This is a genomic window from Dactylosporangium sp. NPDC005555 (genome assembly GCF_040605635.1).
GTDB lineage: Bacteria > Actinomycetota > Actinomycetes > Mycobacteriales > Micromonosporaceae > Dactylosporangium.
The window spans coordinates 113,444-171,114 of record NZ_JBEXDG010000015.1 but is presented as its reverse complement, the minus strand read 5'-3'; the positions used below and the strand labels follow the sequence as shown (position 1 = coordinate 171,114).

Genomic DNA, 57,671 nt, shown 5'->3' with positions numbered 1-57,671 from the left:
CGAAGCTGTCGTGATCGGCCCAGGTGCCCTCGTCGTCGAGGAGGTCGTTGACGGTGCAGTGCCCGCCGGCGACCTTGTTCGGCACGCCGGTGTCGGTGTCGCCGAGGTGCACCGTGGCACGGCCGTCCGGCACCGCGCAGTCGACGTCGACGCTCGTGCGCACCTCGGCCGTCGTGCCGTCGGCGTACGTGACGGTCAGCCGCGCGGTGTAGGAGCCGGTCCGGGCGTAGACGTGCCGCGGGTCCGCCTCGGTGGACGTGCCGCCGTCGCCGAAGTCCCAGCGCCACGAGACGCCGCCGGACCGGAAGCCGTTGAACGCGTAGGTGAGCGCCTTGCTCTGCACCGCCACGGCCGTCGCGGCCGGCACCGGGGTCGCCGGGCCGCCCTGGTACGCCACCCGGATGAGCTTCTGGTTGGCGTGCAGGGTGAAGAAGCCGCCGCCGTAGTCGAGCAGGTAGAGCGCGCCGTCCGCACCGAACTTGGCGTCCATCCACGACTGCAGGCGGTTGTCGCCGCTGCCGGACGGGATGATCGCCCGCAGCGACTCGGCGAACACCGGCGGTGCCGCGGTCGCGACCCCGGCCGGGTCGACGGTCACGGCGATGCGGTTGCTGGCGTTCGACTCGTCGCCGATGAACCATTTGCCGTCCCAGTACGCCGGCCACGCGAGGCCACTGTTCTGGTTCACCAGCGAACGGTGGTAGGACGGGCCGGACATCACGGCCTGGCCGCCGCCGCGCAGGTACGGCTGGGTGTAGGTGGCGTCGGCGGCGACGTACGTGGGGATGCCGCTGCCGTCGGCGCGCGGCGGGAACACGGGTCCGCCGCCGTCGGGCGAGTACCAGATCATGTTGTTCTTCACCGGCGGCAGGTCGACCAGCCCGGTGTTCCGCGGCGACGTGTTGCGAGGGTTGGCGCAGTCGTACCAGCCGGTGAGCACCGAGGCGTCGGTGTCGCTGCGGTCGCGGTACGGCTGCCGGTTGCCCATGCAGTAGGGCCAGCCGTGGTTGCCGGCCTCGGTGATGACGGTCGCGGTCTCGTACTTGGCGGGCCCGAGCGTCGGGCTCGGCGACGCCGCGTCCGGGCCGACCCAGGCGGCGGTCAGCCAGTTGCGGACCGGGTCCCACTGCAGCCGGGAGATGTTGCGCACGCCCATCACGTAGATCTCCGGGCGGGTCTTGCCGGTGCCCGGCGCGAACAGGTTCCCGTCCGGGATCGTGTACGTGCCGCCGGGCTCCGGGTGGATGCGCAGGATCTTGCCGTTGAGGTCGTTCGTGTTGCCGGCGGTGCGCCGCGCGTCCTGGAACGAGGTGCCCGCGAACTCGGCGGTCCAGTTGTTGCCGGAGTAGCCGCTGGAGCCCTCGGAGGAGTTGCTGTCGCCGGACCCGACGTACAGGTTGCCGGCCTCGTCGAAGGCCATCCCGCCGCCGGCGTGGCAGCAGCTGTGGATCTGCACCGGCCACTGGATCAGGTCCTTGCGGGTGGCCTGGTCGATGCTCTGCGCGGCCCTGTCGTAGGTGAACCGGGAGATGGTCCGCTGGCCGATCCGGGTGTCCCGGTTGATGGACGCGTGCGGCATCCAGTACACGTAGAGCAAGCCGTTCTGCGCGAAGCCCGGGTCGGCGACGACGCCGAGCAGCCCTTCCTCGTTCTTCACCAGTTCCGTGCCGCTGCCCCGGTTGCCCATCACCGGCAGGGTCGTCAGCAGTTTGACGGTCTTCGCCACCGGGTCGTAGCGGTGGATGGTGCCGCAGCCGAGCCCGACGTTCGGGTTGGCCCAGTCGGCGACCGGGCCGCTCGGGCATGCGGCCTTGCCGACGTAGAAGATCGACCCGTCGGGCGCGACCGTGAGGCCGTGCGCCTCGCCGATCTGGTCGAGCTGGCCGGCCTGGTTGGCGGCGGTGAGCCGCTCGACGCGGTAGTTGGCGGCGATCGTCGCCTGGCAGTCGCCGCGGACGACGCCGGTGGTCCAGCGCAGCGCGCCGCCGAGGTGGGCGCGGAAGTCCCGCTCGTCGTAACTGCCCTCGGTGTGGCCCATGCCGGTGTAGAAGGACCGGCCGCCGTCGTAGTCGCGGCACCACGACACCGGGTGGAACGGGCCGTTGGCGCCGGATCCGGCGTCGTGCTTCCACTCCTCGACCTGCGCGACGGTGTGCACGGTGCCGACCGGGTTCGGATCCCAGTTGTACCAGCGGTCGGAGCGGGTCAGCTTCAGCGGCAGCGTCGCGGTCGACGGGTGCTGCCGGTCCAGGACGTCGACGACGCCCTGCTGCACCGCGGGCGGCGCGGGCGGCTCGGCGGCGCCGGCGAACAGGCGCAGGTCGGCGAGCTGGATGAGCGGCTCGCCGCTGTTGGCGGTGATGTTCAGCCGGTACCGCGGGTACACCGTCGTGTTGGCGACCTCGAAGCGGCGGGTCTGCAGCCGCTCGCCGAAGGTCTGCCCGGTGCGCCGGTCGAGGTCGACCCACGTCGTGCCGTCGGTGGAGCCCTGCAGCGTCCAGTCCTTCGGGTCGCGGCCGGGGAAGTCGTTGGCGGACGTCAGCGCGTAGCCGTTCACCGCCGCGGGGGTGCTCAGCTGGTACGCCACCCAGCCGGTCGTGGCGAACGTCAGCCACTTCGTGCCGGAGTTACCGTCGGTGAGCTTCTCCTTGGTCTCGTTGGGCGGGTTCTCGGCGCTGGCGGTCACCGCGCTCACCGGCAGCGCGTTGGGGATCGCGCCGACCGGGCGGGTGCCGATGAGGCCGGTGAACCAGGTCGAGTCGGGCTGGGCCTTGGCGGCGTCGCCGATGCCGAGGAAGCCGCCGCCGGCCTTGACGTAGGCCTGCAGCGCGGTCTCCTGGTCGCGGTTGAGCACGGCGCCGGTGGCGGACAGGAAGACGATGCCGCGGTACTTGAGGAGGTTGGCGGCGGTGAAGACGGCGGGGTCGGACGAGGCGGTGACGGTGATGCCGCTGTCCTGGGCGACCTCGGTGATCTCGGCGGTGGCGCGGGCGACGGGGTCCTGCTGCTCGGCGGCCGGACCGTGGAAGACGAGGACGTCCACGCCGGCCGCGGCGAGCGGTGCTTTCGGTGCCGCGGGCGCGGCGAAGGTGGGCTGGGCGGTCTGCAACAAGGTCAGCGCGACGGCGGCGGCGATCGAGCGCCGCCAGGTTGTGAACCTCATGAGGCTCCTTCGTCGGTTGGTTCAGCCGCCGTGCACGTGGACGTGCGGCTGGGCAGCAGCGGCGGCGGGGCTGTGCACGTGGCCGCGGAAGCGGTCGATGGCCTCCTGGGCGCCGGCAGGCATGCTGCCGTCGGCGTTGCGCACCAGGAACAGGCCTGCCATCCCCATGTCGGAGTGGGACTGGACATGGCAGTGGTACATCCAGGCGCCCGGGCCGACGCCCTCGCCGGCGAGCACCTGGAACCCGAAGGAGCTGCCTGGGTTGAGGTCCTTGTTGTCGATGACGAGGCTCGGGTCGGCGGGACCTTCGAGCATCCCGGTGCGGTTGTCCGCCCATCGGTGCGCGTGCAGGTGGAACGTGTGGAACAGGTTGCCGTGGCCGATGGCGGTCCACTCGACGCGCTGCCCGAGGTTCGCCTCGAACATCGGCGTGTCCGGGGCGACCTTATTGTTGATCATCATCTCGTTGAAGACGACGGTGAACTGCTTGTCCGGCAGGATGTCGCCGCGGCGGCGGACGGTCAGCGCCCCGTACAGGCCGCGCGCCACCCCGCCGGTGCCGTGGTCGGTGCCCATCGCGTGGTCGTGGTAGTGCCAGTAGCCGGCGCTGCCGGGCATGTACCGCCGGCCGGCCACGGCGGTCATCTCATGCGACCGCCACGTGTAGGTCCTGGTCTCGCCGGGGTTGTTGAACGAGTTGTGCAGCGGGCTGCCGTCGGACCCGGTGCTGTAGTCGACGCCGTGCGGGTGGATCGACAGCCGCTGGCTGGTCGTGTTGACGAGCGTGACCTCGAGGGTGTCGCCCTCGTACATCTCCAGCGTCGGCCCGGGGACGGTGGCCTGGCCGGGGGCGAGGCCGTAGCCGTACAGGTTGCCGGGCAGCGCCTCGGCGTAGATCGTCACGCGGCGGGTCGCCCCCGCCGCCAGCACCGGGCGGTAGGTCTGCCGCGACGACCGGGCGAGCCCCGGCGTGAGCGCGGTGCCGAGGCCGGCGGCCGACGCCGCCAGAGCGCCTCCCATCAGCATCGACCTGCGCGACGTGAGTCGGCGGAACATCCATCCCCCTTCGGTCTCGCGCGCGGGGCAGGGTTGTTCGCACCGCGACCGGAAAGGGCGGTGGCAGGCTTACGGCTTCCCCGTCGCGTCAGGCGATCGATTTACTTTTGTCGATCTACGGCCAACTTATGCACGGGCCGAACCAAAGTAAAGACTTGTATCTATAAAGATGGCACTCTATGAGCAGATGCCCACTGTAAGGCACCAACCGGACAACGGGATATGCGAAATCGTGCTCAGTACCCCGGCGGCCGGCCGGCTGCGCGCTTCCACGTCCGGCGTCAGGCGCTGCCCAGCAGGCCCTGGCCGATCCAGCCGCCGGGCTCGCAGCCCGGGGGGACCGCGAAGACCGCGGAGCCGATCGGCGTCACCCACTCGTTGAGCAGGTCGGCCTCGGCGAGGTTGCGCTGGATCGGCAGGAATTGGTTGCCGACGTCGCGCTGGAACGAGGCGAAGATGAGCCCGCAGTCGGCGGTGCCGTCCGCGGTGGGGGGCTCGTCGTAGTTGTACGGGCGGCGGAAGATCCGCTGCCGGTCGTCGGCCACGTGGGCGCGGGCCACGTGGGAGAACTCGGAGATGACGGTCAGCCCGAGCTCGTTCTTCGCGGCGAGGTCCGGCGGGTCCTGCTCGTGCCGGCCGGTCAGCGGGGCGCCGTCGGACAGGCGCCGGCCGACGGCGAACTCCTTGCCGGCGGTGTCGGCGGCGTCCCACGCCTCCAGCTCGGCCCGGATCCGGCGCAGGACGACGGTCGTGCCGCCGTGCAGCCACGCCGGGCCGCCGTCTGCGGCGGTGCGCCAGACCGCGCCGGCGAACGCGTCGCTGCCGGGCGCCGGGTTGCCGGTGCCGTCGAGCTGGCCGAGGACGTTGCGCTGGGTCACGCCGTCGTCCTGCATGGCGTGCGCCCGGCGGAAGCCGCGCTGCACCCATCGGACGGTGGCGAACGACCGGCTGTCCTTGACCAGCATCCGTTGCGCGTGGGCGACGGTGAGCGGGTCGTCGGCGCAGATCTGCAGCAGCAGGTCACCGCCGCACCACCGCTCCTGCAGCTTGTCGATCTTGAAGGCCGGCAGCTGCAGCAGGGTCGCCGGCCGCTGGTCGGCGAGCCCGGCGGCGTCGAACAGCCGCGGGCCGAAGCCGAACGTGACGGTGAGCCTGGCCGGCACCTGGGCGAGCTCGGGCTGGCCGTCGGCGAGCGGCGCGCGGCCCTGGGTGAGGCGGGCCGCGTCGTCGGACAGCAGCAGCATCAGCCGGCGCAGCGCGGCCCGGTCGACGCCGGCGGCGAGGTCGAGCGCGACGAACGCGCCGTGCGCCTGCGCCGGGGTCGCGATCCCCGCCTGGTGCGGTCCGTGGAAGGGCACCATCTGACCGCCGTAGAGCACGTCCTTCGGCGGTGCGGTGACCGTACCGTCGCCGCCGCCGAGCACGGACGCGCCGACGGCGACCGCCCCGGCCGTCACCGCGGCGGTCACGGCGCCACCGGTCAGCAGGGCGCGCCTGCTGACCGGGCCGGCGGCCGGCGCTGGCGGACGATCGCTCATGTCAGCCCATGCCGGGCAGGTAGGACTCGTTGCCGGCGGCGAAGTCCTTGCCGATCGCGGTGAAGGACACCGTCCCGCCGCCCTGCAGGGTGAGGGTGAAACTCACCTGGTCACCGGCCTTCACCTCGGTCGTCACGTCCATCAGCATCAGGTGGTCGCCGCCGGGCCTGAACTCGTGGCTGCCGTTGGCGGGGATGACGAACCCGCCGTCCTTCGGTCGCATCGCCATCTTCCCGTCGACGGTGGTCGTGATCCTTCCACGAGTTGGTCGGGCGCGCCGCTCGGAAAGTTCCCGGCGACCCCGTGCGACGGTCCGGTGGGTGCAGGGTCCAGGATTGGTGTATGCGACTGCACGTGACGCTCCGCGCGAGCCTGGCCGCCGCCGCCGCGGTGTTGTTGATGCTGCTGACCCCGGCGCCGGCCTGGGCGCACACCACCCTGGTCAAGACCGACCCGGCCAAGGGCGCCACGGTCACCGCGCCGCTGACGGCGGTGACGCTGACGTTCACGGAGATGGTGAAGCAGCAGTTCAGCACGATCGTGGTCACCGGCGCGGACGGCGTCTCCTACAGCGACGGCATGCCGAAGTCGGTCGACAAGACCCTCAGCCAGCCGGTCAAGGCGCTGCCACCGGGGCTCGTCACGGTCGTCTGGCGGACCGCCGCCGGCGACGGGCATCCGCTCGAAGGCCAGTTCACGTTCACCAACGCGGCCCCTGCCCCGCCACCGTCGCCTTCCGCTTCGCCGTCCCCTTCGCCTTCGCCCGCGGCGTCGTCGGCCGCCGCGCCGACCGCGGCGGCGGACCCGGTGTCGGACGGGAGCGGCTCCGGCGCCGGGCTGTGGTGGGCGGCGCTCGGCGGGCTCGCGGTGCTGCTGGTCCTCGGCGGCGTCGTCCTGCGGACCCGGCGCCGGCGCAACTGAGGCAGGGGTTCGCTGATGCTCGCGTGACCAACCCCCGGACCTATCTGCTCAGCACTCGCGGTGGGGGCGGGCGGGCCGCTACGCTGAGGCCCGTTCGCATCCCCGGCGCGGCGGCCGGGGCGCCCTTGTCGTGCTCCCGTTGAAGGAACCGCCGTGACCACCACCGCCACCCCCGCCCGGTCCCGTGACACCGTCTACCGGATCGTGGCCGTCGCCGTCCTCGTCGTCGCCGGGATCGTCGTCACGCTGCTGTACCGCAGCAGCGCAGGCGATTCGAGCACCGCGCCGCAGGACCGGTCGATCAGCGTCACCATCACCGGGGGCCGGGCCGAGCCGCCCGTCGGGCGCGTCGAGGTCGGCAAGGGCAGCACCATCCGGCTGACCGTCACCTCCGACGCACCGGACGAGCTGCACGTCCACGGGTACGACCGGCGCGCCGTCCTCGAACCGGGCCGCCCGGCGACGCTGGAGTTCCGCGCCGACACGACCGGCATGTTCGAGATCGAGACGCACGGCGGGCACCTGCTGCTCGTCCAGCTGGTGGTCCGCTGACCGTCGTCCGTTCGGTCGTTCTTCGCCGGTACCTCCGGAGAGCCCCGCAGGTCAGCAACCCGGCCCTTTTTGACGTCCCGGACACCGGAGCCCGGACCCCGCGTCCCCGCCGGTGCCGTGCCGTTGACCGGGTGTCCGATTGTTCCCCTGCCGCGGGAATCCGCGGCGAAGACCGACGAGGTGGCCCCCCGACATGACGAACTCCACCGTGATGCCGAGCGTGTCCGACTACGACCGGATCGGCGGCGCGCCGGCGATCCGCACCGTCGTCGACCGGTTCTACGACCTCGTCCTCGCCGACGCCGAGCTGGCCGGCTACTTCACGGGCATGGACATCGCCCGCGTCAAACGCCACCAGGTGCTGCTGCTCAGCCAGGTGCTCGGCGGGCCTGTCACGTACGACGGCCGCGACCTCGCCGCGGCGCACCGCCACCTCGAGGTGACGGGCGCCCACTACGACCGGGTCGCGCAGTACCTGACGGGGCTGCTGTGGAGGTCCGATGTCGACACCGACATCATCTTCCGGGTGGCGGACACGCTCACCGCCGTGCGGGACCAGATCGTCGCCGCCCCGTCACCGCGGCCCCTCGCCGCGCAGCCGGCCGGTCGCCGGTCGCTGACCGGCTGGCTGCGCCGCAAGGCCAACCAGCGGTCCCGCGGCTGACCCACCCGCTCAGCGGGTGAGCAGGTAGATCACGACGAAGATGACCACCGCGATGGCGATGATCGCGCCGGCGCCCACGGGTCCCCGGCGGCCGCGTGGGGGCCGTGCGTAATGTCCTCTGACCCAGGGCATGACTGCTCCTCCGATACATGCGTTCCGGCGATATTTGTCTGCATGCATGGGTTCCCCACGCCCGGATCCTCAAACGGTTCACGTTCCGGTCAACGGGCCACCACCGGCCGTCGACAGGCGTTAGCGTGACCGGATGAGTGCAGCGGAAGAACACCGGGACATCGCCGGCAGGTTCACCGACCGGGTCCGTGGCGTGCCGGCCGGCGGCTGGGACGACCCGGCGCCGTGCGAGGGCTGGGTCGCCCGGGACGTCGTCGGGCATCTCGTCGAATGGTTCCCCGGCTTCCTGCGCGCCGGCGCCGGCATCGACCTGCCGCAGGGCCCGAAGGTGGCCGACGACCCGGTCGCCGCCTGGCAGGTGCACTGCGACGGCGTCCAGGCCGTCCTCGACGACCCGTCCTGCGCCGACCGCGTCCTGTCCAACCCGCACATCGGCGACATCCCGCTCGACGCGGCGATCAGCCAGTTCTACACCGCGGACGTCTTCATGCACACGTGGGACCTCGCCCGCGCCACCGGCCAGGACGAGCGCCTCGACCAGGACCGCTGCGCGGCGATGCTCGAGGGGATGCTGGCGATGGAGGACGCGATGCGCGGCAGCGGCCACTACGGCCCGCGCGTCGAGGTCCCCGCCGACGCCGACGCCCAGACCCGGCTGCTCGCCTTCATCGGCCGCGACCCGCGCTGACTCCCGGCCAGGGCGTCGCCGAGCAAGGTGCGCCCGCGTCAGCTCCCGGCCAGGGCATCGCCGAGCGGGGTGCGGCGGTAGAGCACGGACCGGCCCGACCGGGCGCGTTCGACGAGGCCGGAGCGGTGCAGGACCGCGAGGTGGTCGCCGACGGCGCCGGTCGCCATGCCGAACGCGCGGGCGAGCTGACTCGTGCTGGCCGGGTCGGCGAGGGTGGCCAGCAGCAGCGCCCGGGACCGGCCGAGCAGCGCCGACAGGTGGGCTGGCGCCTCCGGCGGGCCGTGTTCCAGGAGCGTGCCGACGCCGCGCGCCGGGTAGACGATCGCCTTGGGCCACGGGTCGTCGGCGTACACGGCGATGTCCGGCCAGACGAACACCGACGGGACCAGCAGGAGCCCTTCACCGTCGAGCCCGGTCTCGCGGCGGGCACGGACGCGCAGGTCGATGCCGCCGTCGCGCCACTGGACCTTCGGGTGCAGGCCGGCGAGGGCGGCGGCCCAGCCGGCGCGGCCGAGCTCGCCGACGCGGTGCACGACGTCGCGCTCGCACAGCAGCCGCAGCCGCGGCCAGTCGTCGGCGAGCAGCGCCTCCCACGCGGCAGCCAGCAGGTCGGCGAGCCGGTCGACGGTGCCCGGCCCGGTCAGCACCGCCCTCGCCGCGTCGGACACGTCACGGCGGTCCCGCAGGTAGAAGTCGATCTCCTCCCGTGCACCGGCGGCGGGCGCGGCACGCATGGCGGCTAGGTCGTCGTCGATGCCCTGCGCCAGGCCGTGCGGCGGCGGCGAGAAGAACGTGGCGCCCGACCCCGGCAGGTGCAGCGCCAGGACCGCCTCCAGGGCCGGGTCGTGCCGCAGCGGCGCGAACCGTGGCCGCAGCCGCGCCAGCCACGCCTCCGGCACGCCGTGGCGATGCGGGCTGCTCAGCGCGCGGAGCAGGTGGTGCAGCTCGAAGATCGGCGACAGGGCGAACCGGGTGCGCAGCAGGTCCTCGGCCCCGACCACGAACCGCAGCATCCCTCGACCTTACGCCCTGTGGCGAATCATTCGCTGCCGTCCGTGCGCACCCGCAGGCTCGTGGCATGACCGTCGTCGACCGCCCGGCCACCTACCGCGAGGTGTTCGCGGAGCCGTCGTTCCGCGCCCTGTTCGTCGCGCGGACCCTCGCGATCGGCGCGAACTCGCTGCAGATCTTCGCGCTGTCCGTCCTCGTCTACGCGAGCACCGGGTCGCCGCTGCTGAGCGCGCTCGCGTTCGGTGCGGGGTTCCTGCCGCAGGTCGTCGGCGGGCTGCTGCTCGGCGCGCTGACCGACCGGCTCCGGCCGCGGCCGCTCATCGTCGCGGGTTATGCGGTGGAGGCGCTGCTCGCGGCGGCGCTGGGGGTGCTCGACCTGCCGGTCGCGGTCAGCCTGACCCTTGTCGCGGTGATCGCCTGCGGTACGCCGGTGTTCGCGGGCTCGGCGGCCCGGGTCATCGCCGATCGGCTGACCGGCGACGCCTATGTCCTCGGCCGTTCGGTGTCGAACATGTCCTCGTCCGCCGCGCAGCTGCTCGGCCTGGCCGGTGGCGGGATCGCCGTCGCCGCCGCGGGTCCGCGCCCGGCGCTGCTGTTCGCCGCCGCCTGCCACGTCGCCGCCGCCGTCGCGGTCCGCTACGGCCTGCCCTCCACTCCCCGCCCGGCCGCCGACGGCTCTTCCGCCGCTGGCTCTTCCGTCGCCGGCTCTCTTGCCGTCGCTGGTCCAGCCGTCGACAGCCCGGGCGTCGTCGCCGCTCCGCCTGCCGCCGCCGGCTCCGCACCGGCCGCGACCGTTGCACCGGCTCGCGGCGGCGCGGTGCGCGACAGTCTGGCCGGTGCGGGTGCGCTGCTCGGTGACCGCACGGTCCGGCGGCTGCTGCTCGCGCAGTGGCTGCCGTCGGCGTTCGTCGCGGGCGGTGAGGCGCTCCTCGTCGCGTACGCCGGCAGCCGCGGCCTCCCGTCCGGCACCGGCGCGGTCCTCATGGCCGCCCCCGCCGTCGGCATGCTGCTCGGCAACTTCGTCGCCGGCCGGTTCCTGCGGCCGAGCCTGCGGGAGCGGCTGTCCGCGCCGTTCCTCATCGTCCTCGGCGCACCGCTCATCGCCGTCCTGGCCGCACCACCGCTGCCGGTCCTGGTCGGGCTGCTGGTCGTGGCGGGCACCGGATTCGCCTACGGCCTCGGCCTGCAACGCGCCTTCCTCGCCGCCGCCCCGCAGGACCGCCGCGGCCAGCTCTTCGCCCTGCTCTCCACCGGCATGATGGCCCTGCAGGGCGTCGGGCCGCTCGTGTTCGGCGCCGTCGCGGAGCTGACCTCACCTGCCATGGCCATCGCGTCCGCCGGCGCTGCCACGGTACTGGTGGCGCCGCTGATCCGGGCCGCCCTCAACCGTCCTGCTCGGCCGGCAACGCGAACACGTCCCCGGTCCGGAGACGGTCCCATCCGGCCCTCAACGGATCCGGCTCGTCGATGACCGCCTGACCCCTGGACCCGCCGGGTTCCAACCCTCGGCCGCGTAGCCGGCAAGCCGGGCACCGAGCGCCTCACCGGACAGCCCAGCCTGCTCCAGCAGCGTGCGCGGCGCAGGTCACCGCTCGCACCGCGTCCTGCTGGGTCCCGCCCGGGTGCGGCTCGCGGTGGACGCGCCGGGCGGCGGCGAGCAGCCGGTCCGCGTCGGTCACCGTGAAGTCGTGCCGCAGCCGCACGGACAACCGCATCCCGTCGCGCAGCGGGTCGTCATCGTCTCCTATCCGGCGTACCGGTACACGTTGGAGTCGCGGACCTTGAAGCCGAGCCGCTCGTACAGCCGATTCGCGGCGATCCTGCCGGGCCGGGACGTCAGGTCGACGGTGCGTGCGCCTTCCGCGTGCGCGAGCCGCACGGCTTCCCGGGTCAGCGCCGCACCGGCACCGTGACCCCGGGCGGCCTCGTCGACGACCACGTCCTCGATCCTCGCCCGCAGCCCGGTCGGGACCGGAAACAGGACCAGCGTCAGCACCCCGACGACCACACCGCCGACGCGCGCCGCGAGCACCCGGTTGCCCGGCCACGCGAGCACCGTCTCCAGCGCCGCCGCGTCCAGCGGCGCCGCGGACCGCGACAGCTGCGGCATCAACCGCCCGAACGCCGCGACGACCTCGTCCGTGACACTGCCGACCCGCTCCACCGCGACGCCCATCCCAGCACTGTGCCCTGCTCCCCTGCTCCCCTGCTCCCCGCTTCCCTGCGGTCCCGAATTGCCCTTCGCGGTGCTGACGGTCGGGTTCGCCGTCGTTCTCATACCCGGCGGCGTGTACCTGCAGACCGACGATGAGATGCGCGGCGCGGTTCCGACCCTGCTGCTCACCGGCCTCGCCGTCACCGTCGCGGGCTGGGTCTTCATGGTGCGTCGTGAGAGGCGACTGCGTCGGGTGAATGGCACCGGCCCGCTCCAGTGACGCTCTGCGGGATCGGGGTGCGGCCGACGGGTTATCCAGGCCCCCTAGGACCCAGCGGCGCGCACTCATCTGCAGCAGGTGGAGCGCGGGTGGCACGTCGGCGATCATCACCATCTGTGCGCCGCTGTCGACCGGCCCGGGCTCCGGCCAGCGCTCGCCCCACGTTCCTGGCCGGCTCCGGTGCCGACGACGCCACCTGGCTGCGCGGCCGCGGCTGGGCGGTCGGCGTCGGCGCCCTGCACTACTACCGCGGCACCAACCCGGTCCTCGCCGGGTTCGGCCGCTGGCGACCTCGACCGCATCGACGCGATGCGGTCCTCTGCCTGGGGCCGCCCGCCGATCCCGACGTCCGCGGGCGGGCAGCCGGGCAGTCACAGCGGCGCTGCGCGACGACGACGAGGTCGTCCGTCAGCACGCGGCGGCATCCCTCGGCCTGTTCACCGCCCACGCCGCGGTGTCCGAGGCGCTCGTCGCCGCCCCGCTGCGCGACACCAGCCTGGACGTGCGGCACAACGCCCTGACCGCCCTCGAGCAGGCCGGCTCGGACCCCCGGTTCGCCGAGCCGCTGCCTCGTCTGACGAGCGACCCTCGACCGCGGCCGCGCCGCAGTGCGGGCACTGGACCTCGGGTCGGCACGACCGTTCTGATTGCAGGTCTTCGCTACGCTGTCGGGCATGGCATCGCAGGGCCCGGGTCACGGCATCGTCTGGGCGCCGGACTCGGTGCGGGCGAGTCTGGAGGAGCCGGTGCGGCCCCGGATCGGCCCCGCCGGAATCCTGCTGATGGTGGTGGTCGGGTGCGCGATCACGTGGGTGCCCGCGTTCGCCGTGTTCGCCCTGACAGGTGCCGTTGCGCCCTCCGTGACCGGCGGCGCGGGCGTCAGCGAGATCGCCTTGTGGGCGTTGCTGTTCTCCGTCCTGACCGGGATCGTCGAAGGCGTCACCGCGCTGATCGGGAAGCTGCGCGACCGCTACCGCGTGCGGGAAGCGGCAGAGGACACCGAGGACGGGCCGGTCTGGCTCACCGTCCTGCGGGTGGCCCGGCACACGGCGAAGACGGCGGTCATCGCTGGGCTGGTCCTCGCGCCGCAAGGGCTCGGCGCCGCACAGGTCGCCTGGCTGGCCTGCGGCCTCGGCGTCCTGCTCAACGCGCTGCCGGTCGTGGCGGCCAACCTGCTGCGCCGCCGCCGGCGCCCCGCCGGCTGAGCCGGCCGGACGTCGACGCCCTGCCGTGGGCGGCCGCGGGCGGCTGCGGTGGTGCGGTGCCGGAGCAGCGCCTGGAGGGGCGGATTCGTCAGTGACGCCGTCCGGGTCGGGGACACCGTGCGCAAGCCGCCGCCGGGCGACGCCGCGTTCGTCCACCGGCTGCTGGAGCATCTCGCCGCGTGCCGGTGGCCGGGTGCGCCGACGCTCCTCGGCGTCGACGAGCGAGGGCGTGACGTCCTGAGCTGCAATAGCCGAATTGGCGCATTCCAAAGACTCTCGAGGTCCCCATGGACGCTGAAGACCTGGCCGCCGCACACGGCGCACCTGCAGAGGCGTACTTCGTCGACGTCGTAGCCCTCCGCGCCCTGCGCCATCGCATACACCGCGAGATCATCGATGCACTCGCCCACCGGCCATCCGTCAACCTCACTGATCACCTGGCCAGTCTGATGTACCCGGGCTCGGGCCACCGTGCCCGCGTACCACGAACGTTTTGATCAGCCGCGGATGGTGTGCAGCCACCTTGATCCGCTGGCGTGGCGGAAGTCCTGACCACGCTTGGCATTTTCGCAGTGATCGGGGCTGTCATTGCCGCGGTTCGGACGCTGGCATCGAAACGGCGCTGACCGTCCGCACGGTGAGCAACTCGCCGCCGCCCTGCTGCCGCACGGGAACGCTGTTGGCGTGCGCCGGCTGCACTCACCGCAGACGGCCCGCGCGTCGAGCCAGTCGGGCCAGGACCGCGTCCAGGGACAGGTCCCCGGCGCTGGGCAGCAGCAGGTCCGCGGCAGTGAAGCGGGCGTCGTTCGCATGCGGGTTCGGCACCGCCACACAGCGCAGCCCGGCCGCGTGCGCCGCCGCCACGCCGTGCGCGGTGTCCTCGAACGCGACCGCCTCCTCCGCCGGCAGCCCGAGCCGCTCCAGCGCCATCAGGTAGACAGCCGGGTGCGGCTTGTGCGCGGCCACCTCCTCGCCGGTCGCCAGCACCTCGAACCGCGCCCGCAGCCCGGCTTGATCCAGCATCGCGCCCACGTGCGTGATCGGGGAACTGCTCGCCACCGCCAGCCGCAGCCCCAGCTCCGCGGCCCGGTCCAGCCATCCGACGATGCCAGGCGCCGTCTCCAGCGCCGCGTTCAGTTCGGCCCGGTACGCCATCCGCAGCGCGTGGCTGGACTCGCGGTCGTAGTCCGGTCCGACCGCCGCGGCGAGCGCGGCGTAACGCGGCTCGTTCGCGTCGCCGCCGTGGTCGGCGAAGAAGCCGGCCGCATCGAGCTCCAGGCCGTGGCGCCGCCACTCCCAGCACCAGCTCTCCAGCAGCGTGGTCTCCGTGTCCATCAGCAGGCCGTCGAAGTCGAAGATCAGCGCCTTGATCGTCACAGCGGCCAGTATCCCAATCCTGGCCTCTGCGCCTGGCGCCCGGCCGGCGCGGTCGCACCGGCCCCGGTGAGGTCGCAGCCGAAATAGGCGAGCAGCCCTGCCCGGCCGGCCTCCTCGACGCGCACCAGGTGAGTGCGCAAGTCTCTGCGCACCCAGCGCGACGGTCAACCAGTCGCGTAACGCGGGCGGTGGCAGCGTCGCGACCACCTCGATCACCCGCTCGCCGACGCCCGCGGCGAGCCCGGTTCGGCCAGGCCCGCGAGCGATACCGCGACGAGCCCGGCGCGCCGATGAGCAGCTGCCTGCGTCCGATCTCCATGGGCCGACGGGTACGACCGGGCCAGCCCGACGTCCGGCGATCACACAGTGTGCCGGATTGCTGGCATTGGGTGCGTAGCGGCCCGGTTCGGCTCGCGTCGAAGCCGGACGCGTCCGGTCGTGGTCAAGCGCTTCAGAGAGCGCTCCCAGGTGTCAGCAATCAGCGGGCGTCGCTGGTCAGCGCTCCGTTACGGCACCCTGGCCTGCGCGTGGGACAGCACTGTTCAGAGGTCGTTCGTTCCTCGTGAAGCATTGACACCTCTCCAAGGACCGTTCAAAGTGACGTCTGCGAGAGCGCTCTCTCACACCCTGACACACCGCCGACACCTCAGCTTCACGAAGGAGTCCCTATGGAATGGTCGGAACCCCGCCCCGGCCATCGACGTTCATCCGGATCATTGACGAGCCGGCGCACCCTGCGCATGGCCGCCATCGTGACCGCGGTCGTGGCCATGCTGGTCACGTACATCGTCGTGGTCACGACCCGCGCCGACGCGGCCGAGACCCTGCTGTCGCAGGGCCGGCCGACGACCGCCTCGTCGACGGAGAACGCCGGTACCCCCGCCAGCAGCGCGACCGATGGCAACACGGGCACCCGCTGGTCGAGCACCTTCAGCGTCCCGCAGTGGATCCAGGTCGATCTCGGCTCCGCCCAGTCGATCACCCGGGTCGCACTGAACTGGGAGGGCGCGTACGCCACCGCCTTCCAGATCCAGACCTCCGCCGACGGCAACACCTGGACGAACGTCTACTCCACCACGACCAGCACCGGCGGCCAGCAGAGCCTGCCGGTCACCGGGACCGGCCGCTACGTGCGCGTCAACGCGACCGCGAAGGCGACCCAGTGGGGTGTCTCGCTGTGGGAGTTCCAGGTCTTCGGCGGCACCCCCGACACCCCGGGCGGATGCGGCACCACCAACGCGGCGCAGGGCAAGACGGCCACCGCGTCGTCGACGGAGAACGCCGGTACCCCGGCCTCGGCCGCGTTCGACGGCAACACCGGCACCCGCTGGTCCAGCGCGGCCGCTGACCCGCAGTGGCTCCAGGTCGACCTGGGCTCCGCCGTGTCCGTCTGTGGCGTCTCGCTGAACTGGGAGGCCGCGTACGCGACCGCCTACCAGATCCAGGTGTCCACCAACGGCACGAGCTGGACGAACATCTACAGCACGACCGCTGGCACCGGTGGCGTGCAGACCCCGGCCGTCACCACGACGACCGGTCGCTACGTGCGCGTGAACGGCACCGCCCGGGCCACGGTCTACGGCTACTCGCTGTGGGAGTTCCAGGTCTTCACCGGTTCCGGCCCCACCACGTCGAGCTCGCCCTCCACCTCTACGTCGCCGAGCACGCCGACCCTGCCGACGTCCGACACCCCCGACTTCGGTCCGAACGTGCGGATCTTCGACGGGTCCTCGTCGGCGGCGACCATCCAGGCGGCCGTCGACGCGGCGTTCAACGCGCAGCTGCGCAGCCCGACCGCGCAGTTCGGCACCCAGCGCCACGTGTTCCTCTTCAAGCCCGGCACGTACGGGCGCGTGTGGGCCAACATCGGCTTCTACACCACGGTCGCCGGTCTCGGCATCAACCCCGACGACGTGACGATCAACGGCGCGGTCAACGTCGACTCCGGCTGGAACTACGGCGACGAGTCCAACGCGACCCAGAACTTCTGGCGCAGCATGGAGAACCTGTCGATCGTGCCGGAGGGCGGCATCAACCGGTGGGCCGTCTCCCAGGCCGCCCCGATGCGCCGCGTGCACATCAAGGGCAACCTGAGCCTGGCCCCGTCCAACCAGGACAACGGGCAGGGCTACTCCAGCGGCGGCTACCTGGCCGACTCCATCGTCGACGGCTACGTGACCTCCGGCTCGCAGCAGCAGTGGTACACCCGCGACAGCCGGATCCAGCGCTGGGACGGCGGCGTGTGGAACATGGTCTACTCCGGCGTGCAGGGCGCTCCGGCGAACGCGTTCCCGAACCCGCCGCACACCACCCTGGCGACCACTCCGGTCACCCGGGAGAAGCCCTACCTGTACGTCGACAGTGCCGGCCTGTACCGCGTCTTCGTGCCGTCCATCCGGCGCAACTCCGCGGGTGCCACCTGGCCGAACACCCCCGGCACCTCGATCCCGATGCGGCAGTTCTACGTCGCCAAGCCCGGTGACAGCGCCGCCCGGATCAACTCCGCCCTCGCCCAGGGCCTGAACCTGTTCTTCACCCCGGGCACCTACTCCCTCGAACAGACGATCCGGGTCACCCGGGCCGACACGGTGGTCACCGGCATCGGCTACCCGACCCTGATCCCGGTCAACGGCGTCGAGGCGCTGAACATCGCCGACGTCAACGGGGTCAAGGTCAGCGGCCTGACCTTCGACGCCGGCACGACCAACAGCCCCACGCTGATGACCGTCGGCACGGCCGGTGCGCACACCGACCACGCGGCGAACCCGATCAGCATCCAGGACGTGTTCTTCCGCATCGGCAGCAGCGTCCAGGGCAAGGCCACCACCACCCTCGCCGTGCACAGCGACGACACGATCATCGACCACATCTGGGCCTGGCGGGCCGACCATGGCGGCGCACCCACCGGCTGGACGGTGAACACCGGCGACACCGGCCTCCTCGTGAACGGCGACGACGTCCTTGCCACCGGCCTGTTCGTCGAGCACTACCAGAAGTACGAAGTGATCTGGAACGGCAACCGCGGCAAGACGATCTTCTTCCAGAACGAGAAGCCGTACGACGTGCCCAACCAGGCAGCCTGGATCGGCCCCCGGGGCAACGGTTACGCCGCCTACAAGGTCGCCGACAGCGTCACCGACCACGAACTGTGGGGCGGCGGCGTGTACTGCTACTTCAACGTCAACCCCGCCGTCCGTGTGGACCGAGGCTTCGAGGTGCCCAACCGGACCGGCGTCCGGCTCCACAGCGTCATCACCGTCTCCCTCGGCGACGTCGGCACCATCGCCAACGTCGTCAACGACACCGGCGGCGCCGTCCCCAACCCCGCCGGCAACACCACCCCGCGCCAGGTCGTGAACTACCCCTGACCCCCACCCCCGACGCAACACTGATGTGAACCAGGCGGCCACCGGTGCGACCCGCACCGGTGGCCGTCTGCCGTGCCCCGGCGTTCGCGGCATCCGGCGACGCTCCTCGGCGCCGACGACGACGGTGCACCGGCGGGTTCGAAGCGTTGGCCACGGTAGTGGTCACGGCAGGTTCGCCACCAGGAGGGCGCCGGTCACCTCGAGGTGGGTGCGCATGGCGGTCTCCGCGGCGGGGCCGTCGCGGGCGATGACGGCGGCGACGACCGGTTCGTGCTCGGCGTGGATCTGGGTGAGGGTGCGGCCGGAGGCCGTCGTGGGTGGGCCGAGCAGGGCGGTGGTGGAGCGGAGCTGGGCGACGATGGCGGCGGCGCGGGTGTTGCCGGCGGCGTGCAGCAGCAGGTCGTGCAGCGTGCGGTCAGCCGGCCAGAAGGCGGCCTCGTCGCCCTTCGAACACGCGGCGGCCATGGTGTCGAGGGCGGCGCGGATGGCGGCGTGCTGCTCGTCGGTGGCCAGGACGGCGGCCTTGCGGGCGGCGGGGGGTTCGAGGGCGAGGCGGATCTCGATGATCTCCTCGATGTCGTGGGCGCGGGGGAGCAGGACGCTGAAGCCGCGGTTGCGCCGGATCGCGACCAGGCCCGCCTCGGCCAGGCGGAGCATGCCCTCCCGGACCGGGCTGCGGGAGACGCCGAGCAGCTCGGCGAGCTGATACACCGAGTACGTCCGGTCGGGCACGAGCTCGCCGGCGGCGATGCCGGCGCGGACGGCCTGGGCGACCGCGTCGGCGAGTGAGGTGGCCTCGGTGGGCAGGCGCAGCGACGGCATGAGTAACATGTTACCTATGACTGACGTGGTGGGTGCGCTGGAGCGGGCCGGGCTCGAGGTCCGGGCCGACGCCGGCACCCGGGGGATGTATTCCTCCGACGCCTCGCTGTACCGGATCCCGCCCCTGGCGGTGGTCCGGCCGCGGCACGTCGACGAGGTCGCCGCCACGCTCGCCGTCGCCCGGGAGACCGGGGTGCCGGTCACGTCCCGCGGCGCCGGCACGTCGGTCGCCGGCAACGCCGTCGGGCGGGGCATCGTGCTGGACTTCTCCCGCCACCTCAACCGCGTCCTCAGCATCGACCCGGAGGCCAGGACCGCGGTCGTCGAGCCCGGCACCGTCCACGCCGTGCTGCAGAAGGCCGTCATGCCGCACGGGGTGCGCTTCGGCCCCGACCCGTCGACGCATCCGCGGTGCACGATCGGCGGGATGATCGGCAACAACGCGTGCGGTTCGCGCTCCCTGGCGTACGGGCGGACCTCCGACAACGTGGCCGGCCTGGAGCTCCTGACGGCGGCCGGCGACACGCTCGTGACCGACCAGGAGCCGCACGGCGCCATCGTCGACGCGGTGCGCGCCGTCATGGCGAAGCATCTCGCCACCGCCAGGACCGAGTTCGACCGGTTCGGCCGCCAGGTGTCCGGCTACGCCGTACACCACCTGCTGCCGGAGCGGTTCGACCTCACGCAGGCGTTCGTCGGCTCCGAGGGCACCCTGGCCGTCATCACGCGGGCGACCGTCAAACTGGTCGTCGACGCCCCCGTGCGGGTCGTCGTCGTCCTCGGGTTCCGCGACATCGTCGCCGCCGGGGAGGCCGCGCCCGCCGTCGTCGCGCACGGGCCGACGTCCTGCGAGGGGCTCGACTCGCGGCTGATCGCGGTGCTGCGCGCCCGCCGCGGGCCGTCCGCCGTGCCGCCGCTGCCCGCCGGCGGCGCGTGGCTGTTCGTGGAGCTGGCCGGCGACGACCTCGGGGAGGTCGAGGCGCGGGCGCGGGTCCTCGCCGCCGCGGCCATCGGCGACGACGCGCTCGTCGTCACCGACCCGGTCGTGCAGGCGCAGCTGTGGCGCATCCGGGAGGACGGCGCCGGGCTCGCCGGCCGCGCCCCCTCCGACCGTCCGGCGTGGCCCGGCTGGGAGGACGCCGCCGTGCCGCCGCAGCAGCTCGGCGCGTACCTGGCGCGGTTCGACGAGCTCGTCGCGTCGTACGGGATGACCTCCGCGCCGTTCGGGCACTTCGGCGACGGGTGCATGCACGTCCGCCTCGACTACCCGCTCGACGAGCCCGGCGGCACCAAGGTCCTGCGCGAGTTCCTCACCGACGCGGCCAGGCTCGTCGGCGAGTTCGGCGGCTCACTGTCCGGTGAGCACGGCGACGGCCGCGCCCGGTCCGAACTGCTGCCGCACATGTACTCACCGGACGCGATCGCCCTCTTCGCCGGGATCAAGCACGCGTTCGACCCCGGCAACCTGCTCAACCCCGGTGTGCTCGTCGATCCGGATCCGGTCGACGCCGATGTACGACCAGCGGGCCGCTTCCCGGTCAAGGGCCTCGCACTGGCGTACCCGCACGACGGCGGCGACCTCGCGCAGGCCGTCCACCGCTGCACGGGCGTCGGGAAGTGCCGGGCGGACAACTCCGCCGCCGGCGGGGTCATGTGCCCGTCCTACCTGGCGACCCGCGAGGAGAAGGACTCCACCCGTGGCCGGGCCCGGGTGCTGCAGGAGGTCGTCCGCGGCGAGCTCGCCTGGTCCGACCCGTCGGTGCACGACGCGCTCGACCTGTGCCTGTCCTGCAAGGGGTGCGCGTCGGACTGCCCGACGGGCATCGACATGGCCACCTACAAGTCGGAGGTGCTGCACCAGACGTACCGCGGCAGGCTCCGCCCGCGCTCCCACTACACCCTCGGGAAGCTGCCGTTCTGGGCGCGCCTGGCCGGTTGGACGCCGCGGCTGGCGAACCTCGGCATCCGCCTGCCGCTGCTCGGCGGGTTCCTCCTGTGGCTGGCCGGCGTCGACAAGCGGCGCTCCGTGCCGCGTTTCGCGCGCCGCCCGTTCCGGCGCACCTTCAAGCCCTCGCCGACGCCGGGCAAACCGGTGGTGCTGTTCGCCGACTCGTTCTCCGACGCGTTCTCCCCGTCCGTGGCCGCCGCGACGGTCAGTGTCCTGCGCGCCGCCGGCTACGAACCGCGCCTGCCGTCCGGATCGGTCTGCTGCGGCCTGACCTGGATCACCACCGGCCAGCTCGACGCCGCGAAGAAGATCCTCACCCGCACCGTCGCCGCGCTCGCACCCGACGCGCACGCCGGTGTGCCGATCGTCGGCATCGAGCCGTCGTGCACCGCGGTCCTGCGCTCCGACATCCACGAGCTGCTCCCCGGCGACGCCGACGCGGCGGTGGTCGCCGGATCGGTGCACACCCTCGCCGAGCTGCTCGCGCAGACGCCCGGCTGGACCCCGCCCGACCTGTCCGGCGTCGACATCGTCGCCCAGCCGCACTGCCACCACCACGCCGTGCTCGGCTGGCAGGCCGACGCCGACCTGCTCAGGTCCACCGGCGCGACGGTCCGGCGGCTCGCGGGCTGCTGCGGCCTGGCGGGCAACTTCGGCGTCGAGATCGGCCACTACGAGGTCTCCCTGGCCGTCGCCGAGCAGAACCTCCTGCCGGCGCTCGACGCGGCACCCGGCGCGGTCGTCCTCGCCGACGGGTTCTCCTGCCGCACCCAGGTCGCGGACCTGCGCGACCGCCCGGCCGTGCACCTGGCGGAGCTGCTCGACGGCGCGCTGTCCAAACCAGCGCCCTGACCGTCCCGTGGCTACGGTGGTGGCATGTTCGACGACGACGCCGAGCTCCGCCCGCACCGGCGCGCCGCCGGTTGCGGGCCGCCGTCGACGAACACGACACCGGCAGCGGCGTCACCTTCGACTCCCGCGCCTGGCTGATCACCGCGGCCCGGCGGGAGCGGTAATTTCGTGTCGCGGATTAAGGTTGCTTTAGATCCCTGTCGGGCGGCGGTGAGGTTCGCCTAGCATCACGGCGGCGTTGGTCGTCCGTGCTTGCTGGGGAGTCGTGTTGCCGGTCCGTGAGCCGCTGAGCCGGCGCGTGCGAGGTCTGATCGCCGTGTCCGTCGGGGTTGTCGTCGTCGTGGTCGCGGCCGGCGCCTATCTGGCCGGTCGGTCCGGCGATGCCGCGCCGTCCGACCCCGTGGCGTACTCGTCGCCGGAAGCCGGTCGACCGGAGCTGGGCAGCGCGCCGGGCGTTGCGGGTCCGGCCTCCGCGGCACCCTCGTCGTCGTCGGCGGCCGCCCCGCCGAAAGCGCCCGCCGGCGGCTGGATCCCGGTCGACGGCGCGTGGAAGGCGCAGGTCGACGCGTACCAGGCGCTGAAGGCCGACCCCGTCCCGGCCGGCGTCGGCAACCTGCCGGAGTTCCGGGCGGACTGCCAGTACAGCCACTCCCTGGCCGACGACCCGATCGTCTTCCCCGGCCTGCCCGGCTCGTCGCACATGCACTCGTTCGTCGGCAACAAGGCGGTCAAGGCGAGCACCACGGCCGAGGACCTGACGAAGTTCACGGCCACCACGTGCAAGCCGGTCCTGGACCATTCGGCGTACTGGGTGCCGACGCTGTACGACAACGGCACCGGCAAACCCGTGGAGACCACCGGCTTCCGGGTCTACTACCGCTCGCTGATGAGCAACCCGGCCAACCAGATGCCGATGCCGACCGGCCTGCGGATGATCAGCGGCGACGCCACGAAACGCCAGCCGACGCCGCGCGGTGCGAGCGGCCAGTTCTACTGCGCGTTCTACGGCCCCGGCGACCTCGACGGCGTCGCCCGCAGCACCAACGGCAACTGGCCCATCTGCGGCGGCAACGCCACCCTGCACTTCATGCTGCAGTTCCCGGACTGCTGGGACGGCAAGCACCTGGACAGCCCCAACCACAAGGACCACGTCAAGTACGGCTCCGGCAACGCCTGCCCGGCCAGCCACCCGGTGAAGATCCCGGCCATCACGTTCGACATCCAGTACGGCGCGAAAGGCACCGAGCAGGGCTACTACCTGTCCTCGGACAAGGAGGGCAAGAGCGCCTCCTCGATGCACGGCGACGCCTTCGTCGTCTGGGACACCGCCACCATGAACAAGCGCACGAAGAACTGCATCCAGCAGCGCCGCACCTGCGACAACAACGGCTACCAGACCTGACGTCCCGCAGCCGCCCCACGGACGCGAGCTCCGACCACCGATTCGCCAGGGCCGGCCGGGCATGCTCGACCGCTTCGGGAGCGTAGGTGTCCGTCGGCGCCGTCGCCGAGTTCGGTCGCGAAACGGGCGGTACGGCGTCGGCAGCGGCACAGGGTGGTGGATTTCGAACTCGGCCGCGGTCGCCTGGGACAGCGGCGGCCCGCGGCACGCACCGGGAGCCGTCCGGCCCGGTGCGTGCCGCGGTGAGCGTGTTCGGCGATCCGCCGGAGCCGTGCGTCGTCCGTCAGGGTGCGATGCCCGTGCCGGCCTTCTTGTCGCCGGTGTTCTGCCTCGGGGCGAACGTGACCACAGGGGCCTTCAGATCGGTGAGGGCGGCGTCGAGGAAGTCGCGCCAGATCGCGCCGGGCAGGGTGCCGCCGATGACGGTCCTGCCGCTCTTGTCGACGATCTTCTGCTCCTGGTCCTTGTTGCCGACCCACACCGCCACGGCGAGGCCGTGCGAGCCTTCGGCGGCGTCGTAGGCGCTGTAGCCGGCCATCCAGGCGTGGGCGACGTCGGCGGTCGGGGCGAACTGCCACGCGCCCGCGGCGCCGGCGACCGGGCGGTTGTCGTGCAGCTTCAGGCCGTAGTGCTGCGGCACGCCCTGCAGGACGGCGTTGAGGTCGGCGGCCATCGCCTCGGTGAAGCCCCGGATGCGGTTCGGCCGGATCACCTCGGCGTGCGTCTTCTTGCCGTCCTGCCACAGCTCCTTCAGGAAATGCGTCTTCGCGGCCGCGCCGCCGGCGGCGAACGTGGCCATGCCGCCCGCGTGGTCCAGCACCGTCACCGGGTACTGGCCGAGGCCGACCTCCGTGTTGAAGTACTTCGGGAACGCTTCCTTGCCGGAGACCTGCCCCAGGTCGACCTTCTGCCGCGCCCTGTCGACGGTCGCCCACAGGGCGGTGACGCCGGCGGCGCGGGCCGTGTCGATGACCGCGGCTCCCCCGACCTTCTCGGTGACGCCGAAGTACGGGGCGCTCAGCGACAGCACGGCGACCTCTTCGAGGGTGCACCACTTCGGTGAGCCCGATCTGCACGCCGGCGCGGCGGCCGGGTTCTCGGCCCCGTTGCGGACCGGGTTGGTCGCCAGGCGGCGGCCGCTGCCCGGGAACTCCTGCGGCGACTCGCCGTTCCAGTACGAGTCGACGGAGTACCCGGCCATCAGCGCGCTCGCCAGCGTGTACGGGCCGAACGCGGTGCCCGGCGGGTGCCCGCCGCAGCAGGAGTCCTCGCCGTTGCTGAGCACCGGGTCGGCGTAGGTGCCGGCGAAGTCGCCGCCGTTGCCGCTGTCGCCGCCGTAGTAGGCCTTGACCGCGCCGGTGCCCGGCTCGACCGCGACGAGCGCGGCCTGCAGGTTCTGCGGCTGTCCGTCCATGTTGGACTCGGCGTTGCGGCCCGCCTCGCGGACCGCGAGCTTCTGCGCGGTCTTGTCGATCGTGGTGACGATCTTCAGGCCGCCGTTGCGGATCCGGTCGAAGTGCTTCATGCCGTCGGGGGCGACCCCCTCGTACAGCAGATCCCCGGTCTTCGGGTCCTTCAGCGCCGCGACCTCGGCGAGCACGTGGTGGACGATCAGCCCTTCGGGCTTGTCCAGGCCGCCCTGGACGTTGACCGCGTTCGCGCGGGCCTGCGCCGCCGTGAGCACCTTCGCCGGGTACGCGATCTTCTGCTCCGCCTGTGCCGGCTCCACGAAACGGAACTCGACCAGGGTGCGCTTGATCTCCTCGAAGCGCTCGTGAGCCCGCTGCGCGTTCACCGTCGGGTCGAACGGGCTGCCCTTGCCGTCGCCCTCGGGCTGGTCGATCAGCCCGGCCAGGACCATGCCCTCGCCGAGCGTCAGGTCCTTCACCGACTTGCCGAAGTACGCCTGCGCGGCCGCCTCGATCCCGTACGCGCCGCGCCCGAAGTAGACGATGTTCAGGTACATCTCAAGGATCTTGTCCTTGGTGTACTCCTGGTTGAGCTTGGTCGCGATGACCGACTCCCGCAGTTTGCGCGCGTAGGAGGTGCCTTCCAGCTCCGCCCACTGCCGCGCGTACTGCTGACTGATCGTCGACTTGCCCTTGGTGCCGTCCCCGGCCACCTGGTTCCAGGCCGCGCCGGCGACCGCCCCGTAGTCGACGCCGTCGTTGGTGTAGAACGTCTCGTCCTGCGCCGCGACGACCGCGTGCTGCACGTCGACGGGGATGTCGGCGATCGTGGCCAGCGTGCGGTTCGTGTCCCCGATCCGCGCCATCGGCGTCGTGCCGTCGGAGTAGTAGACGGTCGTCGTCTGGTCCATGGCGACGTCCTCGGGCAGCGCCACCTGGTCGTAGTAGTACGTGCCGCCGGCCAGCCCGAGCCCGGCGAGGATCACGAGCGCCAGCGCCGAGCTGACCAGGACCTTCCGCATCCGGGACTTCTTCGGCCGCTGCGCGGCGACCTCCCCGGCCTCCGCCGCTGGAGCACCTGGGTCCGGCACCCCGGCGGGATCGTCCGCGGTGGCGTCGGGAGTGCTCTCCGCCTGCCGTTCCGGTTCGCCGCTGGTCAGGTCGTCGTCAGCCATGTGGACCGCCCCGTCGTCGCATCGCCGTCTGATCGATCGCGACAGATGATACAGACAGTGAACGCCGGTGGGGGTTCCTGCGTGTATGGGCATATGACTGTGACAGACAGCGACGACGAGGAGCTTGCCGCGCTCGTGCGGCGGACCGCGGCGGCGTCGGCCTTCATCCGTGGCGACATCCGCACCTATGTCGAGCTCCTCCCGCATGCGGGCGACCACACGCTCATGCCGCCGTGCGGCGCGGCCCGGCACGGTTTCGACCACTCCGAGGAGTCCCTCGCCGCGACCGCCGCCTGGTTCCGGGGCGGCGAGTGCGAGCTGGAGGTCGTGCGCGCCGACCGGTCCGGCGACCTGGCGGTGATCGCGGCGATCGAACGGCAGCACGGCACCGTCGGCGGGCTGCCGCCGCAGGACTGGTCGCTGCGGGTCACGCTCGTGTTCCGCCGATCGGGTGACGGGTGGCAGCTCGTGCACCGGCACGCCGACGCCCTCGTGCATCCCATCGACCACGTGCGGCTCTCCGCACTGGCCCGCGGCGCGACCGCGTGAGGCAGGCTACCGCAGCGTCGCCGGCAGGCGGGCGGCGCGGACCGTGACCTGCAGCGGGCCGACCTCGGTGCCGTCGCGGCGCAGCCGCACCCCGCGCACCGGCAGCCACCACTCACCGTCGAGCTCGAGCGCGCCCGCATGGTCCACCGCCTCGATCCGCAGGCGCAGCTCCCCCGTGCCGTAACGGTAGTCGCGTTCGTCGAGCACGACGACGGACACGTCCGCCGCCGTCATGATGCCACCGGCTCTGCACCGGGTCGAAGCGCTTGCATGCCGTGGAGCCTATGTCCACGGGATGCGAGTTGACCTCAGCTAAATCGATATTCCGTCGCGCTGCTCGGCAGTGCCGCCGCCTGAAGTCCGGCCGGGACCGACCTGATCGGCCAGCGCCACCCGACGATCGTGGAAAAGCCCCGCACAAGCGGCAACAGGGGTGCGAACAGCAGCGTATAGGGCGTTTGACAAGATCAGACGATGCCCTGGCCGTCGCCCGACACCCCGCCGCCCTCCGGCAGGTGGCGGACCCGGTGGCTCAGGCTGCTCCTGGTCGTCGTCGCGGTGGTCGTACTGGCGGCGATCGGCCTGCGCGGGCGGCTACCCGACCCGCAGGAGCTGCTCACGTCGCTGACCGGCGCGTCGGCCGGTTGGGTCGCGGTCGCCGGGCTGCTGCAGGCCGGGTCGATCGCCGCGTTCGCCGGGCAGCAGCAGTACCTCTTCGCGGCCCTCGGCGTGCGGATCCGCCGCCGCCGCGTCCTGGCGATCACCCTGGCCCGGACCGCGATCTCGATCTCGGTCCCGGCCGGTGCGGCCGTCTCCGCCGGGTACGCGATCCGCGAGTACGAGCGGGCCGGCGCACCCAAGGAGCTCGGCGCGGTCACCGCGATCGTGTCCGGCCTCGCCTCGATCGGCGGCCTGGCGCTCATCTACGTCACCGGCGGCGCGGCGCTGCTCGGGTACGGCACCACGACCTCGCTGACCTGGCGGCCGCTGGTCGTCGTCGCGGCGATCGTGGGGCTGACCGCCGGGTCGGTCCTACTCGGCCGCCGCCTCTTCCGCGACACCCCCTCCGTGCAGCCGGCGCCCGTCCATGAGGGCCGGATCGGCCGGTACGCGCAGCGCCTGCTCGCCTCGGCCCGGGAAGCGTGGCGGGCGGGCGCGGGCCTGCGGGTGCGCGACTGGTGGGCCGTCGTCGCGTACGCGGCCGCGAACTGGCTGACGGACCTGTTCTGCCTGGCCGCCTGCACGCACGCGCTCGGCCTGCCGGTGAACCTGCCCGCCCTCGCCGGCATCTATCTCGGCGTCCAGATCGTCCGCCAGGTGCCGCTGTCCCCCGGCGGCATCGGCGTCATCGAGACCGCCCTGGTCGCCGGCCTGACCGCCTCCGGCGCGACGGCGATCACCGCGACCGCCGCCGTCCTGCTCTACCGCCTGCTGTCCTGCTGGCTGCTCATCCCGCTCGGCGGCGCCGCCGCGGTCGTCCTGCGCCGCCCCGCCCGCGTTCCGACCGAGCACGACGCGTGAGCCTGTCTGTGGTGATCGCTCACGTGACGGGTGGGGGCCCTCCTGCGCCGGGGCCGGCTTCGGCCCTGCCCCGCACCGCCGGTTACGCCGACCAGCGGCGGACGACCTCGGCGAGGATCTCCAGGGGCAGCGGGCCGGAGGTCAGGACCGTGTCGTGGAAGGTGCGGATGTCGAAGCGGTCGCCCATCGCGGCGCGGGCCTCCTCGCGCAGCCGCTGGATCTCCAGGCGGCCGACCATGTACGCGAGGGCCTGGCCCGGGTCGGCGATGTACCGGTCGGTCTCGGACTGGATCTCGACCTCCGCCATCACGGTGTTGGCCCGCAGGTAGTCCACCACCTGGTCGCGGCTCCAGCCCTTCGCGTGGATGCCGGTGTCCACGACGAGCCGCGCCGCGCGCATCGAGTCGGTGGCGAGCATGCCGAGCCTCGCGAGCGGCCCGGAGTAGAGCCCCATCTCGTCGGCGAGCCGCTCCGAGTACAGCCCCCAGCCCTCGCCGTACGCGGTGAACATGCCGATCCGTCGCAGCAGCGGCAGGCCGGTCAGCTCCAGGGCCAGGCCGATCTGCAGGTGATGGCCGGGGACACCCTCGTGGAAGGCCGTCGCCTCGGCCACGGTCCGGTCCCGGCCACCCGGCTCGGACGTGTTGGCGAAGTAGATACCGGGCCTGCTCCCGTCGATCGCCGGGGCGAGGTAGTAGGCGGCCGGCGCGCCGGGCGCCTCGTCGGCCGGGACCGCCTCGACCGTGCACCGCTGCTCCGGCAGCGTCCCGAACCAGTCGGGGGCGGCCCGCTCGGCGCGGCCGATCGCCTCCCGCGCGGCGGCGAGGATCTCGTCGCCGTCCCGCCAGCGCAGCGCCGGGTCGGTCCGCAGCCGGTGCAGGACCTCGGCGGTGTCCGCGGTGCCGAACGCCTCGGCCCCGATCTCCGAGAACTCCTCGTGCAGCTCGGCGATCAGGTCCAGGCCGATGGCGTGCAGTTCGTCGGGCGTGCGCTGGGTCGTGGTGTGCAGGCGCACCTGCCTCCGGTACAGCTCGTCCCCGCCGGGCAGGAAGCACAGTCCGGCCTCCTGCGGCCCGCGGGAGACCGGCGCGATCTGCGTGGCCAGGACCTCCCGGTATTGCGCGACCGCCGGTCGCACGACCTCGTCGATCAGCCGGTCGCGCGCTCCGGCGAAACCGTCGTCGTCCTCCGGCGCGGGCCTGCGCAGCGGGTCTGCGCCGGTGTTGGCGAGATACCGGTCCAGGTGCGCGACCGTCCCCTCCACGAGGTGCCGCACCGGCCGCCGCCCGGCGGCGACGCCTTCCCGGTGGCGCTGCGCGATCTGCGCGAACGCCTCCGGCAGCTTCGCCAGCCGGGCCAGGTAACCGTCGGCCCGCGCCCGGTCGGTCAGCGTGACCATCGGCAGCTGCGCGAGCAACGCGACCGCCGGCGCGGTCCAGGTGTCGGTGATCGAATACTCCGTGTACCGCACATCGATGCTGTCGACGACGGACTGCGCCTGCTGCCGCACGACGCCGAGCGTGAGCCCGTCGCCGTGCCCTTCGGGCTCGACCCGCCCGGCCCGCTCGGCGATCGCGAGTGCCCGGTCCTTGGCGGCGTTGTCCGCGGCCTCGGAGTAGTCCCGCATCTGCCCGTCGCGCCCTGGAATCCCCAGCAGCGAGGCACTGATGGGTGACAGGTCCAGCATCACGTCGAGCAGTTCGTCGGCCAGCTGGTTGGCAGTGGACATCGTCGTCTCCCTGTCGCCGCGCATCGATCGGTGAGCAGATGTTAGCGGCCCGTGACAGGTCGCGGGGGACCTGTCACGGGCCGGCGGTGCGAAGGGTCAGATCCAGCGGGGCGGGCTCGGGGCGCTCTCGTGCCAGCGGCGGTCCAGCGCCGTGACGACGTAGGTGTAGTGCCTGCCCGGTTCCGCGGTCGGGTCGGTGTACGCCGTGCCGCGGACCGTGGCGATGAGGTGGGACGCGTCGGCGAGGTCGCAGGCTCGGGGAGCCGTCGTGCCGTCGAGGCGGTACACGCCGTAGGACGTGACGTCGGCGAACGGGCCGGTGCCGCTCACCGTCGGCCGCCAGCGCAGCTCCGCGCCGGACGTGGTGCGGCGGGCGCCGGTGAGCACCGGGAAGGCCACAGGCTTGGCCGGGCCCCAGGCGGGCGGGAAGGCCGGGCGGCTGTGGTGCTCGGCGGCGAGGATCGTCTCCGAGTTCAGGCGGTTCGCCCTGACCTGCACGGCGCTGAAGTGGACGTCGCCGAGGACCTGGGGGTACTGCCGGTTGAAGGTGAGATGCTTCGACAGCGCGTCCGGGTCGAACCAGGCGGCGGGCTGCCCGGCGGCGGCGACCTTGTAGTCGGCCTGGCCGATGTAGAGCTGCACGTCGGTGCCGGCCACGACGTCCGCCCACCACGGCACGAGCTTCGCGTAGTCGGCGACGGCGAAGCCGATGTTCCAGTACACCTGCGGCACGATGTAGTCGATCCAGCCCTCCTTCACCCACTTGCGGGTGTCGGCGAAGTTGGCGTCGTAGGACTGGGTGCCGTTGGTGTCGGAGCCGAGCGGGTCGGCGGCCTTGTTGCGCCAGATGCCGAACGGGCTGACGCCGAAGCGGACCCATGGTTTCGCGGCGTGGATGCGACCGTCCAGCGACCGGACGAGCTGGTCGATGTTGTCGCGCCGCCAGTCCCCCTTGGTGGCGAAGCCGCCGCCGTACTGCGCGAACGTGGCCTCGTCGCCGAAGTCCTGGCCGGCGGCCGGGTACGGGTAGAAGTAGTCGTCGAAGTGGACGCCGTCGATGTCGTACTTCGTGACCGCGTCCATGATGGCGTCCTGCACGAACTCGCGGACGGCGGGGATGCCGGGGTTGAAGTAGAGCCGGCCGGCGGCGTTGTTCACCGGATAGGCGACGGCCCAGTCGGGGTGCCGCGCGAGCGGGCTGTCGGCGGGCAGCTTCGACAGGTCGGTGCCGGCGCCGCCGGGTGCGGGCATGCTCGCCCGGTACGGGTTGAACCAGGCGTGGAACTCCAGGTTCCGCGCGTGCGCCTCCGACACCAGGTAGGACAGCGGGTCCCAGCCGGGGTCCTGGCCGGCGACGCCGGTGAGGTACTGCGACCACGGCTCCAGCGGCGACGGCCAGAACGCGTCCGCGTGCGGGCGGACCTGCACGATGACGGCGTTGTAGTTGAGCGACTCGGCGAGGTCGAGCCAGCCGTCGTATTCGGCCTTGAGCTCGGCCTCGGACCTACCGGGCGCAGACGGCCAGTCGATGTTGACGACGCTGGCGATCCACATGGCCCGCAGCTGGTGCTTCGGCGTGGCCGGGTCGACGGCACAAGGGGCGGCCGCGGAGGCGGAAGCAGGTGTGGCGACCACCAGAGCCGCGAACAGACACGATAAGGCAGCGAGACGTCGAACGAACATGTCAGCCGATCCAGTTGGAGGAGCCGGGAACGCGCGGCCAGCGCGTGCCGGACGGGGCGATCAGGTAGGCGATGCCGCCGCTGCCGGACGCGACGGTGCCGTTCGCGCGGTACCGCTTCGTGCGCAGCCACACCTGCTCGAACTGCGCGCGGCTGTAGACGTTGCGGACGGCGTCGTTCGACGAGGACGCCGGGTCGTTGACGATCACGTCGCCGGTGGCCGTGAAACCGACGATGACGAAGAGGTGGCCGGACGTGGAGTAGTTCGCGTCGGTCAGTTCGGTGGCCAGGAACGACTGCGACGTGATGACCGGGATGCCCGCGGCGATGAACCGCTCCGCCTCGTCGAGGGAGTGCAGCCGGGTGACGATGCCGGTCAGGCCGTAGGTCGCGGCGTACGCGGTGTTGAACGGCCAGTTGCCGGCGCCCTCGTACGTGTAGTCGTAGGTGCTGCGCGCGGCGTGGTCCACCTGCGGGTCCGCGTAGGACGGGTCGACCCAGGCGAGGTCCTGCGCGCTCGGGTGGTGGCCCCAGTACTCGACGACCATCTCCGTCGACGTCGGTGAGCACCAGGCCTCGCCGCCGCCGTCGTACTCCGGGTACTCGCCCTCGTGGATGTTCTGCGAGTAGCGCGGCACCGCCAGCTCGCGACCCCAGGCGATGTGCCCGGCGCTGGCCGGGACGGTGAAGCGGTCCGGCACGTCGGAGGCCATCGCGCCGGCGAGGTACACCCGGGGCGACGCGGCGGTGCCGGGCTTGCGGTAGAGGGTCAGGCGCAGCCGGTACGACCGCAGCAGCACACCGAGCGAGGTGTCGTCGATGGAGAAGGTGTCGGTCCAGATCGACGACACCCCGTCGCTCTGGCCGTCGACGGTGGAGCGGTGGATGTCCTGGTCACCGCTGGCCCATCTGCCCATGACGTACCGCGGCGTCGCCCGCCCGTCGGTGTAGGTGCCTTCCAGCTCGACCTGCAGCCAGGTCCCGGCGGGCGTGTCCGCGTTCCACGACGCGACGAGCTCGCCGGCGCCGAAGCCGATCCTGGTGACCGGCGAGGTCCAGGTCGCGTACTCCCAGCCGTCGACCGTGCCCACGGGGCGGCCGATCGTCAGGTACGGCTTGCGGCCGGGGACCGCCCGGGTGCCGTCAGCGGTGCCGCCGCGCCAGTCCGGATAGGACTGCCAGCTGTCGAAGGTGATCTGCTCGTCGTGGACCACGGGTTGCGGGTGGGCCACCGCGGGGGCCGCGGGCAGCAGCGAAGCCACAGCGAGCGCCACGATCGCGAAGGAGCGTCTCATGAGGACCCCACCGGGAGGAACGACGGCAGGATCTGCACGTCGTCGAGGTTGACGAACATGACCCGGTGCCCGAACTGGATCTGGGCGTAGCGGTTCTGGCCGCGGATGACCGTCCAGTCCCCGGGGCCGGTGCCGGCGAACGTCGTCGCCCGGTAGTACTCGCCCGGCACGACACCGCCGAGGGTGTACCGCTGTCCGGCGCTGAACGTGTACTGCAGCGGTGTGATCGCCTGGTACGGCACCCCTGCCGGGTAGGCGGACTGCTCCGGGTAGGCGCGGCCGTAGACGGGGATCGTGGCCTTGCCGGCCTTCGGGGTCACGACGAGCCCGGTCGACCATTTGGCGGCCGGCTTCGACGGCGGGTTGTGGAACCAGCCCTTCTGCCCGAGGTACCAGATCGCGGTCCAGTCGCCCTGCCGGCCGGCGACGGCGAACGTCTGGCCGGTGGCGGCGCGGGCGCCATGGTCGGAGACCTGCATCGTGGCCGGTTCGCCGCCGGGGCGCAGCCCGATGTCGCTCAGCAGCGGGGCGTCCGCGGCCGGAGCGGTGCGCAGCAGCACCTGCGATGAGCCGTGCGGCGCGCAGGGGGTCTCCGGCGTCGCGGTGCAGCCGGTGTACGGCAGCTGGTTCGTCCCGTAGTCGGGGTCGAAGGTCACCAGGCCGGTCTTCGCGGTGCCGAACGTGATGAACGGCGCGTGCAGCAGGTCGAAGTAGTGGTCCCAGTCCCAGTAGGGGCCCGGATCCCAGTGCATCCCGCGGACCGTCGACGGCACGGTGCCGGGGACGTTGTCGTGGCCGAGGATGTGCTGCCGGTCCAGCGGGATGGCGAGCCGCGCCGCGAGGTAGCGGACGAGTTTCGCCGACGAGCGGTACATCGCCTCCGTGTACCAGGCGCCCTGCTGCGCGGCGAAGCCCTCGTGTTCCAGGCCGACGGACTTGGCGTTGACGTACCAGTTGCCGGCGTGCCACGCGACGTCCTTGGTCTTCACGTGCTGGGCGACGTGCCCGTCGACGGAGCGCAGCGTGTAGTGCCAGCTGACGTAGGTGGGGTCCTGCACCAGGTCCAGCGTGGTGGCGTAGCTGGCCTCGGTGTCGTGGATGACGATGTACTCGACGCGCTGCCGGGCGGGCCGGTCGCTCAGGTCGTGGTTGCCGTACGCGCCGGGGGTGGTGCCGTACTGCTCGTAGGGCGCGGGGATCCACTCGCACGAGATGTCGGCGGGGCACTCGAGGCCGTCGGGGCGCACGGGTGGCCGGCGCAGCCCGAGCCGGTCCAGCCAGGTCCTGGCCGGGGTGAGCGCGGGCTGCGCGGCGAGCGCGACGGGGTGGCCGTCGTCGGTGGTGCGGGCGACGCCGTCGCGCAGGGTCGCGTAGACCTCGTCGGCGAAGGCGGCCGCGGCGTCGGTGGTGTCGGCGCCGCTGTATTTCGCCACCGCCCCGTACCAGGCGGCGGGGTCGCTGCCGGCGCCGCCCGGGCCGCCGGCGTCGCGCTGGTAGGTGGCGAGCAGGGCCGCGCCGCCGTGGATGTTGGCGGCCGGGTCGGTGCGCAGGGTCGCCGCGGAGGTGCCGGTGAGCTCGGCCGCGCGGCCGAGGGTCTGCAGCGCCGCCGACGAGGGTGTCGAGGCGGAGGCCGCCGGGACGGTCCTCGGCTCGCGGGAGTCGTCGCCGCGCGGGTCCTCGCCCGTCTCCTCGCGCGTCTCATGGCGGAGCCCGGCCGACGCGGCGAGGCCGTCGGCGTCGGTGAGGTGCATCGGGCCGTAGCCGGCGCTGGTGCTGGGGGTGCCGCGGTTGGTGTCCCACCGGGACTCCAGGTAGGACACCGCGAGCAGGACGCTCACCGGCACGCCCCAGGTGGTGGCGGCGGCACTGTAGGCGGCCTGCCGCTCGTCGGGTCCGGCCGCGGACGCGGGTGCGGCGGCGAGGGTCGCGGTGCTCAGCGCCAGGAGGACCGCGGCGCCGAGGGTGGTGGTCGTTGCGAGGGGCGTGCGACGTCGGCGCATCGAACCTCCTGACTGTGAGGGATTGGCACAGCGTGAACCATCGCAATCTTTTACGTCAATCCCTTGCGGCCAGTTGCCTCAACATGTTGGGAACCTACGAGATCTCCGCGCGTTTGGCACCGATTTGCCCGAAAGAGGACGACCAGCGACGCGCGCCAACGTTTGCCGATCCGTTACAGCCGAGCGGTGACGGCGGGAGCTTTGTAGATTACCTTCACTGTTACGTCGCACGTCGGCGGTTACCTACAGTCGCTGCCGTCGATGCTGGGAGGTGCGCTCATGAGCGTTGCGCCACCGGAGATCGGGCGGGCCGGCCGGACCGGCACCGCGGCGGTGGACGACGACCCGGCCGGCGCGATCGCCGCGCGGTCGCTGCGGCAGGCCGTCTGGATGCGGCTGCGCCGCGACCGCACCGCCCTCGCCAGCGGCATCGTGTCGGCGCTGCTCATCGTGGTCGCGATCGCCGCGCCGCTGATCGAGACGGCGTACGGGATCAGCCCGCAGGACTCGTTCAAGGACGACCTCGACCGCTACGGCATGCCCTACGGGGTGGCCGGCGGCGTCACCGGCACCCACTGGTTCGGCATCGAGCCCGGCCTCGGCCGGGACCTGTTCATCCAGATGGTCTACGGGATGCGCACCTCGCTCGGCATCGCGTTCGCCGCGGCGCTGGTCACCACCACGCTGGGTGTGCTCACCGGGATCGTCTCCGGCTATCTCGGCGGGTGGGTCGACGCGATCATCAACTGGATCACCGACGTCGCCCTCGCCCTGCCGTTCCTCATCTTCACCCTCGCCCTGATCCGCCCCCTGGAGCTCGCCTTCTACGGCCCGCGCGAGGCGGTGCCGGGCTGGTTCCGGGTCATCGTGCTGATCAGCCTGTTCGCCGCGTTCGGCTGGACCACCACCGCCCGGCTCGTCCGCGGCCAGGTGCTGTCGCTGCGCGAACGCGAGTTCATCGAGGCGGCCCGCGCCACCGGCGCGAGGACCGCGCGGATCCTGTTCAAGGAGCTGCTGCCCAACCTGTGGGCGCCGATCATCGTCGTGTTCTCGCTGTCGATCCCCGCGTACATCACCAGCGAGGCGGCCCTGTCGTTCCTCGGCATCGGCATGCTGGAGCCGACGCCCGACTTCGGCCGCACCATCTTCCGCAGCCTCAACTACCTGCAGACGGACCCGGCCTACGTGTTCTTCCCCGGCGTCACGATCTTCGTGCTGGTCCTCGCGTTCAACCTGTTCGGCGACGCGGTCCGCGACGCGCTCGACCCGAGGTCAGCGCGGTGAGCACATGCTGAACTTCCTGATCCGCCGCGTCCTGCTCGCGCTGCTCACCCTGTTCGCGGTGAGCGTCCTGACGTTCCTGATGTTCTTCGCGCTCCCCCGCGACCCGGCGACCGCGATGTGCCCGAAGAACTGCGACGCGGCCCGCCTCGAACGGGTCCGCGACGAGCTCGGGCTCAGCGACCCCAAATACCTGCAGTACCTGCACTACATGCAGGGGATCTTCGCCGGGCGCGACCTGGGCGCCTCGCAGGGCGGGCACTGCGAGGCGCCGTGCCTCGGCTACTCGTACGTCAACAGCGAGCCGGTGACCGAGACCTTCGGCCGGGTCATCCCGGTGACGCTCAGCATCGTCGTCCCGGCCGCGTTCCTGTGGCTCGCCGTCGGCATCGGCCTCGGCATGCTGTCCGCGCTGCGGCTCGGCACCGTCTTCGACCGGCTCGCGATCGGCGTCTCACTGACCGGCGCCTCGCTGCAGCTGTACTTCGTCGGCGGCGTCCTGCTGCTCATCTTCGTCTACACGCTGAAGGTCCTGCCGTACCCGCGGTACACCTCGATCCTCGACGACCCGCTGGCCTGGGCGACGGCGCTGATCCTGCCGTGGTGCGCCCTGGCGTTCCTGTTCTCCGCCGTCTACGCCCGGCTGTCCCGCGCGCAGATGCTGGAGACGCTCTCCGAGGACTTCGTGCGCACCGCGCACGCCAAGGGCCTGCGATCCGGCACGGTCGTGCGCCGGCACGCGCTGCGGGCCGCGATCACGCCGCTGGTCACCACCGCCGGCGTCGAGATCGGCGCCGCGCTCGGCGGCACGGTGATCACCGAGACCACGTTCGGGCTCCGCGGGCTCGGACGCACCGCGATCGACGCGGTCAAGGACGGCGACCTGCCGACGATCATGGGCACGGTCCTGATCGCGGCGGCGTTCATCGTCGTCGCCAACGTCGTCGTCGACGTGCTCTACACCTTCATCGACCCGCGGGTCCGGCTGCGATGAACACGCCATCTTCAGGGAGGACGCAATGGCAAACAGACCGTTGACAGCCTTGGTGCTGCTCACGCTCGTGGCCGGGCTCGGCGCGTGCAGCGAGAACAAGCGCACCGACGAGGACGCCGCGCCCGACGCCAACCGGCAGGCCAGCGGCTCGATCGCCACCGACCCGAAGGACTCCAAGGGCCCGGCGGCGCAGGTACCCGGCGCGGCCAAGGGCGGCACCGTCACCGTCATCCGGCAGAGCAAGGTCTCGCATCTCGACCCGCAGCGGGTGTACTCGTTCGTCGGCCTCACCGCGTCGCAGCTGTACGCGCGGCGGCTCACCACGTACAAGGACGACGGCAAAGGCAAGGTCGTGCTGGTCGGCGACCTGGCCGAGACGCCCGGCACCGACGTCGGCAAGGACTGCAAAACCTGGGAATTCAAGATCAAGGACGGGGTGAAGTTCGAGGACGGCAGCGCGATCACGTCCAAGGAGATCGCCTACGGCATCGCCCGCTCCTTCGACCTGGCGCTGACCGGCGGCCCCACCTACATCCAGGAGTGGCTCGCCGACACGCCGCAGTTCGACACCAAGTTCAACTTCGCCGCGAACAAGACGGCGCTGCCGCCCGGCCTGAGCACCCCGGACCCTCGTACGTTGCGCTTCGCGTTCAACAAGCCGCACTGCGACCTGCCGTTCGCGGTGTCGTTGCCGGCGACCGCGCCGGTGCCGCCCGCGAAGGACACCGGCACCGACTACGACAAGCAGCCGTTCTCCTCAGGCCCGTACAAGCTGGCGAAGAACGAGGCCGGCACCCGGCTCACGTTCGAACGCAACACGTTCTGGGACCCGGCGACCGACTCGATGCGCCACCAGTACCCGGACACCTTCGTCTACGAGTTCGGCCCCGACAACGTCACCCAGACCAACCGGATCATCGCGGACAGCGGCGCCGACGCGACCGCCGTGTCCTTCAACGGCGTCGACTCGTCACTGGTGTCCAAAGTGGTCGGTGACCCCGCCCTGAAGGCGCGCACGCTGCAGGAGCCGACGCCCAGCGAGTACACGCTGACCATCAACAACAACCGGGTCACCGACCTGAAGATCCGCCAGGCGCTCAACTACGCCATCGACCGCGACGGCGTCGTCAAGACCCTCGGCGGCGACACCGTCGCGCGGGGCGTCACCACCCTCATGCCGCCGGCGACGATCGGCTGGAAGAACTACGACGCGTACCCGGCGGGCCGCACCGGCAACCCGGACAAGGCCAAGGAGCTGCTCGGCGGCGCCACCCCCGAGCTCGTCCTCGGCTTCCCCGACGACTCCACCAACCAGGAGCTCAGCACCCACCTGAAGGGCAACCTGGAGAAGGCCGGCTTCAGGATCACGCTGAAGCCGATCGCCGCGGACACGTTCCTCGACGAGACCAAGAAGAAGGACAACCCCTGGGACCTGTACATCGGCTCGTGGGGCGCGGACTGGCCCAGCGGCGCGTCGATCCTGCCGGTCCTCTACGACGGCCGGGCGATCAAGGCCGGCGGCAGCAACAACGGCGCCTCCTACCTCAACCAGACCGCGCTCAACGCCGAGTTCGACCGGGTCCTCGCCATGCCCGTCGCCGACCAGGGCGCGGCGTGGGGCAACCTCGACGAGAAGATCATGAAGGAGTACGCGCCGGTCGTGCCGCTGTACGTCGACGTGATGTTCACGATCCACGGCTCCAAGGTCGGCGGCATCTTCGTCGACTCCATCTGGGGCAGCGTCGCGGTCACCAACGCCTACGTGAAGCAGTGACACCGGGCCTGGTCTCGGTGTCACGGTCCGGCACCGAAAGCCTGCCGGACGAGCCGCACTACGCGGCCAGCATGATGAAGGTGCCGGTGCTCGTCGCCCTCTACCGGGCGGCGGACGCCGGCACCCTCGACCTCGACGCGCCGGTGCCGGTGGTGAACGACTTCGCGTCGGCCACCGGCGCCCGGTTCGCCTGCGACCCCGGCTACGACAACGAGCATCTGGTGTGGGACCGTCTGGGTGCGACCGCGCCGGTGCGTTGGCTGGCCCGCCGGATGATCGGCGCGTCGAGCAACCTCGCGACCAACCTCCTGCTCGCCGTCGTGGGCCTGCCCGCCGTCGCCTCGGCGTGGCTGTCGGTGGGCGCGACCCGCAGCGGCACCGGGCGCGGCATCGAGGACCGGGCGGCCGAGGCAGCCGGGATCACCAACACGGTCACGGCCGCCGACCTCCGGCGGTTGTTCGGCGGCATCGCCGCGGGGACGGTCGCGTCCGGCCGCTCCTGCACCGAGATGCTCGACGTCCTCACGGCGCACGACCAGCGGGCGGACCTGGCGCTCGGCGTCCCGGCGGGCGTGCGGGTCGCGTACAAGAGCGGCTGGGTCGAAGGGGTGCGGCACAGCGCCGGCGTGGTGCTGCCTCCGGATGCGCCGCCGTACGTCGTCGCCGTGTGCACCACCGGGGTGCCCGACGCCGTCGCGGTCATCACCCGTGTCTCGCGGATCGCCTGGGAGGAGCGCCTGTGACCGTCAAGGAGGTGCGGACGCACCGGGTGTCGGCGCCGTTCCACACGCCGTTCGTGACCGCGCTGCGCCGCGCGACGACCGCGGAGTCGCTCGTCGTCGAGGTCGTCGACACCGACGGGCGCAGCGGCTACGGCGAGTCGCCGCAGGTGTGGCAGGTGACCGGCGGGTCCGTCGCCGGCGCCGAGGCCTGCGTGCGGCAGGTCCTCGGCCCGTTGCTCACCGGCCGGGACGCCGACGATCTCAACGGCAACTGCCGGCTCGTGCACCGGGCGGTGCAGCGCAACGAGAGCGCCCGCGCCGCCGTCGACGTCGCCCTGCACGACCTCGCCGCGCGCCGGCTCGACCTGCCGCTCGTCCGCTACCTCGGCGGGGTGTCGCTGTCGGTGCCGACCGACGTCACGCTTCCCGCCGGCGCCGCCGACGCGCTGGTCGCCGCCGCCCGCGACCGGGTCAGTGAGGGCTTCCGGGTGCTGAAGGTGAAGGTCGGCAAGGCTGGCGCCGACGACCGTGACGCGGCCGCCGCCGACATCGCCCGGGTCCGGGAGCTGCGCGCCGCCGTCGGCCCGGACGTGCTGCTGCGGCTGGACGCCAACCAGGGCTGGACCCCGCGGCAGGCGGTCCGGGTCATCCGCGGCATCGAGGACGCCGGCCTCGACGTCGAGCTGGTCGAGCAGCCCGTCGCCCGGCACGACCTCGACGGGCTCGCCTGGGTCAGCGACCGGGTCGGCGTGCCGATCCTCGCCGACGAGGCCGTCTTCGGCGTCCGGGACCTCGTCGAGGTGATCCGCCGCCGCGCCGCCGACCTCGTCAACGTCAAGCTCGCCAAGTGCGGCGGGATCGGCCCGGCCCGCACCCTGCTCGACCTCGCCGCCGCGCACGGCATGGGCACGCTCGTCGGGTCGATGATGGAGACCCAGATCGGCGTCGGCGCGGCGGCCGGTCTCGTCGCGGCGTACGGTACGACGGCCGTCTCCGACCTCGACGCCGCCTGGTGGTTGGCGTCGTCGCCGGTCCGGGGCGGCGTGCGCTACGACAAGGACCTCGTCCACCTGCCCGACGCCCCCGGCCTCGGCGTGACCCTGGAGCAGCGATGAGACAAGCCTCTGTCGGCGTGCCGGTGGCGACGCTGTGGAGCGCGCCGGACCGCACCCGGCCCTCGGACACCGCGGCGTCGCGGGACACGCCCGACATCGGCGCGTGGATCGCGGCGATGACCCCCGACGAGCAGACCGGCAGCTCCGTGGTGACCCAGGCACTGCTCGGCGAGGAGGTCCTGGTCGAGCAGGATCACTCCGACGGCTGGTCCCGGGTCCTGCTCCCCGCGCAGCCGTCCGCCGGCCTCGACCCGCGCGGCTACCCGGGCTGGATCCGCACCGCCCACCTCACCGCTCCCGCCACGGACGGCACGCGGCTCGTCATCGACGCGATGTCCACCACCCTCGCCCGCTCCCCCGGCGGCCCGGTCGTCGTCCCGGGCGTGGTGCTCGGCACCGTCCTGACGCCCGCCGGCCCCGCCGACCGCGGCTGGCTGCCGGTGCACGTCGCCGGGCACGCGGAGCCGCTGTGGGCCCCCGAGGACGACCTCGCGCTCCTGCCGTCCCGCCCGCCGACCGGCGACGAGGCCCTCGCCGTGGCCCGCCGCCTGCTCGGCGCCACCTACGTGTGGGGCGGCCTGTCCACCCTCGGCGTCGACTGCTCCGGCCTCGTCCACCTCGTCTGGCGCCGCCTCGGCGTCACCCTCCCCCGCGACGCCCACGACCAGGCCGCCGCGACGACCGCCGTGCCCCCTGGCGACGAACGCCTCGGCGACCTGTTCTTCTTCGCCCGCCCCGGCAGCCGCGTCCACCACGTCGGCATCGTCGTCACCCCCGCGGGCGCCACCCCCGCCAGACTCCTGCACGCCGCCCCCGGCGCACACCGCGTCGTCGAGGAGCCGATGCCCGCCCAGCGCACCGAGACCCTCGCCGGGACGCACCGGCCCTGACCATCCGTCTACGACGACGGACAATTGGGTGCGACCGTGACCGTCGCCTGCGCGTCGAGCACGACCGAGATCGTGGCGCCGTCCTTGAGTGGGAGGCACTGCAGCTGACCGCCCCGCCGGACGATCAGGACCTGGTCCTCGGGCTTCGGCGCGAACCATGCGAGGCCCGCCGCCACAATCAGCGCCGCCATCGCCGCGGCCGTCGCCAGTTTCGACCACCGGAAGCGCCGGTGCACCCGGCCGATCTCGGCCCGATGGCCTTCGCGGAGGCGGTCGTACGTCGTGAGCACACGCTGGACGCTCCCGCCGTGCGCGTCCGCCGCCAACCACGTGGCCGTGGCCGCCGCGAGCACGGCGAGCAGCACGAGCGCGCCGATCACGATCCGCCAGGCTCCGTCGAGCTGGTCGGACGTCCGCGGCCCGCCGGCCAGGGCGGTCAGGCCCAGCAGGCCGGTGAGCGCGCCGATGGTCGCGGCCCAGCGACCAGCGAGGGCACGCATGGCGGGCAGCGCCTCCGCGTCCGTCCTGTCCGCGCGCCCCTGCCAGGCCCGGTCGTCGTCGGTGACGACCTCCTCGACGGCCTGCAACCGCCAGCTCACGGCGTGCCGTCCGGCACCAGCAGGAGATACCCGGCCCGCCCGCACCCGCGCCCGTCCGGCGGAGCGCCGTGCTCGGCCGCGCAGGCGCACACGACGAGCACCTTCTCCGATCCGTGCCGCGGCAGTGCCTTGGTGTCCGGATCGACCGGCACGCCGTGCGCCACCCACGTGGACCGGACGAGTGACTCGGTCGGATGCGCGCACGTGGGGCAGTCGCCGGCCAGCCGCACACCATCGGGTATGTCCGTCACCGTCCACGTCCGCTGGATCTCGCCGGCCCAGCCGACCGGCGTCTCCTTCTTGTACGGCACGCTCATCCGTCACCGCCCGTCGCTCGGCGTCATCTGCGGCGACCTTAGCGACCCGCGCGGAGCGTCGTCGAGTCGCGCGACGATCGGATCGTCACCGCGTGATAGCCTACCGCGACCACGGCGGCCAAGCGGTTCTCGCGGAGGAGGGCCATGAGGGTGGCCCGGCACGCGCTGCTGATCGGGGTTCCCGATTATGACAGCGGTGCCTTCGCGACCATCCCGACCGTCCGCAATGACCTGCGGCGCCTGCACGACGTGCTGAAAGCCTCCGGCTATGACCGCGTCAAGATGGTCCCCGCGCTGGGTGACGACGTGCACAGCTCGCGGCTGGTGACCCGGGCGGAGATCCAAGACGAGCTGCGGCAGGCGTGCGCCGGCGCACCCGAGGGCGGCGTCCTGTTCATCTACTTCAGCGGGCACGGGCTGAGCCGCAACGGCGTCGACTACTTCGTGCCGGGCGAAGTGCGCTCGCTCCAGCAGGCCGCCGCCGACGAGACCGTCCTCGTCAAACTCGACCTCAGTCCCTATCTCGACGCGTGCCGGGCCCGTGCGGTCGTCCTCGCCATCGACGCGTGCCGGGACAACCTCGAGCCGTCGAAAGGCGTCTCACTGGTGGCGCCGCCCGAGTTCGGCCGCGGCACGGTCAACGAGCAGCACCGCACGCGCGTCGCCACCCTGTATGGGTGCGACCGCGGGGAGTTCTGCTATTTCAACACCCAGCTGGAGATGAGCTTCTTCGCCGACGCGTTGTGCACCGTCCTGGCCCCGGAGCACAAGGCGCGGACGGTCGTCGAGATCCGCGACGCCGCCGAAGCAGCCCTGCAACGCCAGATGGCCGCGTACAGACCGGATCGCGAGCAACACGTCTACCTCGACACCACCATCGGCTACGGCGCCCTCGACACCGAGGCGATCTGTGAGGGCCTCGCGGATCCGTGGCGGCTCGCGGTGCATCAGTCCAGGTTGTGGAGCCTGCGCGCCGACCACGACGCGGCCCTGCGCTCGTCGATCGAGGACATCGCCTCGGACGCCTGGAACGTCTGGCAGATGGCCGGCGCCTCATGGCCCGACGACCCCTGGTCCGATCCCGACTACCCGGTGCGCTGCCTCGCCCGGCTCGACGACCTCGTGGAGTCGCCAGCGGAGCTGTCGAGCGTCGAAGTCGCCGCGCTGCTCGCCGCGCCGTTCCTGGCCGAGGCCGTGCACGCCGACGGCATGCACGGGCTGCTGCGGCACGACCCGCGAAACCTGTCGACCGGCGTCTCGACCGACAGCGGCCGGCAGGAGCTGGAGGCCGTCCACGCAAGCAACTTCCGTGTCCGGGACAAGGCGATCCTGCTCGCCGGAGGGACGGCCGACGAGGGGACCGTGCCTCCCGATCCGGACGTGGCGGCGTTGCGCGCCTGGCTCGCCCATCGCTGCGTGCTCCGCCAGGTCCGGCTCTGGCAGGACCCGAGCTCCAACACGGTCGCCGCCAGGCTGTCGGCCCGCTTCGCCGAAGCTGTGGAATGGCGCGAGGACTTCCGCGCCGAGCCCGCCGCGATGATCCGCGGCATCGCTTCGCTGGTCGCGGCGTCGGCGGACGAGCTGGACGGCGTAATCGACGGGCGGGCGGAGGGCGAGCGGGCGGTGGCGGCCGCCACGATCCAGGTCACGCTGCCGGGCTCCGCTGGGCAGCGTCCCCGGCTGCGCGGCCGGACCCTCGCCGTCCTGCTCGGCGTCGCCGGCCAGCTCGCCCTGGACGTGCGCAGATGGGGCGAGGTGATCGTCGACCACATCGGGGTCAACGATCCTCTGAACACCGCCGACCTGCCCGGCGTCCTGAAGGCGGCGACCTGGGAGATCACCGACAAGCGGCGCACGCTGCGGCTGGAGGCCCGGTGCCCGCACCCGGCGGTGCATCTGGCGCTGCAGGAGGTGGCCGATGGCGTGCACCAGCAGCTCACGGCGGCGCACCGCTGGAGCGGTCCAACCGGTGACGAGCCGCCGATCGCCGCTCTGCCGCTGTTCGTCGATGCCCGCGACCTCAGGGCCAAACCCGAGGCCGGCCGGCCGTCGTACGAGACGCCGCTGCTGCAGTTCCGGCTCGCCCACAACGAGGTGCGCGAGCTGCTGATGGGCGTCCGGCTGTACGGCGACCCGGCCCTCGCGGTGCGGGAGCTCTACCAGAACGCGCTCGACGCCTGCCGGTACCGCGCGATGCGCGCTCGGTTCCGCGGCCAGACGTATTCCGGGCAGATCCGCATCGAGCAGGGCGTCGAGCACGGCCGCCACTACATCGAGTGTGTCGACAACGGCATCGGCATGGGCCGGCGGGAGCTGGAGCAGACGTTCTCCCGGGCGGGCCGCCGCTTCGTCACCTCGTCGACGTTCCTGTGGGAACAGGCCCAGTGGCTGGAGCGCGACGAGCAGCTGCGGCTGTGGCCCAACAGCCAGTTCGGCATCGGCGTCTTCAGCTACTTCATGCTGGCCGACGAGATCCTCGTGGAGAGCAACCCCGTCGACCGCAACGCCCAGCCGGGCGACGAGGTCCTGCAGGTCCAGATCCCGAGCGGCGGCAGTCTCTTCCGCATCAAGACGGCCCGTCCGCACAATCCCCACCCCGGCACGATCGCCAGCGACGGCGGCGCCCGCGTCCGCCTGTACCTCAAGCCGGAGGAGGCCTCGAAGGTCTCCAGCCTGGACACCTTGACCAAGCTGCTGTGGTACTCCGAGTTCGACGTCGTCTGTGTCGAACAGGACCGAGGCGACCGGCACTGGCAGCCCGGCCGGTTGAACCCACCCGCCGACACCGTGACATGGCACATTCCCGTCACGAGCGACGGCCCGGCGGCGGACACGAACGTCTGGTGGGTGAGCGGCAAGGGTGCCCTGCTGGCTGACGGGATCGCCACCGACCAGACACCGTCCGGCTTCGTCGTGAACCTCACCCGCGAGCACCGGCCGAACCTGTCCGTCGACCGGAACAGGTTGGAGCAGTGGAACCATGCCTGGGTTCAGGCGCAGCTACGGTTGGCCACGAGATCCGCTGACGAGGTCATCGACAGGATCGACTTCGACTGGCTGCAGCGGCTGGCAGTTGCCGCACCTGAGGCCGCGCAGTTCTTCGTCGAGCTTCTCGAGCGCGGCGACCGAGCACTGCCGATCCACATAGCCAGCGGCAATTCCCGGACGGTGCCGATCGGGGACGTCGGAGTCTGGCCGCTCGACCTGGCAGTCCTCGCTGCTGCGCACCGCTGGACCGACGCAATTGGCGTGATTCCCGCGTCGTCACGCTGGGACATGGACCGCGCGGCCATCGACATGTCACGCATTGCGGTCTGGCGTGCGGCAGGATATCCGGTCGCGCAGCTGACGCGCTGGGCGCTGACCAGCGACCTGGATCTTGTTCCACGTTCGAGCCGGGGGCATCCGCACCTCCAGCCGCTGGACTTCACACTGGCGATGGCCCCGGCTTCCTTCCCGAGCAGTGATGACCTGCAAACATTCGTGACGATCAGCCGTTCATCCGGCGAGACGCTGGCGTCGTTGCTGCTCCGCCTGCGCCGCCTCGTGATCCACGGACTTCGGCCACCTTCGGCGCGGAGGCACGGATGGGACCGGCCGGCCGACGACCTCGACGTGACACTCACCGAGGCGCTGGTCGGCGCGACGCCGATCCACGCCGCGATCAGGACGTCGGCGGCCCGGCGAGTTCCGGTGCGCGCCGTGCTGGACCGGATGACAACATTTGCAGACCTCGATGCGATGGTGTCGCCGGCGATGGTGGACCCGCAATATGTGTGCACGATGCCGGACACCGGCGCCCTGGGCCGGCTGCCGCACCGGGAGCCGGGATGCGATGCCCGTTATTGGATCACCGATCTGATGCGCTCCACCTCGGTGGATGCGCTCGTTCGCGCACTCGGCCCGCCGTTCGAACGCCTCGACGAGATCGCAACGGCCGCAGTGCAGCGCTTGCCGCTCGAAGCGATGCTCTCCCGGCACGGCGATCCCTCGAAGCGGTGGTTGCGCGGTGATCTCGGCCTTGATGACGTCGTCCTCGCCAGCGCGACGATCGGTGAACCACCCCTGCGCACCGTGGAGATGCTGCGGAAGTACGCAGATCTGCTGGACTTCCGGGTTCCCGAAGGTGCGGAGGCACTGCCGGCCCGACCGCCGACACACGACGAGACGGTCGCCCTGCGCGCCGTCGCCGGGGTGCCCGAACACCTCCTCCGCGACGAAACGCCCGATGCGGGGGCCACCATCCTGGCGCTCGCCACCAGCGCCTGCGGCATCGGTCCGGCGGTTCTCGCCGGACGCGTGGCGCCGTGGGTCGGATACGGCTGGCCGGACCTGTCGCGAGACGCGTCGCGCCTACCGGACCGACCGGCGACCAGGCAGGAGGCAACAACACTGGCCATCGCATCGGCGTTCGAATGGACCGTGCGACCTCCTGGCATCGACCAGGCGACGTTCGAGGCGATTGCCAGCACGTGGGGAATCACCTCGGTGCGTCTCGCCGAAGGTGCACTGCCTCCGATGCGGACCGTGCCGTACCCCAAGGATCAGTGGGCGACGCTCGAGCCACGGGACCAGGTCGTCCTCTCGCGAGATCTCGATCGCGACGAGCCCTTCCTAGGTGGCATGCTCGACCCGCTGCACATTGCCAGAGCAGCCGACGACAACGACGAGACCATCCAGCAGACGCTGGACCGCGTCAGCCGGCTGGCAGACCGGTTCCCGGTCGCCGCGGCGACATTTCCGTGGGGGCGACTGGCCGACCGTCCGCTGTCGACGGAGTACAGCCGCCTGTCACCGGCCTACTTCGGAACGCGACCCTTGACGGCATTCGACAGCGAACGCACGGAAACGGTGGCCGCACTGTACCGGGCGTTCGCGATCGTGTGGCCGTTGATCGACGCGCCCGACCTGGATGAAACAACGCTGGCAGACCTCGAATTCGTGCCGGACGCCTGCGACGATGCGCTGCTGGAGGACGAGGCATTTCTCGGCGCTCCGGACTACACGTCGCCGGACGACGCTCACGAACCGGTCCGGGACTGCATCCTGCGCGCGATCCAGCGGGCGGGCCGGTTCGCATGGCCGGTGCGCGAAGTGGTCGAGCGGATACACCGGTTCGCGCCGCTGCTCAGGTACCTGCCGCCGATGCCGCCGCCGGAGATCGCGGAGCACGTACCGGACTGGCAGGATCTCGTCCTGCTAACTCCCGGGTGTGACGGGCGGGACCTGCTCACCACGGCAGACCTACGGGACGGGCACGTGGCGCTGGCGGCCCGCGAGACCGGGCTCAGCGAGGCGGAAGTCGTCGACAGACTGCGGCGGTACGCCGGCTACTGTGGCTTCGAGGTCTGAGGCCTATTGCGGCATCGCGGTTGTCGATGTTGGATGGCGGGCGCGGCGGCCATCGAGGCGGCAGCGCAAGGAGGCTGCGGTGCTCGCACTGCTCGGCCGGTGGACCGCCAACCACCGGATGCTCGTCCTCGCAGGCTGGGCCGTGGTCGCGGTCGCCGGTGCGGTGTTCGGCGGGTCGGTGTACGACCGGACCCAGACCGTGGACGCGTTGCGGCCCGGCGCGGAGTCCACGGTCGCACAGGCGCGCATCGACGAGCTCGCTCCCGAGGGGGAACGGGTCGTCGCGGTCATCTCCGGGCGGGACTTCAACGCGACGGAGCTCGTCGGGGACGCCAGCCGGATCATGTTCGAGATCCGGGCGATCCCCGGGGTCGCCGAGGTCACCGACGCCTACACCGCCGGGTCCGGGCAGGTGTCCGCCGACAACCAGAGCTCGCTCGTCACCGTCGAGCTGAAGCCCGGCCTCAGCGACGCCGAGGCCCTCGCGGTCGCCGACCGGGTCGCCGCCGCGCTGCACCGCATCGACGCGCCGAAGGTGCTCGTGGGTGGGGAGATCCTCGCCGAGCGGACGTTCGGTGAGCAGGCCGTGAAGGACGCCGCGATCGGTGAGTCCGTCGCGCTCGTCGTGCTGTGCGGCGCGCTCGCCGTCATCCTCGGTGGGCTGCTCGCCGGGAGCCTGCCGCTGGTCGCCGCGCTCGCCACGGTCGCCGCGACGCTGCTCGCACTCACCGGCCTCGCGAGTGCCGTGCCGGTCAGCGAGTACGCGGTCAACGTTGTCACGCTGCTCGGGCTCGGGCTCGCCGTCGACTACAGCCTGCTGATCCTCACCCGCTTCCGGGAGGAGCGCGCCGCCGACCGGAAGGCGGCCGTGCCGGACCTCCTCGCCACGACCGTCGCGACCGCCGGGCGGGCCGTGCTCGTCTCCGGGCTCGCCGTCGGTGCCGCCCTGGTGGGGTTGTTCGCGTTCGCGGAGCCGCTCCTCGCCGCGATGGCGCTCGGCGGGGCGCTGGTGGTCTGCCTCGCGACCGTCGCCGGGCTGACGCTCGTCCCGGCCCTGATCGCCGTGGCACACCGGAGGATCCCTGCGCCGAAGGTACCGGCGGCGAAACGGAAACCAGGACTGCTGGCGCGGCTCGCGGCCTTCGCGCAGCGGCGGCCGGCACTCGTCGCCCTCGCGGTGACCGGTGCGCTGGTCGTGCTGAGCCTGCCGCTGCTGCAGGTCACCCTCGCCAACTCCGACGCCCGGTCGCTGCCGACCCGCAGCGAGGAGCGCCTCGCCTACGAGGCCGTCGAACGCGACTTCGCCAAGTGGACCACCCAGCCGGTCACCGTCCTCATCGAGGCCGGCGCCGCCGAGCCGCGGGCGCAGGCGCTGCTCGGCAGGATCCGTGAGCTCACCGGCGAGCAGGAGCTCGACCTGCGCACCGGCCTGCCCGCCGGCGTCACCGTCGTCGACCTGCGCCCCGAAGGGCCCGCCGGCGGCGAGCCCGCCCAGCGCCTCGTCCGGCAGCTGCGCGACCTCGACACGCAGGTGCCGGTCCTGGTCGCGGGGCCGGCCGCGGAGCTCATCGACGCCCGGGAGTCCACGGCGTCGCGGCTGCCGATCGCGGTCACGGTCATCGTCGTCGCCACCGCGATCCTGCTGTTCGCGCTGACCGGCTCCGTCGTCGTGCCGGTCAAGGCCCTGATCATGAACGTCCTCACGCTCCTGGCGACCCTCGGTGTTCTCGTCGCCGTCTTCGAATGGGGCTGGGGGTCGGCGCTGCTCGGCTTCGAGCCGTGGGGTGCCCTGGACATCACCACGCCGCTGCTGCTGTTCGTGTTCATTTTCGGTCTGTCGATGGACTACGAGGTGTTCCTCCTCGCCCGCATCAAGGAGGAATGGGACCGGCGCACGAGCGACGACCGGGCCGCCAACGACCGGGCCGTCCTCGCCGGCATCACCGCGACCGGACCCGTCGTCACCACCGCCGCCCTCGCGATCGGCATCGTCTTCCTCGGGTTCGCGCTCGGCGACCTGATCGCGGTCAAGGAGATCGGCGTCGGCATGACCGTCGCCGTCCTGCTCGACGTGACCGTCGTGCGCGGGCTGCTCCTGCCCGCCACCATGTCCCTGCTCGGCACCGCCAACTGGTGGCGCCCGCGCCGCCGGTAGTTCCGCGGATCCGCCGCGGCGGGCGGCGCGGTGACACCGGCCGGGTCCGAGCGGAACTGTTCGACCCATGGCAGGACCGGCATCCCGGTCCTAAAATCCGTTCGGCGCGCGCCGCGCTCAGGGGAGGGCACCAGTGTCGTCGTTCGGATTCAGCCGCCGTGCCGCACTGCGCGGCGCGGTCGCCGCGGGTGTCGCCACGGCCACCGTCGCCACGGCCGCCCAGCGTGCGCAGGCCACGCTGCCGGGATCCAAGGGGAGGATCACGTACCGGATCGGCACCGACATCTGGATCGCCGAGGCCGACGGTTCCTCGCCCAGGGTGCTGGTCGCGAACTCGCCCGCCGACACCGGGCGGGGCAGCTGGGCGCCGGACGGCTCCCGGTTCTTCTACGGCAACGGCCGGCGCCGCCCGGAGTCGATCCGGGCCGACGGCACCGGCCGGTACGAGTTCCCATGGACCCGCGGCGGGGAGATCTCCGACCTCGCGGTCTCGGCCGACGGCCGGTACCTGTATCACGCCGCCGGGCGGAAGCTCAGCTACGCCGGCACCGACGGCACCTGGATGCAGAGCGTGCCGGTGTACGACCGGCCGATGGACGGACCGATCGACCAGTCCCCGGCGGTGTCGGTCGACGACGTGGTCGTCTTCACCAGCGCCGTCACCGACTGGCTGTCCGACATCTACCGGGTCGACGGCCAGCGCTCCGTCACGAAGATCATTACCAATGGGCGCGAGCCGGACTTCTCGCCGGACACGACGAAGCTCGTCTTCTCCCGGTACGACGCCGAGCGCAACTCCTGGCACGTCTGGCTGGCCTCCGCCGACGGCACGAACCAGCGGCAGCTCACCACCGCCGGTGTCCAGAACCGCGGACCGGTGTTCTCACCCCACGGGGATCTCGTGCTGTTCAGCTCGGGGACCGGGATCAAGCGCATCGACATCGCCACCGGGCAGGTCACGGATGTCCCCGGCACGCAGAACGCGAGCTCGCCCACGTGGCAGCCGGTCCTCACCAACTACGTGACCCGGGTCTGGGGTGCGACCGCGCTCGGCACCGCCGTGGCGACGTCCCGGTACAGCTACGCGACCCACGGCGCCGGGCCGATCGACCCTCGCTGGCCCGCGAAGGCCGTCGTCCTGTCCCGCGACGACACCTACCTCGACGCGCTCGGCGGGTCGGCCCTCGCCGTACAGAAGGAAGGGCCGCTGCTCATCACGCCCACGAGGTCCCTCGACCCGCAGACGAAGGCGGAGATCGACCGGCTCCTCGGCGGATCGGGCACCGTCTACCTGCTCGGCGGGCTGGTCGCGCTGTCGGCGAAGGTCGAGCAGCAGCTGACGTCCGCCGGCTATGCCACGGTACGGCTCGCCGGGCGCGACGAGTACGAGACGGCCATCGCGATCGCCCGCGAGATGACCCCGAACCCGGACACCGTCATCGTCACCACCGCCCTGAAGTACTACGACGCACTCGCCGCGGGTGCCGCCGCCGGGGCGAGCCGGGACACCGTCATCGTGCTGAGCGCCGGCGACACCATGCCCGCCTCGACCGCCGCGTATCTCAACGGGATCGACCCCACGCAGCAGGCGGTCGTCGGCGTGGGCGGCCCCGGCTGCCGCGCCATCGAGAACGCCTACGCCCGCAAGCAGCTGCCGTCGTGGCGGTCGCGGCCGTACTGGCCGGTCTCGGGCGCGACCGAGTTCGAGACAGCGGTCGCGGTGGCCGAGTTCTTCTTCACCAGCCCACACGTCGCGGCCGTGGCCACCGCCACCACCTGGTACGACGCGCTGACCGGCGGGGCGATGGCCGGCTGGTACGGCGGCCCGCTGCTGCTGAGCACGCCTGGCAGCCTCAGCCCGCAGACCGAGGCGTACCTGAACCGCTGCGCCGCGTCGGTGCGGTGGCCGACGCTGCTCGGCGGCCCCCTGGCACTGAAGCAGAGCCTGGTCGAGCCACTCGGCGAGGCGGTCTCGGCGCCGGGCCAGTCGGTCTACCTCGAGTCGACGGAGACCTGGGAGCCGTTCCAGGCCGCCAGGTCGTCGCTGCGCCGCGTGGACCCGCCGCCGCGGCTCAACAACACCCGCCCCGTCCCGCCGTCGGACGGTGCTGTGTAAGCCCGGGGATCCGCGTCCGCGCTGAGGCGGGAGCTGTGGCAAAGACGCGACGGGGAAGACCGTCCCGGCGATGACGTTGCAGGGTCACGGGCGAAGCTGAGACCGTTTCACCCCTTCGGGTGAGCATCGCAGCGCTGCGGGCGGGGAACGGGTGCAGGACAGGCGGTGCCTCCATCCACGCCCCGAGTCGGACGGAGGAGCGATGAACACCCCGGGCAGCGGGCCAACGTCTCTGCACGAGCTCAAACTTGTCGTCCTGGCCGAGCTGGTGATCGCCGGCCAGCCGGAGCGGACCGCCGGCGTGCCGATGGAGGAGGTGCTGTTCGTCCGGCTGGACGCCGACCGCTACGAACTCGGCCTTCACGGTCTCCTTGATGCGGTCGTCGCACTTGAGCGGAATTAGACGCTCGCAGTCCGAACAGCCCGAAAGTGGGCGCCGTGGGTCTCGTCGGCAGCCCGCTCCGGGTCGTCGAGCGGCAGCGGGCATGAGCGTGTGCTCCCACCTCAAGCTTCACGACGAACGACGGTCCGGCTGGAGGGTCCACTCCACCGTGACGGTGACGGCCAGTCGCTGCCGGCCCGGTTCCAGCGGCACCGGCGAGTCCGCCCCGGTTCTGAAGTCCGTGCCGCCCGAGCCCACGCCGCCGCCGGGGGTCACCTCGCTCACCCTGATGACCCGGCCGAGCGGCCTGCCTGCCTCCCGGGCATACAGTTCGGCCTTTGTCCGGGCATCGGCGAAGGCCTTCTTGCGCGCTTCGGTGAGCAGTGCCGTGTCGTCCTCGATCGAGTACCACACACCGTTCAGTCGCGCGGCGTCGCCGCCTGCCGCGATGGCCTCGGACATGACAGCCCCTGCCCGGGGCAGGTTCCGGATGGTCGCGGTGACTCCTTGGCTGGCGGTGTAGCCGGTGATGCCGCCGCCGTCGTCGTCGCGTTGCGAGCTGACGGCGACGTTCGACGTCTGGAGGTCGGCGCTGGTCAGCCCGGCGCGCACCAGCGCGTCCCGCATCCGGGTAGCCGCGGTGTTGGCGCGGTCCAGGGCTTCGTCGACCGCGGACGCGCTGGTCTCCACCGCGAAGCTGGCGGTGAGCGTGTCGGGTTCAGCGGAGACTTCGCCCGTGCCGGTGACCAGCACGCTGTCCGCGGGTTGTCCGGCGGACGGGGAACCCGCCGAGGCGGCCGCCGGCTGACCGCCGAGCAGCGACGACGAGAGAACGGCAAGGGTTGTCAGCGCTACGAGTACGGGCGCGGTGGCACGTGATCGGGACATTCTTCACCTTAGGGTCGTATTACCCCTATTCAAGCTGCCGTGCCCTGGGTTCAGCTTCGCATCTCGCGCATTTGACCGTCAGGAGTGAACGGACGTCGTGCCGGGTTTCGAAAACGGTCGACGACGGCGCTGGTACCGCAGAACCATCGAGACAGTTGGGAGCGCTCCCAATCAATCGGTCCCGCGCGGGGCCGGTTTCCCACCTCCGCCAGGGTGAGGTTCACATGCGCATTCCCCGATGGGTCCGTTGGCAGCCGCAGCAGCGGTGGAGGTCCGAATGAGGTCCCGCCGCCGCACCGCGGTGACCGCGGCCGTCCTGGCGGGCGCGGTGGTGGCGACGGTCGGGGTGGCGCAGTTGCGCACCGCCGACGCCGCCCCCATGGCAGCAGCCGCCTCCACCATCACCGTGGACACCGACCGCCAGTTCGGCAACCTGCGCAAGGCCGGCCTCGGGACGCTCTTCGGGGTGGCCGCCGCGCCCGACACCCCACACGAGCTGATGATCGGCTCGCAGCGGTACCTCAGCCAGCACCAGAGCGCCCAGGGCGACGCCTCCTATCCGACGTCGACCGAGGCGGTCGTCGGCAAGCTGCGGGGCACCGACGTCAAGATGATCGGGCGCTACAACGATCTCATGGGCGGCTGGCCCTACGACTGGAAGGGCACCGCCGACTGGTACTCCAAAGTGGACAGTGCGACCCGCTCCATCCAGTCGTACAAGGACGTCCTGCTCGCTGTCGCACCGTTCAACGAGCCGGACAACAAGCTGCAGGGCGGGTTCGCCCAGGACGCCGCCGTGCCCGGCAACACCTACGACGAGAAGTTCAACTGGCTGTGGACGCAAACGTTCCGCCGCATCCGCGCCATCGACCCGACCGTCCCCATCATGGGGCCGAACTACGAGTTCTACCTCGGCTGGCAGCCCGAACTGCAGACGAAGATGCGCGACTTCCTCGTCAACGCCCGCAACACCGGCACCGTGCCCAACATGATCGGCTGGCACAACCTCGGCCCGAGCCCCGGTGACGTGCCGGAGACGCTCAGCCGGTACTACCGCCCCCTCGAAAACGAGCTCGGCATCCCCGGTCGGCCGCTGCCGGTCGTCATCGAGGAGTACGGCTCGGGCGCCGCGAAGGACTTCGAGGGCGTCCCCGGTTCGATGATCAAACATTGGGCGGAGTTCGAGCGGTACGACGTCGACCACGCGATGATGGGCATCTACACCAACCCGGGGCTGCTGGGCAACACGCTGCGGCGCACCCCGGCGGGGCTCAAGCCGAACGCCGGCTGGCAGATGATGGCCTGGTACAAGGCGATGACCGGCACCCGCGTCGACGTGAGCCGGTGGGACACCCGGCGGTTCCTGGCCTCCGACGGCGTCGCCGGCTGGGACGACGAGCTCCGCACCGTGCAGATCCTCGTCGGCGGCGAGGACAACGACGTCGACGTGCGGGTGCTGGGCCTGGCCCGGCGCGGCCTGACCGGCAACGTACGGGTGCGCGTCGACTCGGCGGTGTGGACGGTCGACCCGCTCGCCACCGACCGCAACGTCCAGGCCGGCGGCGACTGGCAGAGCGCACCGCTCGACCTCCCGGACAGCGCCGTCGAGTTCGCGGTCGAGGCACCGATGACGGGCACCTACCGCCTCGAGGTCGGCTACGCCAACGGCACCACCGCGACGTCCACCCACCAGGTGTACGTCAACGGCGCCGCCGCGGGCACCGTCTCCTACCCGAGCACCGGCGCGTGGTTCGACGGCCCGACCCAGGACCGCGCGGGCCGCATCGCCCCGGTGACGGTCCAGCTCAACGCCGGCACCAACCGGATCCGCCTGCAGAAGGGCGCCGGCTACGCCGAACTCGACTACGTCGAGCTCAAGAAGACCGACGCCTGACAGCGACGTCGCGGTGCCCGGCCGACCCCGGGCACCGCGACCCGCCTCGTTGCACATCCCGTTCGACCCGCCTGTCGGAACGTCCGATGGAGCCGTCCGCCCGGCCGGTCCCATCGACGGCGAACGGTGCTAGCGTCGGGCGTCGATGTTTTCTGGCGAAAGGTCAGGCCGGTCTTGCCGCTGCGTGCACCGACATCGCTCACCCTGGCCGCACCGGCGGCCGGGACGCTGCACGGCACCTCCGCCGGCGTGGGGTGACGCGTGTTCACCGTCTCGGACCTGGTCACCTTCGAGTTCTCCGGCGACGGCTCCGGCGTCGACGACCTGGCGTGGGGGCAGCAGGAGATCTGGCTCGCGATGCGCCGCCAGCGCAGCTGGATCCCGATCGGCGGGCCGAGCACCCTCAAGCCCGGCACCACCGTCGCCGACGTCGTGGACGACCTGCGGTACACGATCGGCCGGTACCAGACGATGCGCACCAAACTGCTCCTCGGTCCCGGCGACCGGGTGCGGCAGGAGGTGTCGGCATCCGGCACGTTCACCCTCGAGGTCCTGGACGCGCCCTCCGACGCCGACCCGGCCGCGTTCGCCGGCGCCGTCTACGACTGGTACCGCACCTGGGACTACGACTACGAGAAGGACTGGCCGCTGCGCGTCGGCGTCGTCCGGCACCGCGGCGCGCTCACCCACCAGGTCTCCGTCGTCACGCACCTGGTCACCGATGCGCTCGGCGGCGTCATCATGATGGACGAGGTGACCCGGCGGGAGCCGGCGCCCGTGGCCGGCCTGCAGCCCCTCGACCAGGTCCGCAGGCAGCGCTCCCCCGCGGGCCGCCGGCAGAACGAGGCCGCCCTGCGCTTCTGGCGGCGCACGCTGCGCACCGTCCCCGCTCGTAGCGTGCCGGAATCCACCGACAGGTGCTCACCCCGCTACCGCGAAGGCCTGCTGCACTCACCCGCCATGCACCTCGCCCTGCGCACCCTCATGGCCCGCCACGAGGTCGACTCGGCGACCGCGCTGCTGACCGTGTTCGCCGCCGCCACCGCCCGCGTCACCGGCGTCGACCCCATCGTCATCCGGCCGATCGTCGGCAACCGCTTCTGGCCCGGCCTCGCCGACGTGGTCTGCCCCGTCAACCAGGCCGGCCTCCTCGTCGTCGCCGACGCGCCGTTTCCCGAGCTCCTGGACCGGGTCCGCCGGGCCGTGCTGTCGACGTACAAGTACGCCAGCTTCGACCCGCTGCAGCTCGCCGCCACCGTTGCCGACGTCGAACGCGAACGCGGCACCACCATCGACCTGTCGGTCCTCTTCAACGACCGCCGCACCACCGACCGCGCCGACCCCGGCACCCCGGTGACCCTGCCCTCGATGGCCGATGCCCTGGCCGCCACCCGCTTGGACTGGCCGCTGGCCCGCGACGACCCGCACGAACCCCTCATGGTCAACGTCGAGGACGCCCCGGACGCGATCGCCGTCCGCATCGTCTTCGACACCCACCACCTGGCCCCCGCCACCGCGGAATCCTGGCTCCGCGCCATGCAGGCCACCGCCGTAACCGCCGCGCTCTCCCCCGCTTCGTAGCCCCCCGGGGCGTGCTTCTCCGATCGGCGCGGGTCCTTCCCGGACGGTTCGGGTCCAGGCACCGCTTGCCGCAAACGGAATCGAGGAGCGGCGTACGATCACTGCGTGGCACGTCAAGGCAGGCAACTGGATCAGCGGTTCACCGCCGCGCTCATGACTGCCCAGGTCGCGGGTGTCCACCTCGGCATCAGTCAGAACACGATCAAGGAATGGATCCGCTCCGGCGACGAGGCGGCGGTCATGCACTCGGTGCCCCCGCCTTCCCCGCACGGCCCTCGGCTGCCGTTCATCGCGCTCGCTGAGGCGCAGATCCTGCGCGAACTACGCAACGCGAAGCTGTCCATGCAGCACATCAGGGCGGGCGTGGCCCGCCTCCGCAAGCTCACCGGCGAAGAGTACGTCCTCGCCACCCGCACCATTGCGACCGATGGTGTCGACCTGCTGTTCAACGCAGCGTCAGAGGTCGCTCCGGAGTGGGTGCGGGCGGTTGACGGACAGGCCGGCATCCGGCAGGTCGTCGAGACCGCTATCAAGTTCGTCTCCTACGCCGACGACGGCTATGCCGAGCGGGTCACCCTGAAACCCTATGGCGCCGCACAGGTCATCATCGACCCGCGTTTCGGCTTCGGACAGCCGGTCTTCGAGGCCAGCAAAGTCCCTGTCGAGACGATCGCGGACCTGTTCTACGGCGGTGGGGAGTCGGTCGAGGACATCGCCGACGAATACGATCTGAGCACTGAGGACGTGGAGACGGTGCTGCGAGTGATGGCCCGGCGTGCCGCTTGAGTTCCTGGCTGACCGCAACCTCGGGAAGCGGGTCGTCGCGGCGCTCCGCGAGGCCCGACTGACGGTCCATACGCTGGCGGACGTCTTCGGCGAGACGGACTCACAATTGGTCGAGGATACGAGTTGGATCGCTCATGCCGGCAGCCGCCGTTGGGCCTGCTTGACCAAAGACCGCCGGATCCGGCACGTCACCCTCGAGCGCGAATGCGTCGTCGACCACGGGGTCAAGCTGTTTGCACTGGCGAACGCCAACCTGAACTTCGCGGACATGATCGCGGCGTTCCTCGCGGCGCGGCGGCGGATGGCTGAATTGTGCGCCGATGACGGCAGC

General features: G+C 72.0%; 46 protein-coding genes and 1 pseudogene (2 of these 47 running past the window's edge). 27 read left to right on the top strand and 20 right to left on the bottom strand.

The window, feature by feature from the left end:
• The 4 genes from ABZS58_RS19575 to ABZS58_RS19560 form a co-directional block, all read right to left on the bottom strand.
• Positions 1-3,163: the 5' portion of a ThuA domain-containing protein gene (locus ABZS58_RS19575; protein ID WP_354783298.1), read on the bottom strand. 773 nt of this gene lie to the left of the window's left edge; only the first 3,163 of its 3,936 coding nucleotides appear in the window; the start codon lies at positions 3,161-3,163; the stop codon falls past the left edge of the window.
• A gap of 21 nt (positions 3,164-3,184) precedes the next feature.
• Positions 3,185-4,219 carry a multicopper oxidase domain-containing protein gene (locus ABZS58_RS19570; RefSeq protein ID WP_354783296.1) on the bottom strand — a complete coding sequence of 345 codons (1,035 nt, stop codon included), beginning with the start codon at positions 4,217-4,219 and terminating at the stop codon, positions 3,185-3,187.
• A gap of 281 nt (positions 4,220-4,500) precedes the next feature.
• Positions 4,501-5,757 (bottom strand): Dyp-type peroxidase, encoded by a 1,257-nt coding sequence (locus ABZS58_RS19565; RefSeq protein WP_354783294.1) that lies wholly within the window; start codon positions 5,755-5,757, stop codon positions 4,501-4,503.
• 1 nt (position 5,758) lies between these two features.
• The gene (locus tag ABZS58_RS19560; protein ID WP_354783335.1) at positions 5,759-6,010 is read right to left on the bottom strand and encodes a copper chaperone PCu(A)C; all 252 of its coding nucleotides are present in this window, start codon (positions 6,008-6,010) and stop codon (positions 5,759-5,761) included.
• Between the two features lie 89 nt (positions 6,011-6,099).
• Here ABZS58_RS19560 and ABZS58_RS19555 point away from each other — a divergent pair, with 89 nt between their 5' ends.
• The 3 genes from ABZS58_RS19555 to ABZS58_RS19545 all read left to right on the top strand — a co-directional run bounded on the left by ABZS58_RS19555 (position 6,100) and on the right by ABZS58_RS19545 (position 7,894).
• Positions 6,100-6,678, top strand: coding sequence for a copper resistance CopC family protein (locus tag ABZS58_RS19555; RefSeq protein ID WP_354783292.1), 579 nt, complete (start codon positions 6,100-6,102; stop codon positions 6,676-6,678).
• Positions 6,679-6,831: 153 nt separating this feature from the next.
• Positions 6,832-7,230: a cupredoxin domain-containing protein gene (locus tag ABZS58_RS19550; RefSeq protein ID WP_354783290.1), complete on the top strand. Its 399-nt coding sequence runs from the start codon at positions 6,832-6,834 to the stop codon at positions 7,228-7,230.
• Between the two features lie 193 nt (positions 7,231-7,423).
• Positions 7,424-7,894, top strand: a complete 471-nt coding sequence (locus tag ABZS58_RS19545) for a group 1 truncated hemoglobin (protein ID WP_354783288.1) — start codon at positions 7,424-7,426, stop codon at positions 7,892-7,894.
• A gap of 9 nt (positions 7,895-7,903) precedes the next feature.
• Here the strand turns inward: ABZS58_RS19545 and ABZS58_RS19540 are convergent, their stop codons facing one another.
• A complete protein-coding gene (locus ABZS58_RS19540; protein WP_354783286.1) occupies positions 7,904-8,026 on the bottom strand; it encodes a hypothetical protein in 123 nt (40 codons plus the stop codon).
• A 133-nt stretch (positions 8,027-8,159) separates the two neighbouring features.
• Between ABZS58_RS19540 and ABZS58_RS19535 the strand changes: the two genes are divergently transcribed.
• Entirely contained in the window at positions 8,160-8,714 is a 555-nt protein-coding gene (locus ABZS58_RS19535; RefSeq protein ID WP_354783284.1) for a TIGR03086 family metal-binding protein, read from the top strand.
• A 38-nt stretch (positions 8,715-8,752) separates the two neighbouring features.
• Here the strand turns inward: ABZS58_RS19535 and ABZS58_RS19530 are convergent, their stop codons facing one another.
• Complete coding sequence (locus tag ABZS58_RS19530) at positions 8,753-9,727, bottom strand: winged helix-turn-helix domain-containing protein (RefSeq protein WP_354783282.1); 975 nt, start codon at positions 9,725-9,727, stop codon at positions 8,753-8,755.
• A gap of 65 nt (positions 9,728-9,792) precedes the next feature.
• Between ABZS58_RS19530 and ABZS58_RS19525 the strand changes: the two genes are divergently transcribed.
• A complete protein-coding gene (locus tag ABZS58_RS19525; protein WP_354783280.1) occupies positions 9,793-11,196 on the top strand; it encodes an MFS transporter in 1,404 nt (467 codons plus the stop codon).
• A 70-nt stretch (positions 11,197-11,266) separates the two neighbouring features.
• On the opposite strand, the gene ABZS58_RS19520 is transcribed toward ABZS58_RS19525, so the two are convergent.
• On the bottom strand, positions 11,267-11,440 hold the full coding sequence (locus ABZS58_RS19520; protein ID WP_354783278.1) for a hypothetical protein: 174 nt from the start codon (positions 11,438-11,440) through the stop codon (positions 11,267-11,269).
• 29 nt (positions 11,441-11,469) lie between these two features.
• Positions 11,470-11,901, bottom strand: coding sequence for a GNAT family N-acetyltransferase (locus ABZS58_RS19515; protein ID WP_354783277.1), 432 nt, complete (start codon positions 11,899-11,901; stop codon positions 11,470-11,472).
• A gap of 58 nt (positions 11,902-11,959) precedes the next feature.
• On the opposite strand from ABZS58_RS19515, the gene ABZS58_RS19510 reads away from it, so the two are divergent.
• The 3 genes and pseudogenes from ABZS58_RS19510 (at position 11,960) to ABZS58_RS19500 (ending at position 13,365) form a co-directional block, all read left to right on the top strand.
• Complete coding sequence (locus tag ABZS58_RS19510) at positions 11,960-12,160, top strand: hypothetical protein (RefSeq protein ID WP_354783275.1); 201 nt, start codon at positions 11,960-11,962, stop codon at positions 12,158-12,160.
• Positions 12,138-12,761: pseudogene (locus tag ABZS58_RS19505) on the top strand (HEAT repeat domain-containing protein); the annotation flags it as partial. The gene ABZS58_RS19510 and the pseudogene ABZS58_RS19505, both read left to right, overlap by 23 nt.
• Positions 12,762-12,834: 73 nt before the next feature.
• Positions 12,835-13,365 carry a hypothetical protein gene (locus ABZS58_RS19500; protein WP_354783274.1) on the top strand — a complete coding sequence of 177 codons (531 nt, stop codon included), beginning with the start codon at positions 12,835-12,837 and terminating at the stop codon, positions 13,363-13,365.
• 699 nt (positions 13,366-14,064) lie between these two features.
• Here the strand turns inward: ABZS58_RS19500 and ABZS58_RS19495 are convergent.
• Positions 14,065-14,742, bottom strand: a complete 678-nt coding sequence (locus ABZS58_RS19495) for an HAD-IA family hydrolase (RefSeq protein ID WP_354783272.1) — start codon at positions 14,740-14,742, stop codon at positions 14,065-14,067.
• Complete coding sequence (locus ABZS58_RS19490; RefSeq protein WP_354783270.1) at positions 14,739-14,894, bottom strand: hypothetical protein; 156 nt, start codon at positions 14,892-14,894, stop codon at positions 14,739-14,741. Before ABZS58_RS19490 ends, ABZS58_RS19495 begins: the two co-directional genes overlap by 4 nt.
• A 588-nt stretch (positions 14,895-15,482) precedes the next feature.
• On the opposite strand from ABZS58_RS19490, the gene ABZS58_RS19485 reads away from it, so the two are divergent.
• The gene (locus tag ABZS58_RS19485; protein ID WP_354783268.1) at positions 15,483-18,110 is read left to right on the top strand and encodes a discoidin domain-containing protein; all 2,628 of its coding nucleotides are present in this window, start codon (positions 15,483-15,485) and stop codon (positions 18,108-18,110) included.
• 162 nt (positions 18,111-18,272) lie between these two features.
• Here the strand turns inward: ABZS58_RS19485 and ABZS58_RS19480 are convergent, their stop codons facing one another.
• A complete protein-coding gene (locus tag ABZS58_RS19480; RefSeq protein ID WP_354783266.1) occupies positions 18,273-18,932 on the bottom strand; it encodes a GntR family transcriptional regulator in 660 nt (219 codons plus the stop codon).
• 16 nt (positions 18,933-18,948) lie between these two features.
• On the opposite strand from ABZS58_RS19480, the gene ABZS58_RS19475 reads away from it, so the two are divergent.
• Positions 18,949-21,732, top strand: coding sequence for an FAD-binding and (Fe-S)-binding domain-containing protein (locus ABZS58_RS19475; protein WP_354783264.1), 2,784 nt, complete (start codon positions 18,949-18,951; stop codon positions 21,730-21,732).
• Positions 21,733-22,048: 316 nt separating this feature from the next.
• On the top strand, positions 22,049-23,134 hold the full coding sequence (locus tag ABZS58_RS19470) for a DUF1996 domain-containing protein (RefSeq protein ID WP_354783262.1): 1,086 nt from the start codon (positions 22,049-22,051) through the stop codon (positions 23,132-23,134).
• A gap of 283 nt (positions 23,135-23,417) precedes the next feature.
• On the opposite strand, the gene ABZS58_RS19465 is transcribed toward ABZS58_RS19470, so the two are convergent.
• Positions 23,418-25,718 carry a transglycosylase domain-containing protein gene (locus ABZS58_RS19465; protein WP_354783260.1) on the bottom strand — a complete coding sequence of 767 codons (2,301 nt, stop codon included), beginning with the start codon at positions 25,716-25,718 and terminating at the stop codon, positions 23,418-23,420.
• 93 nt (positions 25,719-25,811) lie between these two features.
• Here ABZS58_RS19465 and ABZS58_RS19460 point away from each other — a divergent pair, with 93 nt between their 5' ends.
• On the top strand, positions 25,812-26,267 hold the full coding sequence (locus ABZS58_RS19460) for a nuclear transport factor 2 family protein (RefSeq protein ID WP_354783258.1): 456 nt from the start codon (positions 25,812-25,814) through the stop codon (positions 26,265-26,267).
• Between the two features lie 6 nt (positions 26,268-26,273).
• On the opposite strand, the gene ABZS58_RS19455 is transcribed toward ABZS58_RS19460, so the two are convergent.
• The gene (locus tag ABZS58_RS19455) at positions 26,274-26,501 is read right to left on the bottom strand and encodes a hypothetical protein (protein ID WP_354783256.1); all 228 of its coding nucleotides are present in this window, start codon (positions 26,499-26,501) and stop codon (positions 26,274-26,276) included.
• A 240-nt stretch (positions 26,502-26,741) separates the two neighbouring features.
• Here ABZS58_RS19455 and ABZS58_RS19450 point away from each other — a divergent pair, with 240 nt between their 5' ends.
• Entirely contained in the window at positions 26,742-27,788 is a 1,047-nt protein-coding gene (locus ABZS58_RS19450) for a lysylphosphatidylglycerol synthase transmembrane domain-containing protein (protein WP_354783254.1), read from the top strand.
• Positions 27,789-27,870: 82 nt separating this feature from the next.
• Here the strand turns inward: ABZS58_RS19450 and ABZS58_RS19445 are convergent, their stop codons facing one another.
• The 4 genes from ABZS58_RS19445 to ABZS58_RS19430 form a co-directional block, all read right to left on the bottom strand.
• Positions 27,871-29,517 carry a DUF885 domain-containing protein gene (locus ABZS58_RS19445; protein ID WP_354783252.1) on the bottom strand — a complete coding sequence of 549 codons (1,647 nt, stop codon included), beginning with the start codon at positions 29,515-29,517 and terminating at the stop codon, positions 27,871-27,873.
• 96 nt (positions 29,518-29,613) lie between these two features.
• Positions 29,614-31,071 carry a family 10 glycosylhydrolase gene (locus ABZS58_RS19440; protein ID WP_354783333.1) on the bottom strand — a complete coding sequence of 486 codons (1,458 nt, stop codon included), beginning with the start codon at positions 31,069-31,071 and terminating at the stop codon, positions 29,614-29,616.
• 130 nt (positions 31,072-31,201) lie between these two features.
• The gene (locus ABZS58_RS19435) at positions 31,202-32,494 is read right to left on the bottom strand and encodes a C39 family peptidase (RefSeq protein WP_354783250.1); all 1,293 of its coding nucleotides are present in this window, start codon (positions 32,492-32,494) and stop codon (positions 31,202-31,204) included.
• On the bottom strand, positions 32,491-34,494 hold the full coding sequence (locus tag ABZS58_RS19430; RefSeq protein ID WP_354783248.1) for an N-acetylmuramoyl-L-alanine amidase: 2,004 nt from the start codon (positions 34,492-34,494) through the stop codon (positions 32,491-32,493). Before ABZS58_RS19430 ends, ABZS58_RS19435 begins: the two co-directional genes overlap by 4 nt.
• Before the next feature lie 279 nt (positions 34,495-34,773).
• Between ABZS58_RS19430 and ABZS58_RS19425 the strand changes: the two genes are divergently transcribed.
• Genes ABZS58_RS19425 through ABZS58_RS19400 form a run of 6 tightly spaced genes read left to right on the top strand, consistent with a single transcriptional unit; the run spans position 34,774 to position 41,270 of the window.
• Positions 34,774-35,778 carry an ABC transporter permease gene (locus tag ABZS58_RS19425; protein ID WP_354783246.1) on the top strand — a complete coding sequence of 335 codons (1,005 nt, stop codon included), beginning with the start codon at positions 34,774-34,776 and terminating at the stop codon, positions 35,776-35,778.
• Between the two features lie 4 nt (positions 35,779-35,782).
• Positions 35,783-36,769: an ABC transporter permease gene (locus ABZS58_RS19420; RefSeq protein ID WP_354783244.1), complete on the top strand. Its 987-nt coding sequence runs from the start codon at positions 35,783-35,785 to the stop codon at positions 36,767-36,769.
• A gap of 25 nt (positions 36,770-36,794) precedes the next feature.
• Positions 36,795-38,543, top strand: coding sequence for an ABC transporter substrate-binding protein (locus tag ABZS58_RS19415; protein ID WP_354783242.1), 1,749 nt, complete (start codon positions 36,795-36,797; stop codon positions 38,541-38,543).
• Positions 38,540-39,286 carry a serine hydrolase gene (locus tag ABZS58_RS19410; RefSeq protein WP_354783240.1) on the top strand — a complete coding sequence of 249 codons (747 nt, stop codon included), beginning with the start codon at positions 38,540-38,542 and terminating at the stop codon, positions 39,284-39,286. Before ABZS58_RS19415 ends, ABZS58_RS19410 begins: the two co-directional genes overlap by 4 nt.
• Positions 39,283-40,380 (top strand): dipeptide epimerase, encoded by a 1,098-nt coding sequence (locus ABZS58_RS19405; RefSeq protein ID WP_354783238.1) that lies wholly within the window; start codon positions 39,283-39,285, stop codon positions 40,378-40,380. The genes ABZS58_RS19410 and ABZS58_RS19405 overlap by 4 nt, the downstream gene beginning before the upstream one ends.
• Complete coding sequence (locus ABZS58_RS19400) at positions 40,377-41,270, top strand: C40 family peptidase (protein ID WP_354783236.1); 894 nt, start codon at positions 40,377-40,379, stop codon at positions 41,268-41,270. Before ABZS58_RS19405 ends, ABZS58_RS19400 begins: the two co-directional genes overlap by 4 nt.
• Before the next feature lie 8 nt (positions 41,271-41,278).
• Here the strand turns inward: ABZS58_RS19400 and ABZS58_RS19395 are convergent, their stop codons facing one another.
• Entirely contained in the window at positions 41,279-41,869 is a 591-nt protein-coding gene (locus tag ABZS58_RS19395; RefSeq protein ID WP_354783234.1) for a hypothetical protein, read from the bottom strand.
• The gene (locus ABZS58_RS19390) at positions 41,866-42,186 is read right to left on the bottom strand and encodes a hypothetical protein (RefSeq protein WP_354783232.1); all 321 of its coding nucleotides are present in this window, start codon (positions 42,184-42,186) and stop codon (positions 41,866-41,868) included. Before ABZS58_RS19390 ends, ABZS58_RS19395 begins: the two co-directional genes overlap by 4 nt.
• A gap of 144 nt (positions 42,187-42,330) precedes the next feature.
• Between ABZS58_RS19390 and ABZS58_RS19385 the strand changes: the two genes are divergently transcribed.
• The 4 genes from ABZS58_RS19385 to ABZS58_RS19370 all read left to right on the top strand — a co-directional run bounded on the left by ABZS58_RS19385 (position 42,331) and on the right by ABZS58_RS19370 (position 52,212).
• Positions 42,331-47,538, top strand: a complete 5,208-nt coding sequence (locus tag ABZS58_RS19385) for a caspase family protein (RefSeq protein ID WP_354783230.1) — start codon at positions 42,331-42,333, stop codon at positions 47,536-47,538.
• A 79-nt stretch (positions 47,539-47,617) separates the two neighbouring features.
• Entirely contained in the window at positions 47,618-49,693 is a 2,076-nt protein-coding gene (locus ABZS58_RS19380; RefSeq protein ID WP_354783228.1) for an MMPL family transporter, read from the top strand.
• 133 nt (positions 49,694-49,826) lie between these two features.
• Complete coding sequence (locus tag ABZS58_RS19375) at positions 49,827-51,809, top strand: cell wall-binding repeat-containing protein (RefSeq protein WP_354783226.1); 1,983 nt, start codon at positions 49,827-49,829, stop codon at positions 51,807-51,809.
• Between the two features lie 202 nt (positions 51,810-52,011).
• Entirely contained in the window at positions 52,012-52,212 is a 201-nt protein-coding gene (locus tag ABZS58_RS19370) for a hypothetical protein (RefSeq protein WP_354783224.1), read from the top strand.
• A 108-nt stretch (positions 52,213-52,320) separates the two neighbouring features.
• Here the strand turns inward: ABZS58_RS19370 and ABZS58_RS19365 are convergent, their stop codons facing one another.
• Positions 52,321-52,944, bottom strand: coding sequence for an SIMPL domain-containing protein (locus tag ABZS58_RS19365; RefSeq protein ID WP_354783222.1), 624 nt, complete (start codon positions 52,942-52,944; stop codon positions 52,321-52,323).
• 412 nt (positions 52,945-53,356) lie between these two features.
• Between ABZS58_RS19365 and ABZS58_RS19360 the strand changes: the two genes are divergently transcribed.
• The 4 genes from ABZS58_RS19360 to ABZS58_RS19345 all read left to right on the top strand — a co-directional run.
• On the top strand, positions 53,357-54,973 hold the full coding sequence (locus ABZS58_RS19360; RefSeq protein ID WP_354783220.1) for a CBM35 domain-containing protein: 1,617 nt from the start codon (positions 53,357-53,359) through the stop codon (positions 54,971-54,973).
• Positions 54,974-55,234: 261 nt separating this feature from the next.
• Positions 55,235-56,554: a condensation domain-containing protein gene (locus tag ABZS58_RS19355; protein WP_354783218.1), complete on the top strand. Its 1,320-nt coding sequence runs from the start codon at positions 55,235-55,237 to the stop codon at positions 56,552-56,554.
• Between the two features lie 105 nt (positions 56,555-56,659).
• Positions 56,660-57,340 (top strand): DUF433 domain-containing protein, encoded by a 681-nt coding sequence (locus tag ABZS58_RS19350; protein ID WP_354783216.1) that lies wholly within the window; start codon positions 56,660-56,662, stop codon positions 57,338-57,340.
• Positions 57,330-57,671, top strand: partial view of a hypothetical protein gene (locus ABZS58_RS19345; protein ID WP_354783214.1) — the 5' portion only. It continues 66 nt past the right edge of the window; the window shows 342 of its 408 coding nt (coding positions 1-342); its start codon is at positions 57,330-57,332; the stop codon falls past the right edge of the window. Before ABZS58_RS19350 ends, ABZS58_RS19345 begins: the two co-directional genes overlap by 11 nt.

Bases quoted from the DNA above. Each gene is read 5' to 3' on its own strand.
- ABZS58_RS19570 (WP_354783296.1), bottom strand. From the start codon at position 4,219: ATGTTCCGCCGACTCACGTCGCGCAGGTCGATGCTGATGGGAGGCGCT.
- ABZS58_RS19565 (WP_354783294.1), bottom strand. From the start codon at position 5,757: ATGAGCGATCGTCCGCCAGCGCCGGCCGCCGGCCCGGTCAGCAGGCGC.
- ABZS58_RS19555 (WP_354783292.1), top strand. From the start codon at position 6,100: ATGCGACTGCACGTGACGCTCCGCGCGAGCCTGGCCGCCGCCGCCGCG.
- ABZS58_RS19545 (WP_354783288.1), top strand. From the start codon at position 7,424: ATGACGAACTCCACCGTGATGCCGAGCGTGTCCGACTACGACCGGATC.
- ABZS58_RS19540 (WP_354783286.1), bottom strand. From the start codon at position 8,026: ATGCCCTGGGTCAGAGGACATTACGCACGGCCCCCACGCGGCCGCCGG.
- ABZS58_RS19535 (WP_354783284.1), top strand. From the start codon at position 8,160: ATGAGTGCAGCGGAAGAACACCGGGACATCGCCGGCAGGTTCACCGAC.
- ABZS58_RS19530 (WP_354783282.1), bottom strand. From the start codon at position 9,727: ATGCTGCGGTTCGTGGTCGGGGCCGAGGACCTGCTGCGCACCCGGTTC.
- ABZS58_RS19525 (WP_354783280.1), top strand. From the start codon at position 9,793: ATGACCGTCGTCGACCGCCCGGCCACCTACCGCGAGGTGTTCGCGGAG.
- ABZS58_RS19520 (WP_354783278.1), bottom strand. From the start codon at position 11,440: ATGCGGTTGTCCGTGCGGCTGCGGCACGACTTCACGGTGACCGACGCG.
- ABZS58_RS19515 (WP_354783277.1), bottom strand. From the start codon at position 11,901: ATGGGCGTCGCGGTGGAGCGGGTCGGCAGTGTCACGGACGAGGTCGTC.
- ABZS58_RS19500 (WP_354783274.1), top strand. From the start codon at position 12,835: ATGGCATCGCAGGGCCCGGGTCACGGCATCGTCTGGGCGCCGGACTCG.
- ABZS58_RS19485 (WP_354783268.1), top strand. From the start codon at position 15,483: ATGGCCGCCATCGTGACCGCGGTCGTGGCCATGCTGGTCACGTACATC.
- ABZS58_RS19480 (WP_354783266.1), bottom strand. From the start codon at position 18,932: ATGCCGTCGCTGCGCCTGCCCACCGAGGCCACCTCACTCGCCGACGCG.
- ABZS58_RS19475 (WP_354783264.1), top strand. From the start codon at position 18,949: ATGACTGACGTGGTGGGTGCGCTGGAGCGGGCCGGGCTCGAGGTCCGG.
- ABZS58_RS19465 (WP_354783260.1), bottom strand. From the start codon at position 25,718: ATGGCTGACGACGACCTGACCAGCGGCGAACCGGAACGGCAGGCGGAG.
- ABZS58_RS19460 (WP_354783258.1), top strand. From the start codon at position 25,812: ATGACTGTGACAGACAGCGACGACGAGGAGCTTGCCGCGCTCGTGCGG.
- ABZS58_RS19455 (WP_354783256.1), bottom strand. From the start codon at position 26,501: ATGACGGCGGCGGACGTGTCCGTCGTCGTGCTCGACGAACGCGACTAC.
- ABZS58_RS19450 (WP_354783254.1), top strand. From the start codon at position 26,742: ATGCCCTGGCCGTCGCCCGACACCCCGCCGCCCTCCGGCAGGTGGCGG.
- ABZS58_RS19445 (WP_354783252.1), bottom strand. From the start codon at position 29,517: ATGTCCACTGCCAACCAGCTGGCCGACGAACTGCTCGACGTGATGCTG.
- ABZS58_RS19440 (WP_354783333.1), bottom strand. From the start codon at position 31,071: ATGTGGATCGCCAGCGTCGTCAACATCGACTGGCCGTCTGCGCCCGGT.
- ABZS58_RS19435 (WP_354783250.1), bottom strand. From the start codon at position 32,494: ATGAGACGCTCCTTCGCGATCGTGGCGCTCGCTGTGGCTTCGCTGCTG.
- ABZS58_RS19430 (WP_354783248.1), bottom strand. From the start codon at position 34,494: ATGCGCCGACGTCGCACGCCCCTCGCAACGACCACCACCCTCGGCGCC.
- ABZS58_RS19425 (WP_354783246.1), top strand. From the start codon at position 34,774: ATGAGCGTTGCGCCACCGGAGATCGGGCGGGCCGGCCGGACCGGCACC.
- ABZS58_RS19420 (WP_354783244.1), top strand. From the start codon at position 35,783: ATGCTGAACTTCCTGATCCGCCGCGTCCTGCTCGCGCTGCTCACCCTG.
- ABZS58_RS19415 (WP_354783242.1), top strand. From the start codon at position 36,795: ATGGCAAACAGACCGTTGACAGCCTTGGTGCTGCTCACGCTCGTGGCC.
- ABZS58_RS19400 (WP_354783236.1), top strand. From the start codon at position 40,377: ATGAGACAAGCCTCTGTCGGCGTGCCGGTGGCGACGCTGTGGAGCGCG.
- ABZS58_RS19390 (WP_354783232.1), bottom strand. From the start codon at position 42,186: ATGAGCGTGCCGTACAAGAAGGAGACGCCGGTCGGCTGGGCCGGCGAG.
- ABZS58_RS19385 (WP_354783230.1), top strand. From the start codon at position 42,331: ATGAGGGTGGCCCGGCACGCGCTGCTGATCGGGGTTCCCGATTATGAC.
- ABZS58_RS19370 (WP_354783224.1), top strand. From the start codon at position 52,012: ATGAACACCCCGGGCAGCGGGCCAACGTCTCTGCACGAGCTCAAACTT.
- ABZS58_RS19360 (WP_354783220.1), top strand. From the start codon at position 53,357: ATGAGGTCCCGCCGCCGCACCGCGGTGACCGCGGCCGTCCTGGCGGGC.